Below are 57,671 nucleotides of genomic sequence, written 5' to 3' on the forward strand. Positions count from 1 at the left end.
GACCGTGAAACGACTCTACGCCGATGATAGTGCGGATTCCCGTGTGAAAGTAGGTAATCGTCAGGCTCCCTAAGCCAGAAACCCCCGCCCGAAAAGGCGGGGGTTTTTGCATTTGCAGCGCAGAAATGCGCGATCTCAGCGAATGTCAGGACGGCCGATCGATCAGATCGGATCCCGGAGTCCTGCAGTTTGCCGATTTGCAGGCATGTCGCAGTTCAACCGATCTGCGATCCATGTCCTGCGACGACACGCCAGCCGCTGCCCGATCGGCGCCACAGGCGCGTGTAGGCGAACGTGCCGTTGAATGCGGTGCCGTCGAAACAACCGGCAAGCATGGCCTTCGTCGTGGTGAGGATCATCTCGCCGATCGCTTTTGCCTGCGTTTCCCGAATATCGAGTGCGTCGAGACGCAGCAGTTTCGCGCGATGAGCGGACAGATCGTCGTGCTTCGAGATGACCTGTCCGCTCGGAACGGTGAAGACCAGTTCGTCATCCAGCAACGTGTCCAGTTCGTCGACGTCGTTGGCGAGCATTGCCGCTCGAAGTGCGGTTTCATAGGGTTCGATGACTGCACGAACGGTATCCATATCGGGGCCTCGCATCAGCTCGAAGGATCAGGATTCCACGGATGGTCGGCGGGCGTGCCGCGGTGCCGACAAACGGTACGGTGGTTGCGGGTTCGCAGCCGAATCGACTGCATGGCCGTCGAACGAGCAACAATCGCCGCCTCAAGCAGAGGAACACGGTTCTTCCATACCTTGCATGACGGCCGCACCCGTCAGCGCGCTCGCACCGAGCGTGGCGCCCGCGCCCCAATTCAATGCTCCGCCTGCGCCCCGTTGACTTCCCGCCGAAACGCCCCCGGGCTCGTCCCCGTCCATTTCCGGAACGCACGATGAAACGCGCTGGGCTCGGTAAAACCGAGTTCCGCCGCGATTTCCGCGACGCTGAGCGTGTGTCCGCGCAGCAGCGACTGGGCCAGCGCGCCGCGCAGTTCGTCCTTGATCGACGCGAAGCTCTGCCCCTCGCTGCGCAGGCGTCGCCGCAGCGTCGCGGGCGTCGTGCCGAGGCGCGCGGCCAGCGTGTCGAAGTCCGGCCACTCGCTGGCCGGCAGCGCCTTCAGGCGTGCGCGCGTCTTCGCCACCCAGCCGGTGTCGTGTCGATAGCGCACGAGCAGGTTGCCGGGCGCGCCGCGCAGGAAGGTCTTCAGCGCCTGCGCGGAGCGGATCGTCGGCAGCGCGAGGTACGTGGCGTTGAACGCGAGCCGGCTGTCGGGACGGTCGAAATGCACGGGCACACCGAAGAACTGGTGGTAGTCAGCGCGCTGGTCGGGGCTCGGGCACGCGAAATCGATGCGCTGCAGCGGAATGCGCCGGCCGATCAGCCAGCAGGCGACGCCGAGCAGGATCAGCCAGAACGTCCGGTAAGCGAACGCCGAATACGGTGCGCCTGCCTGCGTGAGGACGATCTGCGCCTGGCCGTCGGCGACCACGAGCTCGCCGTGCGGTTCGTCGAGCACGACACGCAGGAACTGCAGCGCACGCCGCAGCGCCTTCTCGAGCGTGCCCGCGTGCAGCACGGCATGGCACAGCAGCGTGAAGCTGCCGCGCCGCATCGGGCGGGCCGCGAGCCCGAAGAATTCGTCATCGATCGCGCTGGCGATCGCCAGCCACAACCGGCCGTACTGCTGCGGCGTGACGGGCTCGCGCACGGCGGCCGGCAGGCCGGCGGCACGCAGCACGGCCTCGGTCGACATCCGCCGCCGGCGCAGGCTCTCGAGCGCATCCTCGACGAAACCCGGCGAGATCATCTGCGGCCCCATTTTTCATGCCCTCCAGACATGGCAAAAGCGATCACGATTCTAGATTCTGTTTGTCATTGATTGCAATGTGACGGCTGTCTACCATCATCGATATACCCCCGGTTCGCCGGCGGTCATAACGAACAGGAGACACGCATGCGTGATGGAGCAACCGCCCGGGTGGTGCCGGCCTACGCCGACGCCGTGGCCGGCTTCCGTATCGAGACTGCCGCCGCACAGCTGCACGGCGACCTGGAGCAGGGCCTGAACGCCTGCGTGGAATGCTGCGACCGGCATGCGGCGGCGGATCCGGATGCGATCGCGCTCGACTGGATCGACGTCGGCGGCCGGCACCGCAGCTTCACGTTCGCGCAGATGCAGGCGCTGTCGGCGCGGGTCGCGAACCTGCTGGTCGAGGAGGGCGTGAAGCCGGGCGACGTGGTCGCCGGCCTGTTGCCGCGCACGCCCGAACTCGTCGCGACGATCCTCGGCACGTGGCGCGCAGGCGCCGTCTATCAGCCGCTCTTCACCGCGTTCGGACCGAAGGCGATCGAGCACCGGCTGCGCATGAGCGATGCGCGTCTGGTCGTCACCAACATCGCGAATCGCGCGAAGCTCGACGAGATCGTGGATTGCCCGCGGGTCGCGACGGTGCGCGAGGCGGGCGACGCGCTGCCGGCGCGCGACATCGATTTCCGTGCGGCGCTCGACGCACAGTCCGCGCTATTCGAACCGGTGCCGCGCAAGGGCACCGACCTGTTCATGATGATGTCGACGTCGGGCACGACGGGCCTGCCGAAGGGCGTGCCGGTGCCGCTGCGCGCGCTGCTCGCGTTCGGCGCATACATGCGCGACGCGGTGGACCTGCGCGCCGGCGATCGTTTCTGGAACATCGCCGATCCGGGCTGGGCATACGGCCTCTACTACGCGATCACGGGCCCGCTGCTGCTCGGCCACGCCACGACGCTGTACGAGGGCGGCTTCACGGTCGACAGCACCTACGACGTGATCGAACGGCTCGGCATCACGAGCCTCGCCGGTTCGCCGACCGCGTACCGGATGCTGATGGCGGCCGGCACGGAAGCGGCATCGCGCCTGAAAGGGCAGCTGCGGGTCGTCAGCAGCGCGGGCGAACCGCTGAATCCGGAAGTCGTCCGGTGGTTCCACGCGGCGCTCGGTGCGCCGATCTACGATCACTACGGCCAGACCGAGCTCGGCATGGTCGTGAACAATCATCACGGGCTCGCGCACGTCGTCCATGCCGGTTCGGCCGGCCTCGCGATGCCCGGCTATCGCGTCGCGGTGCTCGACGACACCGGTCGCGAACTCGGCCCCGGCGAGCCCGGCAACCTCGCGATCGACATCGCGCGCTCGCCGCTGCTGTGGTTCTCCGGCTACTGGCAGCAGGACACGCCGGCCATCGCGGGCGGCTACTACCGGACCGGCGACAACGTCGAGCTCGAGCCGGACGGCACCGTGAGCTTCATCGGCCGCGCGGACGACGTGATCACGTCGTCCGGCTACCGGATCGGCCCGTTCGACGTGGAAAGCGCGTTGATCGAGCATCCGGCCGTCAGCGAGGCCGCGGTGATCGGCGTGCCGGACCCGGAGCGCACGGAGATCGTCAAGGCGTTCGTCGTGCTGTCGAAGGGCTTCGACGGCACGCCGGCGCTGGCCGACGAACTCAGCCAGCACGTGAAGCGACGGCTGTCGGCCCACGCCTATCCGCGCGCGATCGAGTTCGTCGACGCGCTGCCGAAAACCCCGAGCGGCAAGATCCAGCGCTTCGTGCTGCGCAAGATGGAAGCCGAGAAGGTCGCTCGATCCTGACTATCGAATACTGACTACGGACTGCGAATGAACATCAAGGATCGCGTTTTTCTGATTACGGGCGCCGGTTCGGGCCTCGGTGCCGCGGTGGCGCGCATGGTGGTCGCCGAAGGCGGCAACGCCGTGCTGCTGGACGTCAATGAAGACGCCGGCGCGAGCCTCGCGCACGAACTCGGCACATCCGCACGCTTCGTGAAGACCGACGTGACGAGCGAAGCCGACGGGCAGGCCGCCGTTGCCGCCGCGCGCGCCGCGTTCGGCCGCATCGATGCGCTCGTGAATTGCGCGGGCGTCGCACCGGGCGAGAAGGTGGTCGGCCGCGAAGGCCCGCATTCGCTCGAGCGCTTCGCGCGTGCGGTATCGATCAACCTGGTCGGCACGTTCAACATGATCCGGCTGGCGGCGGATGCGATGTCGAAACAGGACGCCGACGCGGAAGGCGAGCGTGGCGTGATCGTCAACACCGCGTCGGTCGCGGCGTTCGACGGACAGATCGGGCAGGCCGCGTATGCGGCATCGAAGAGCGGCGTGGTGGGCATGACGCTGCCGATCGCGCGCGAGCTCGCGCGGTTCGGCATTCGCGTGGTGACGATCGCGCCGGGCATCTTCGCGACGCCGATGATGGCCGGCATGCCGCAGGACGTGCAGGACGCGCTCGGCAAGAGCGTGCCCTTCCCGCCGCGGCTCGGCCGCCCCGACGAATTCGCGGCGCTGGTGCGCCACGTCGCCGAGAATACGATGCTGAACGGCGAAGTCATCCGTCTCGATGGCGCACTGCGCATGGCACCGCGCTGACACTGGAGGAATGCAATCATGACGACACAGGATCCGATCGTAATCGTCGGCGCGGCACGCACGCCGATGGGTGGTTTTCAGGGCGACCTGGCCGCGGCCAGCGCGAGCGAGCTCGGCGCGGTGGCGATCCGCGCGGCGCTCGAGCGCGCGAACGTGCCCGCGGAGCGCATCGATGAAATCGTGTTCGGCTGCGTGCTGCCGGCCGGCCAGGGTCAGGCGCCGGCGCGGCAGGCCGCGCTGAAGGCCGGCTTGCCGCTGGGTACCGGCGCGACCACGGTCAACAAGATGTGCGGCTCCGGGATGAAGGCCGCGATGTTCGCGCACGACCTGCTGCTGGCCGGATCGGCGGACGTGGCGGTCGCGGGCGGGATGGAGAGCATGACGAATGCGCCGTACCTGCTGCCGAAGGCGCGCGCGGGAATGCGCATGGGGCACGGCCAGGTGCTCGACCACATGTTCCTCGACGGTCTCGAGGATGCGTACGACAAGGGCCGGCTGATGGGCACGTTCGCGGAGGATTGCGCGCAGGCCTACCAGTTCACGCGCGAGGAGCAGGACGCGTTCGCGATCGCGTCGCTGACGCGCGCGCAACGCGCGATCGCGGAAGGGCGCTTCGTGTCGGAGATCGCGCCGGTGACGGTGAAGGCCGGCAAGACGGAAGCCGTCGTGTCGATCGACGAGCAGCCGGGCAAAGCGAAGCTCGACAAGATTCCGACGCTCAAGCCGGCGTTCCGCGAAGGCGGCACGGTGACGGCCGCCAATTCGTCGTCGATTTCCGACGGTGCGGCCGCGCTCGTGATGATGCGCCGCTCGGAAGCGGACCGGCTCGGCCTCGCGCCGAAGGCGGTGATCGTCGGGCATTCGACCTACGCGAACAAGCCGGGGCTGTTCGCGACGGCGCCGATCGGCGCGATCCGCAAGCTGTCGGAGAAAACCGGCTGGAACCTGCGCGACGTCGACCTGTTCGAGATCAACGAAGCGTTCGCGGTGGTTGCGATGGCCGCGATGCGCGATCTCGACCTGTCGCACGACAAGGTGAACGTGCACGGCGGCGCGTGCGCGCTCGGCCATCCGATCGGCGCATCGGGCGCACGCGTGATGGTGACGCTGCTGGCCGCGCTCGAAGCGTATGGGCTCAAGCGCGGCGTCGCATCGCTGTGCATCGGCGGCGGCGAGGCGACGGCGATCGCGATCGAGCGCGTCGCGTAAGGCGCGCCGGGAGGACGCAGGCGGTCTGGCCCGGGGCCATACCGCCGCATCGGCGAAGCGCGTCACGCGCGCTTCGCCGAACCCGCCGTCATTCGACCGTTTCGCCTTTCGCCTGCAGGTCGGCGTGATAGGACGAGCGCACCATCGGCCCCGATGCGACCTGGCTGAACCCGAGCGCAAGCGCGCGCTGCCGCAACTGCGCGAATTCCGCGGGTGGAACGAAGCGCTTCACGGGCAGGTGGTGGCGGGTCGGCTGCAGATACTGGCCGAGGGTCAGCATGTCGACACCATGCGCGCGCAAGTCGCGCATCACCTGTTCGACCTCGTCGATCTCTTCGCCGAGGCCCAGCATCAGGCCCGACTTGGTCGGCACGTTCGGCGCCGCGGACCTGAATGCCTGCAGCAGGCCCAGCGAGTGCCGGTAGTCGGCGCCCGGCCGCGCCTCGCGATACAAGCGCGGCACGGTTTCCAGATTATGGTTGAACACGTCCGGCGGGGATGCCGCGAGCAGGTTCAGCGCGACCTCGTGCCTGCCGCGAAAATCCGGCGTCAGCGCCTCGATCCGGAGTGCCGGGTCGATCCCGCGTGCGGCGCCGATGCAGGCCGCAAAGTGTGCGGCGCCGCCGTCGCGCAGGTCGTCGCGATCGACCGACGTGATCACCACGTACTTGAGCCTCATCGCTGCGATCGTTTCGGCGAGTCGTGCCGGCTCGTCCGGATCGAGCGGAAGCGGGCGGCCGTGCCCGACATCGCAGAACGGACAACGCCGTGTACAGATGGCGCCCATGATCATGAAGGTCGCCGTGCCGTGAGCGAAGCACTCGCCGAGATTCGGGCAACCGGCTTCCTCGCATACCGTATGCAGCTTCTGCTCGCGCAGGACCTTCTTGAGCGCCATCACCTCGCGCGAGCCGGGAAAGGCGGCACGAATCCATTCAGGCTTGCGCGGCATGTCGGCCGGTTCGGTCGCGACGATCCTCACGGGGATGCGAGCCATTTTTTCGGCGGCGGAGAGCCGGGTTCCGGCGGCCATCGGCGTGTTGCGGATATTCGTGTTCGCCATGGCTTACCCGCGGTAGTAGCGTTGCGCGACGAACGGGGTTCTCGCGACTTCCATCGGAACCGGTTTGCCGCGGACGATCGCATGCAGTGCCGTGCCCGGTGTCGCGAATTCGGCCGCGACATGGCCGATGGCCACCGGGCCGCCGTACGTCGGACCGAAGCCGCCGCTCGTCACCGTGCCGATCGAGCGCCCGTCGGCGTCGACGATGTCGGCGCCCTCGCGCACCGGCACCCGGTCTTTCACGACGAAGCCGACGCGTCTTCTTTTCACGCCCTCGGCGATCTGCCGCGCGACGACATCCGCGCCGGGATAGCCGCCGGCGCGTGCACCGCCAGGGCGTCGCACTTTCGAGAGGGCCCACAGCAGCCCGCCTTCGATCGGCGTGGTGCCGGTGTCGATGTCGTGGCCGTACAGGCACAGGCCGGCTTCGAGACGCAGCGAATCGCGCGCGCCGAGACCAATCGGCTCGACGGCAGGGTCGGCCAGCAGCAGGCGTGCTAGCGCTTCCGCCCGATCGGCCGGCACGGAGATCTCGTAGCCGTCCTCGCCGGTGTAGCCGGAGCGGCTGACCATGCACGCCGCGCCGGCCAGCTCGACACGCGTGCTTTGCATGAAGACCAGTTCGGCCAGGCGGGGCGCCAGGCGCGCCAGAATCGACGCGGCGGCCGGCCCTTGCAGGGCGAGCAGCGCGCGGTCGGCCAGCTCGACGACGTTACAGCGGTGGCCGATCCGTTCCCTCAGATGGCGGAGGTCGCGGTCCTTGCACGCGGCGTTGACGACCGCGATCAGCTCGGCGTCGCCGAGGCGGGTGATCATCAGGTCGTCGAGAATGCCGCCTTGCTCGTTCGTGAACAACGCGTAGCGCTGCATGCCCGGCGGGAGGTCGATCACGTCGACCGGCACCAGCGTTTCGAGCGCGGCGGCGGCATCCGGGCCCGACAGCAGCACCTGTCCCATGTGCGAGACATCGAACAGCCCGGCCTGCTCGCGCGTATGAAGATGCTCTTTGAGTATGCCGAGCGGGTACTGGACGGGCATTTCGTACCCGGCGAACGGAACCATCTTCGCGCCGAGCTCGACGTGAAGGTCGTGAAGTGGAGTACGAGAAAGTGGGATCGTCATCGTTGTTCCGGATCAACAGGATTTTAGGAGATCGCGCGCGGCACAGCTTCGGAGTACGGAATGAACGACTGGAACGATCCCGTATCCGGAGGCGTGTCCCGTTCTCCGGAGCGACGTCGAAGTCGCTCCCGAAGAACGGTCGGGCAATGGCCCGAGCGGCCGTTACTTGCCGTATACCGGGAATGCGCCGCACAGTTCGGCGACGTGTCGCCGAACGCGGTCGATGACCGACGGGTTCTCGATATCGGCCAGGATGTCGCAGATCCAGCCGGCCACCGCGCGCGCTTCCGCTTCCCTGAAACCGCGGCTCGTCACGGCAGGCGTGCCGATGCGAATGCCGCTGGTGACGAACGGGCTCTGCGGGTCGTCGGGCACCGCGTTCTTGTTCACGGTGATGTGCGCGCGGCCCAGCGCCGCATCGGCCGCCTTGCCGGTCAGCCCCTGGCGGATCAGGCTGACGAGGAACAGGTGATTGTCCGTTCCGCCGGAGACGATGTCGAAGCCGCGTTTGACGAACGTATCGGCCATGGCCCGGGCGTTGGCGACCACCTGCTGCTGATGGATCCGGAACCCGGGCGACAGCGCTTCCTTGAACGCAACGGCCTTGGCGGCGATGACATGCATCAGCGGGCCGCCCTGGATGCCGGGGAACACGACGGAATTGAGCTTCTTCTCGATCTCCGGGTTCGTCCGGGCGAGAATCAGGCCCCCGCGCGGGCCGCGCAACGTCTTGTGGGTCGTCGTGGTGACGACGTCCGCGTGCGGCAGCGGATTCGGGTACGCGCCGGCCGCCACCAGGCCCGCGACGTGGGCCATGTCGACGAACAGGTATGCGCCGATGGCGTCGGCGATCTGCCGGAAGCGTGCCCAGTCCACCACGCGGGAATAGGCGGAGAAGCCGGCCGTGATCAGTTTCGGCCGGTGCGCGGTCGCCAGCGCCTCGACCTGGTCGTAATCGATCTCGCCGGTTTTCGCGTTCAGGCCGTACTGCACCGCACGATAGAGCTTGCCCGAGAAATTCACATGCGCGCCATGCGTCAGGTGACCGCCGTGCGCGAGGCTCATGCCGAGTATCGTGTCGTGCGGCTCGAGCAGTGCCATGTAGACGGCGGCGTTGGCCTGGCTGCCGGAATGAGGCTGCACGTTCGCGTAGTCGGCACCGAACAGCGCCTTTGCGCGATCGATCGCCAGCTGCTCGACAACGTCGACGAATTCACAGCCGCCGTAGTAGCGCTTGCCCGGATAGCCCTCGGCATACTTGTTGGTCAGCACCGAGCCTTGCGCCTGCAGCACGCGCGGGCTCGTGTAGTTTTCCGAAGCGATGAGCTCGATATGGTCTTCCTGGCGAATGCGCTCGCGTTCCATCGCCGTCCACAGTTCGTCATCGAAGCCTTCGATCCGCATGTCTTTGCTGAACATTTTTCCTTCTCCTGGTATCGGTGCGGCGCGCACGTCGGGTGCGCGGCCGCTCAAGCAGGGTTGAGTGTCGTTACGAGTGGGTCGGCCGGCGCGTCACGATCGATACGCTTCCATCGGCGGACACGAGCACACGAGGTTGCGGTCGCCGTAGACGTTGTCGACCCGCGAAACCGGCGGCCAGTACTTGCCGCCTGCCGTCGCCGCGACGCCGAGCGGATAGACGGCCTGTTCGCGCGAATACGCGTGAGGCCAGTCGCCCACGAGTTCGGCCGCCGTGTGCGGCGCGTGCTTGAGCGGATTGTCTTCGGCATCCAGCGTGCCCGCTTCCACGGCTGCGATTTCGGCGCGGATCGCGATCATCGCGTCGATGAACCGGTCGAGTTCGGCCTTCGATTCCGATTCGGTCGGCTCGATCATCAGCGTGCCGGCGACCGGGAAGCTCATGGTCGGCGCGTGGAAGCCGAAATCGATCAGGCGCTTGGCGACGTCGTCGACGCTGATGCCGCTGCTGTCCTTCAACGGCCGCAGGTCGATGATGCATTCGTGCGCGACGCGGCCGTTCGGCCCCGTATAGAGAATCGGGTAGTGTGGCGAGAGGCGCGCGGCGATGTAGTTGGCGTTGAGGATCGCCACCTCGGTTGCACGCTGCAACCCGCGCGACCCCATCAACGTGATGTAGGTCCAAGTGATCGGCAGGATGCTCGCGCTGCCGAGCGGCGCCGCGGACACCGCACCGATCCCCGGCACGCTGCCCTCCCGATGCCCGGGCAGGAACGGCGCGAGATGCGCCTTGACGCCGATCGGGCCGACGCCGGGGCCGCCGCCGCCGTGCGGGATGCAGAAGGTCTTGTGCAGGTTCAGGTGGGACACGTCGCCGCCAAACGCGCCCGGCCGGGCGAGGCCGACCAGCGCGTTCATGTTGGCGCCGTCGATGTAGACCTGGCCGCCGTGCGCATGGACGATGTCGCAGGCGTCGCGTACGCGGGCCTCGAACACGCCGTGGGTCGACGGATAGGTGATCATGATCGCGGCCAGCCGGCTGTCGTACCGGGCGGCCTTGGCGGCGAGGTCCTCGATGTCGACGTTGCCGTCGTCGTCGCAGTCGACGACGACGACCTGCATGCCGGCCATCTGTGCGGATGCCGGGTTCGTGCCGTGCGCCGACGACGGAATCAGGCAGATGTCGCGCCGTGCCTCGCCGCGGCTCGCGTGATACGCGCGGATCGCGAGCAGGCCCGCGTATTCGCCTTGCGAGCCCGCATTCGGCTGCAGCGACACCGCATCGTATCCGGTGATCGTGCACAGCATTGCCTCGAGTTCCCGCGCCAGCACGCGATAGCCGTCGGCCTGTTCGGCCGGTGCGAACGGATGCAGCCGGGCGAACGCCGGCCACGTGATCGGCATCATTTCCACGGTGGCGTTCAGCTTCATCGTGCAGCTGCCGAGTGGAATCATCGTGCGGTCGAGCGCGAGATCCTGGTCGGCGAGCCGGCGCAGGTAGCGCAGCATTTGCGTTTCCGAATGGTGGCTGTTGAACGCCGGGTGCGTGAGGAAGGCGCTCCGGCGCAGCAGGGGGGCAGGCAACGCATCGGCGGTGGCGGCGTCGACGGCCGCGAAGTCGGGAACGGCGCGCCCTTCGGAGAAGATCGACCAGAGCATGACGATATCGTCGGACGTGGTCGTCTCGTCGAGCGAGATGCCGATCCGGCGCGCGTCGATGGCGCGCAGGTTGACCCGGCGGGCCCGTGCCGCCGCGTGCACGGCATCGGTGCGAATGCCGCTGTCGACGGCGATGGTGTCGAAGCAGTATTCGGTTGGCACGGCATGGCCGAGCCGGCGCAGGCCAGCGGCCAGGATCGCGGTGAGGCGGTGGATGCGGCGCGCGATCGCGGTCAGTCCGTGCGGGCCGTGATAGGCCGCGTAGAAGCCGGCGATATTGGCGAGCAGTACTTGCGCGGTGCAGATATTGCTGGTGGCCTTTTCGCGCCGGATGTGCTGTTCGCGCGTCTGCATCGCGAGGCGCAGCGCCGGGCGGCCGTGCGCGTCGATCGACATGCCGACCAGTCGTCCCGGCATCGTGCGCCTGAACGTGTCGCGCGTCGCGAAATAACCGGCGTGCGGGCCGCCGTAACCCAGCGGCACGCCGAAGCGCTGCGTGGTGCCGACCGCCACGTCGGCGCCGAATTCGCCCGGCGGCGCGAGCAGGGTCAGCGCGAGCAGGTCGGCGGCGACCACGGCCAGCGCGCCGTTCGCATGCAGGGTGCCGACCACGTCGCGGTAATCATGGATGTCGCCGAAGGTGCCCGGATATTGCAGCAGCGCGGCGAAACAGCCGGTGGCGGACAGATCGCGGCGCGGATCTCCGACGACGATCTCGATGCCGAGCGGCTCCGCGCGCGTGCGAACGATCTCGATCGTCTGCGGATGGCAATCATGTGCGACGAAGAAGATCCGGCTGTCCGACCGGGCGAGGCGCCGGCAGAACGTCATCGCCTCTGCGGCCGCGGTGCCTTCGTCGAGCATCGACGCGTTGGCGATCTCGAGGCCGGTCAGGTCGGCGATCATGGTCTGGAAGTTGAGCAGCGCCTCCAGGCGGCCTTGCGAGATTTCCGGCTGGTACGGCGTGTAGGCCGTGTACCAGGCCGGATTTTCCAGCACGTTGCGCTGAATGACCGGTGGCGTGTGGGTGTCGTGGTATCCCATGCCGATGAACGAGCGGAACACCTGGTTGCGGCCTGCCAGTGCAGCCAGCCGGTCCAGCGCGTCGGCTTCGGTGCAGCCGGGAGGCAGGGCGAGCGGGGCATCGCTGCGGATCGCCGCGGGGACGACCTGTTTCACCAGCTCGTCGACGGAGTCCACGCCGAGCACGGCCAGCATCGCGGCCTGTTCGTCGGCATCGGGGCCGATGTGGCGGCGGACGAACGACGCGCGCTGCGCGACGGAATCGAATGCGTTCATGGCCGTCTCCGTCATTCGCCGATATAGGCGCGATACGCGGCGGCATCCATCAACCCGGTCAGCTGCTCCGGGCTGTCGATGCGCATCCTGAAGAACCAGCCATCGCATTCCGCCGAATCGTTGACGAGGCTCGGCGTGTCGCCCAGGGCGGCGTTCGCTTCCAGCACGGTGCCGGATACCGGCATCTTGACCTCGCCGGCGGCCTTGACCGATTCGACGGTGGCGGCCTCGTCGTACTGGGCAAAGGCGTCGCCTTCGTTTGGCAGTGCGACATAAACCAGATCGCCCAGCTGCGATTGCGCGTGGTCGGTAATGCCGACGGTGGCGCTGCCGTCGTCTTCGACGCGCAGCCATTCATGGGATTCGGTGTATCGGACCTCGCTCATATGCTCTCTTCCTGACAGGGTTGCGTTGAGTGATGCGGCACACGCAAGCCGGAAGTGCACGGGCGGGAGGATGACCGACGAGTCGGCATCCGGACGAGACCGGGGCATTCCAGGCTGCGTGCCTGATGCCCCCTCTGTCCGTTTGCCTGAGAGATTGCGCGCCCCGGCGGGGCGCTTCTCCTTCGGCGAGGCTTGGTCGACGACCAGAGGCCTACTCTCCAGAGCGCTAATCGATGCGTCAGTCCTTTTGCCTGAGAGTTTCTGGGGCGATTCCCCTTCGGCGCCGCCGGACGGCGGTCTCTCCTGACACATCCCGATAGCTGGCGACAATCTAGTCGCACGCCCGCGGCGGTGTCAACACCCCATTCGACCGCCCATGCGGCGAGGCAGATGCCGCGGCACGGCGCAGGCGCGCCGAAAACGGCGCGCGGCATGGCGGAGCAAGGCCGCGCGGCGATCGCGGCCGGTCGATACTTCGGTGGAGACCGAAATGAATATCCGATATCGACTATCTGTCCGCCGGCGGGGGGCGGTTGCCCGACTGGGCCATCAGGTCGTCGAGGAACGCGCGAAGCACGGTCGGCTGCGCGGCGCCGCGGCGCGTGATCGACGAGAACGGCCACGCGGACGTGAGCTGTTCCGCGGCGAGCTGGCGCATCTGGCCGGCGTCGACCCACTGTCTCGCGTAGTGCCGCGGCAGAAAGCCGATGTAAGCGCCCGTCAGGATCAGGATCGCCTGTGCCTCGACATTGTCGACGGTCGCGGCCGCGCTGCCGCTCTCGAGCAATTGCAGGTCGCGCTGCTGCAGGAACGCGCGCGCGACCACCTGGCTTTGCCGGACGCGCTCGATCAGCGCGTCGCCGGTGGCGTCGGTCGAGAACAGCGGATGGTAGCGGCTGCAGTAGAGGCCGTCGGGCTCCTCGTACAGCTGCGTGTAGGACAGGCCGGCGACGGTGAGCGGGAAGTGGCCGATCGCGAGGTGCAGCCGCCCGTCGAGCACGCGCTCCTCGAGCTCGGCCGGCGTGCCGATGTAGATGTCGAGCTGGACGTCGTGACCGCGCGAGACGAACCGGCGCAGCGCGAGCGGCAGGATGCTGTCGGTGTCGGTGACCGTGTTGTCGATGATGCCGAGATGAAGCCGGCCCGAGATGCGCTGCTTGAGCGCGTGTGTGTCCATGCAGAACGCTTCCACCGCGAGCGCGAGGCGCTGCGCGGATTCGTAGGTCGCGACGCCGTGTTCCGTCAGACGAAAGCCGCTGCGGCCGCGTTCGCACAATTTGACGCCGAGGCGCGTTTCGAGGCTGGTCATCTGCTCGCTGATGGTCGACTGGCTTACGTTCAGCGCGGCCTGCGCGGCGGAGAAACCGCCGCATTTCACGATGGTCATGAAAATCCTGAGCAGTTTCAGGTCGATGTCCTGCAGCTGTTTCACGTTCCGTTCTCCTCCGTCCGTCACATCGGAATATCCGATATGGACATCTGATGCCTGCTATTTTTCCGGAAAAAATTTTTGCCCATAGTGACCGCAAAGGCAAGCGCATGGACGGCCGTGCGCCGAAGACGAATCCGCATACAGATGGAGACGGAGACAATGCAGAACAACAGCTATGAAAAGGGCAGGCTCAACCTGCCGTTCGTCGGTCACTGCACCTTTGCGAAGGCGCCGGTGTGTCTCGACTGGGAGAACATCGACGCGGACGTCGCGATCCTGGGTGCGCCCAACGACATGGGCACCCAGTGGCGCTCGGGCGCGCGCTTCGGCCCGCGCGGCATTCGCGAGGCGTCGACGCTGTTTTCGTTCGGGCACGCGGGCGCCTACGATCACGAAGACGACGTGCTCTACCTGACCGAGGACCAGGTTCGCATGGTGGACGTCGGCGATGCGGACATCGTGCACACCGACATGGCCACGAGCAACGCGAACATCGAACTCGCCGTGCGCAAGATTCTCGCCGGCGGGGCGATGCCGGTAGTGCTCGGCGGCGATCATTCGGTGCATGCGCCGGTGATCAAGGCGTTCGAAGGCCGCGGGCCGATTCACATCGTGCATTTCGATGCGCACCTCGACTTCGTCGACGAACGCCACGGCGTGCGATACGGACACGGCAACCCGTTGCGCCGGGCCTCCGAGATGGACCATATCGCCGGCATGACGCAGCTCGGCATCCGCAACGTCTCGTCATCCAACCGCAGCGACTATGACGCGGCCCGCGCCGCGGGTTCCAACATCCTGTCCGTGCGCGATGTCCGGCGCCTCGGCACCGACGGCGTGCTCGAGCAGATTCCGCAGCGCGGCGCCTACTACATCACGATCGACATCGACGGCTTCGATCCGTCGATCGCGCCGGGAACCGGCACGCCGAGCCACGGCGGTTTCCAGTACTACGAAGTGCTCGAGATCATCCAGGCGCTCGCGAAGCGCAGCCACGGAAGCATCGTCGGCATGGACCTGGTGGAAGTGGCGCCGGCTTACGATCCGACCGGCACGACGTCGATCCTGGCCGCGCAACTGCTGATGAACAGCATCGGTTTCATTTTCCACGCGCGCAGCCTGGCCCGCGCCCGCTGAGACATTCATATCAGGAATCGGGCGCGACGTCTCGCGGGACGCCCGAAGTCACTACCGTACGGCCCGGGGGACCTCGCCGAGAGGCGCCGGGCAGGCTATCAAGGAAGATCAACATGGATGCCGTAGTCGCGCAATATCTCGATCGTCACGATGTTTCCCAGGCGACCCGCAACTTTCTCGCCAGGCCGATGAAGATGTTCATCGGCGGCGCGTGGGTGGACGGCAGCGACGGCCAGTTCAGCGCCGTCACCGAGCCGTCGACCGAGGGCGTCATCACGCAGATTCCGTTCGCGACGCCGGCCGATCTCGACCGTGCCGTCGCCGCCGCCCGCCACCAGTTCGATCACGGCGAATGGCGCCGCCTCAAGCCGCTGGAGCGCGAGCGGCTGCTGCACCGGCTGGCCGACCTGATCGAGGTGCACGCGGACGAACTCGCGGAGATCGAGTCGATCGACATGGGCAAGTCCGTCGCGCAGGCCCGCGCGATCGATATCCAGGGCACGGTCGATACGTTCCGCTATTTCGCCGGCTGGGCATCCAAGCTGCACGGCCGCACGGTCGAGCCGTCGCTGCCGGGCAACTATCTGGCTTATACGCGCAAGGAGCCGATCGGTGTCGTGGGCGCGATCGTGCCGTGGAACTATCCGCTGCAGACCATGGCCTGGAAGCTGGCGGCCGCGCTGGCGGTCGGCTGCACGACGGTCGTGAAGCCGGCCGAACTCACGTCGCTGTCGACGCTGCGCTTTGCCGAACTGGTGCAGGAAGCCGGCATTCCGGACGGGGTGGTCAACATCGTGACCGGTCGCGGCAGTGTGATCGGCGCCGCGATGGCGAGCCACCCGGGCATCGACAAGCTGACCTTCACGGGTTCGACGCCGGTCGGGCGCGACGTCGGGCAGAACGCGGTGCGGCACATCAAGCGCGTGACGCTCGAACTCGGCGGGAAATCCCCGGTCATCGTGCTGGACGACGCCGATATCGATGCCGCCGCGCAGGCCGTGGCCAACGGCGTGTTCTTCAACTCCGGCCAGGTGTGCGACGCGGGCACGCGGGCCTACATCCACCGCGACATCCATGACCGTTTCCTCGCGGCGCTCGCCGACTACACGGCGACGTTGAAGATCGCCCCCGGGCTGGATCGCGATTGCTTCATCAGCCCGCTCGTGTCGGCCAGGCAAAAGGACACGGTCCTGTCGTACATCGAATCCGGCATCCGGGAAGGCGCCGAATGCTACTACGGCGGCCGCGCCCATGCGGGCCCGGGGCACTTCGTCGAACCGACGATCTTCGCGCATTGCCGTCCCGACATGCGGATCGTCCGCGAGGAAATCTTCGGCCCGGTGCTCGTGACCGCGCCGTTCGACACGCTCGACGAGGCCGTGGCGCTCGCGAACGATTCGTCGTTCGGCCTCGCCGCCGCGATCTACTCGAACGACCTGGGCCGCGTGCACGGCCTGATTCCGCGGTTGCAGGCGGGCACGGTCTATGTGAATGCGCACAGCACCATCGATCCGGCGCTGCCGTTCGGCGGGTTCAAGACGTCCGGGTTCGGCAAGGACCTCGGGCCGGAACACTGGACCGGCTTCATCGCGCAGTTCGCGGCGGCGGCCAGCTACAACATCGCGTATGCGCCGTACGTGTCGGACTATTCGCGCTACCTGCCGAAGAACACGCCGAGCGGCAGGCTGATCGCCGCGGTGTTCGTCGGGGCATCGCTGTCCGGCGCGTGGATGATCGCGGTGGGCGGATGGCTCGGTGCGCACCTGCATGCGACCGATGTGCTCGTCGCGCTCCACGGCGTGGGTGCCGGAATCGCGCCGCAGCTGGGCACGGCGGTCGTGGCCATCACGATCGTCGCGTTCCTGCCGGTGATCGCGATGAACATCTACAGCGCGAAGCTGACGGCCATCACCAGCGTGGACTCGTTCCGGAAGGTGGAGCCGACCGCGAAGGCACGGATCGCGGCGATCGTCTTCGTCGTGCTGCTGCAGTTCGGCGTCGCGATGCGCATCTACGCGTCCGGTTCCGGCCTGTCGGTGCTCAACATCTATCTGGTGGTGATGCTGTATTTCCTGGTGCCGTGGACGGCAGTCAACCTGACCGACTATTTCTTCGTGCGCAAGGGGCGTTACGCGGTGCCGCATTTCTTTCGCCCGCGCGACAGCCTGTACGGGAACTGGGGCGGACGCGGCCTGCTTTCGTACCTGATCGGGTTCGTGTCGATGGTGCCGTTCTTCTGCATCTTCGACGGCGACCGCGAGGTCTATGTCGGCCCGCTCGCGAAGGCGATGGGCAGTGTCGACCTGGCCTGGCTCGTGGGGCTGATCGTCTCGGCGCTCGCGTACTACGTGCTGTGCCGGTCGCTCGACCTGCGGCGCGAGGAAGCGGAAATCGCGCACATCGAAGCGCACATGCCGGAGTTCACCACCGGCGAGAAAAAGCGCGGCTGACCCGGCACGCCAGGATCATTCATCGAGCAGGATAATCAAGATGACTAAATACTACGACTACATCATTGTGGGCGCCGGGTCGGCGGGATGCGTGCTGGCGAACCGCCTGACCGAGGATTCGAACGTCAGCGTGCTGGTTCTGGAGTACGGCGGAAGCGATCGCAGCGTGATCATCCAGATGCCGAGCGCGTTCTCGATGCCGATGAACACGAAGCGGTTCAACTGGCACTACGAGACGGCGCCGGAACGGAACCTGGACGGACGCCGCCTGCATTGCCCGCGCGGCAAGGTGCTCGGCGGCTCGTCGTCGATCAACGGCCTGGTCTACATTCGCGGGCATGCGTGCGATTTCGACGAATGGGAATCGCTCGGCGCGCGCGACTGGGGATACCGCAACTGCCTGCCGTATTTCCGCAAGGCCGAGAGCTACAAGTTCGGCGGCGACGAATATCGCGGCGCGGACGGCCCGCTGAGCACCAACAACGGCAACAACATGCAGAACCCGCTGTACGGCGCATGGGTGGAAGCGGGGGCCGAGGCCGGCTACATCAAGACCGACGATTGCAACGGCTACATGCAGGAAGGGTTCGGCGCGATGCACATGACGGTCAAGAACGGCGTTCGGTGGTCGACCGCGAACGCGTACCTGCGCCCGGCGATGCGGCGACCCAACCTGACCGTTCTCACCCATGCGATGACGCGCCGGATCGTGATGGAAGGCAAGCGCGCGGTCGGCGTGGTCTACGAGCAGGGCGGCGTCCAGCACACGGTACGCTGCACGCGCGAAGTGCTGGTGTCGTCGGGGCCGATCGGCTCGCCGCATCTGCTGCAGCGCTCGGGGATCGGGCCGGCCGACGTGTTGAACAAGGCAGGGATCGAGGTCGTGCACGACCTGCCGGGCGTCGGCGAGAATCTTCAGGATCACTCGGAAATCTACATTCAATACGAGTGCAAGGAGCCGGTGTCGCTCAACGGCAAGATGGGGCTGCTCGGCAAGGCGATGATCGGCCTGCGCTGGCTGCTGTTCAAGGACGGGTTGGGTGCCAGCAACCATTTCGAGGCAGGCGGGTTCATCCGTTCCGAAGCAGGGCTGCGCTGGCCCGACATCCAGTTCCACTTCCTGCCGGCGGCGATGCGTTACGACGGCGACAAGCCGTACAAGGGGCACGGCTTCATGGTGCTCACGGGGCCGAACAAGCCCAAGAGCCGCGGGCACGTTCGGGTTCGCTCCGCCGATCCGTACGAGCATCCGGAGATCCGGTTCAACTATCTCGACCGCGAGGAAGATCGCGAGGGGTTCCGTCGCTGCGTGCGCCTCACGCGCGAGATCGTCGGGCAGCCGGCCATGGATCGCTTCCGCGGCGTGGAGCTGGCACCCGGCCCGGACGTGACGACGGACGACGAGATCGATGCGTTCGTGCGTGCCAACATGGAAAGCACGATGCATCCGTGCGGCTCGTGCCGGATGGGCGAGGACGCGATGGCCGTGGTGGATTCGGAATTGCGCGTGCGCGGCGTTCAGGGCCTGCGCGTCATCGATTCGTCGGTGTTTCCGACCGAGCCGAACGGGAACCTGAACGCGCCGACCATCATGCTGGCTGAGCGGGCGGCCGATCTGGTGCGCGGGCGGAAGACGCTCGCGCCGTCCGATGCGTCGGTCGGCTTCGTCGAGAACTGGGAAGCGCAGCAGCGCACGGGCGTTCCCAAGCGCAAGGTGGCCGCTTAAGCGCGGCGCACGGCGGCGCGCGTTCGGCGGTCACGTCACCGATCGCGCGCCGCCTCCGGCGACACCGCGCCGCACGCGCGGATCACGAGCTGCACGACCTCTTCGGTCGTCTCGGCGAAAGCCTTCTGCGTGAGCGCGCGCTTGCCGCTCAGCGCGCGGATCTGCGCATCGAAATCCGCATAGTGCTGGGTGGTCGCCCAGATCAGGTACATCAATGCGTGCGGATCGATCGGCGCGAGCAGGCCGCGCGCGATCCAGCCTTCGATCACCTTCACGCGCGTGTCGAACCACGGCTTCACGCGCTCCGACAGGATGTCCTGCATGTGCGCGGCGCCGTGGATGATCTCGTTCGCCCAGACCTTCGAGCCGAGCGGGCGCCGTCGCGACAGATCCATCTTCGCGCGCACGTAGCTGGCGATCGCTTCGACCGGATCGTCGCCGGTCTCGAACGATCCGGCCGCGCGGTGCCAGTCTTCGAACAGGTCGTCGAGCACACGGCGGTACAGCGCAAGCTTCGTCGGGAAGTAGTAATGCAGGTTCGCCTTCGGCAGGCCCGCGCGCTCCGCGATCATCGCGGTGCTCGCGCCGTCGAGCCCGCGCTCCGCGAACACGGCTTCCGCGCAGGCCAGCAGATGCGCTTCGTTGGACTCGCGGATGTGTGCCTTGCGTCGCCGCAAAGGCGTGCCCGTTTCGTCGTCGCCGATGGTGTCGGCGGCCGCCTGGTCATGTCTCATCGTTGCCCTCGCGCGGCATGCATGCCGCGTTGGGCTTCATTCTAGCCGCTGGTTCGCATCGAACGCACGCGCTGGCCCACATCGGCACGCGCGGTGCTGCGATGCGGTGGCACGTTTCTCGCTCGATCGATTTACGCAAGAAAGACATTGCGCTGCGCATTTTGATCGTCTAAAACCTGTCCAATCGGACAGGATTCGACGAGCGGCGGAACGTAGTGCCAACCCTGACGCCGTTTGATCGGACGAATCGCGCGAACGATGCGCATCTGCACCTCGCAGGTGCGGGTTTGCCCCGACGGCTGCAATGCGCGCACCGGCATCGGCCGGGATGACGGCATGACCGACCCCACAGGAGCGATACGAATGGACACGGTATCGGAAACAGTGAAGCGGGCAGGATTCGACACGTCGATCAAGGTCGACGGCAGGCGGTTGTGGGACAGCCTGATGGAGGTCGCGAAGATCGGCGCCACGCCGAAAGGCGGCGTCTGCCGCCTCGCGCTGACCGATCTCGACAAGGCCGGCCGCGACCTGATCGTCGGCTGGGCGAAAGCCGCCGGCTGCGCGGTGACGGTCGATACGATGGGCAACGTGTTCATGCGCCGCGCGGGCCGCGTGGCCGACGCGGCGCCGGTCGTCACCGGGTCGCACGCGGACTCGCAGCCGACGGGCGGCCGCTTCGACGGCATCTACGGCGTGCTCGGCGGTCTCGAAGTGATTCGCACTCTGAACGATCGCGGCATCGAGACCGAACACCCGGTCGAGGTCGTGATCTGGACCAACGAGGAAGGCTCGCGCTTCGCGCCGGCGATGGTGGCGTCGGGCGTGTTCGCCGGCGTGTTTACGCTCGAGTACGGGCTGTCGCGCAAGGACGTCGACGGCAAGACGATCGGCGAGGAACTCGCGCGCATCGGCTACGCGGGCGACGTGCCGTGCGGCGGCCGCAAGCTGCACGCGGCGTTCGAGCTGCATATCGAGCAGGGGCCGATTCTCGAGGCCGAGTGCAAGACGATCGGCGTCGTGACGGACGCGCAGGGGCAGCGCTGGTACGAGATCACGTTCACCGGCCAGGAAGCGCACGCGGGGCCGACGCCGATGCCACGCCGCCGCGACGCGCTGCTCGGGGCGTCGCGCGTGGTGGACCTCGTCAACCGGATCGGCCTCGATCACGCGCCGTTCGGCTGCGCGACGGTCGGGATGATGCAGGTTCACCCGAACTCGCGCAACGTGATCCCGGGCCGCGTGTTCTTCACCGTCGATTTCCGTCATCCGGACGACGCCGTGCTCGCGAAGATGGACGCCGCGCTGCGCGACGGCGTCGCGCGCATCGCGGGCGAGATCGGGCTCGAAACCGAGCTCGAGCAGATTTTCTACTACGAGCCCGTCGCGTTCGATCCGGCCTGCGTGGCGGCCGTGCGCGACGCGGCCGAGCGCTTCGGCTACTCGCATCGCGACATCGTGTCGGGTGCGGGGCACGACGCGTGCTACCTGGCGCAGGTGGCGCCGACGTCGATGGTGTTCGTACCCTGCGTCGACGGCATCAGCCACAACGAGATCGAGGACGCGACGCCTGCGTGGATCGAGGCCGGCGCGAACGTGCTGCTGCACGCGATGCTGTCGCGTGCCTGCGAGCCGGCTTCATGACGGACGGGATATAGCGCGGCCGGCAGGCTGCGCACTGCGTGACATTGGCATTCCAAAGCATGACCGCCCCGACTGTGCATTCGCAGCCGGCGGGGACGGCTTTGTCTCCACCCAGTCGAAGGAACGCGTATGACCACCCAGCCAACCGGCGATATCGCCGCGCATCGCCTGTCGTCCACGCAACTCTCGTGCGAATTCGCCGATATCGCGCCGCTGCTCGATCCGACTGCCGCCGCGGCCGCCGCGAGCCGCTGCCACTACTGCTACGACGCGCCGTGCGTGCAGGCCTGCCCGACGCAGATCGACATCCCGGGCTTCATCCGCAAGATCGGCAACGGCAACCTGAAGGGCGCCGCGACCGACATCCTGTCCGCGAATCCGCTCGGCGGGATGTGCGCACGCGTGTGCCCGACCGAGATCCTGTGCGAAGGCGCGTGCGTGCGCAATCACCAGGATGCGCAGCCGGTCGCGATCGGCGCGCTGCAGCGGCATGCGACCGACTGGGCGATGGCGAGCGGCGCGGTGCGCTTCACGCGTGCGCCCGATACGGGGCGGCACGTCGCGGTGGTCGGCGCGGGGCCGGCCGGGCTCGCGTGCGCGCACCGGCTCGCGCTCGCCGGGCATCGCGTCACGCTGTTCGATGCGCGACCGAAGGCGGGCGGCCTGAACGAATACGGGATCGCCGCGTACAAGACCGTCGACGATTTCGCGCAGCGCGAAGTCGAGTGGTTGCTGTCGGTCGGCGGCATCGCGCTGGAGACGGGCGTCGCGCTCGGCCGCGACGTGACGCTCGACGCGCTGCGCGAGCGGCACGACGCGGTGTTTCTCGCGATGGGCCTCGGCGGCGTGCGCACGCTCGCGATCGACGGCGAGCAATTGACCGGCGTGATGAACGCGGTCGACTTCATCGAGCAGGTGCGCCAGGCCGACGCGCTGGAGAACGTGCCGGTCGGGCGGCGCGTGGTCGTGATCGGCGGCGGCAATACGGCGATCGACGCGTCCGTGCAGAGCCGCAAGCTCGGCGCGCAGCGCGTGACGATGGTGTACCGGCGCGGCGCGGACGCGATGAGCGCGACCTGGGCCGAACGCGAATTCGCGCAGAAGTGCGGCGTCACGCTCGTCACGCACGCAAAACCGGTGCGCATCGCGGGCGCGAACGGGCACGTGACGGGCGTCGAATTCGAGGCCGCGTCGGGTGAGCGCTTCACCGTCGACGCGGACATGGTGCTGAAGGCGATCGGCCAGACGCTGGTGCCGGACGGTGTCGCGGCCACGCTGCTGACCGAGGACGGGTCGCGCATCGCGGTCGACGCGGACGGGCGCACGGCCTTGCCCGACGTGTGGGCCGGCGGCGATTGCGCGGCGACGGGCGGCATCGACCTGACGGTGCAGGCCGTGCAGGACGGCAAGCGCGCGGCGGCCGCGATCGACGCGGCGCTCGCGCAGCGCGACGCCCGGGCCGCGTGAGCGCGCGATACGCACCTGCACCGCGGACCCCGCGCGCACCACGATAAACGCTCTCACCGACACGGAGCCGAACATGGCCGATCTTCGCTGCACCATCGCAGGCATCACTTCGCCGAATCCGTTCTGGCTGGCCTCCGCGCCGCCGACCGACAAGGCATACAACGTCAACCGCGCATTCGAGGCGGGCTGGGGCGGCGTCGTGTGGAAGACGCTCGGGCTCGATCCGCACGTCGTCAACGTCAGCTCGCGCTACGGCGCGGTGCAGTGGAACGGCCAGCGGATCGCCGGGCTGAACAACATCGAGCTGATCACCGACCGGCCGCTCGACGTGAACCTGAAGGAGATCGCGCAGGTGAAGCGCGACTGGCCCGACCGCGCGCTGATCGTGTCGCTGATGGTGCCGTGCAACGAGCGCGACTGGAAATGGATCCTGCCGCTCGTCGAGGATACGGGCGCCGATGCGGTCGAGCTGAACTTCGGCTGCCCGCACGGGATGAGCGAGCGCGGGATGGGTGCGGCGGTCGGCCAGGTGCCGGAATACGTCGAGATGGTCACGCGCTGGGTCAAGGAAGGCACGAAGCTGCCGTGTCTCGTGAAGCTCACGCCGAACATCAGCGACATCCGGATGGGCTCGCGCGCCGCGTACAAGGGCGGCGCGGACGGCGTGTCGCTGATCAACACGATCAACTCGATCGTCGCGGTGGACCTCGACCAGATGGCGCCGATGCCGACCGTCGACGGCAAGGGCACGCATGGCGGCTATTGCGGCCCGGCGGTCAAGCCGATCGCGCTGAACATGGTCGCCGAGATCGCGCGCGACCCGGAGACGCCCAACCTGCCGATCTCCGGCATCGGCGGGATTTCGTCGTGGCGCGACGCGGCCGAGTTCATGGTGCTCGGCGCCGGCAGCGTGCAGGTGTGCACCGCCGCGATGCATTACGGATTCCGGATCGTGTCGGATCTCGTCGACGGGCTGTCGAACTGGATGGACGAGAAGGGCTACGCGACGCTCGACGACATACGCGGCCGCGCGGTACCGAACGTCACCGACTGGAAATACCTGAACCTGAAGTACGACATCAAGGCGCGCATCGACCAGGACCGCTGCATCCAGTGCGGGCTGTGCCATATCGCATGCGAGGACACGTCGCACCAGGCGATCACCGCATTGAAGGACGGCGTGCGGCATTTCGAAGTGGTGGACGCGGCGTGCGTCGGGTGCAATCTTTGCATGCATGTGTGTCCGGTCGAGCAATGCATCACGATGGAGCGGGTCGATGCGGGCGACTACGCGAACTGGACCACGCATCCGAACAACCCGGCGCGGGCTGATGCGGGTGCGAGCCCGGCGGAACCCGCGAAACACGAGAAGCACGCGAAGGCGGCCTGACCGACGTCCGGCGGCGCGGTATCGCCCGCGCTGCCGCTTGTGTCCTGTTCTGCCGGCATCGCACGATGCCGGCGTCGACGTTTACGTGGAGCGCATTCGATGAAACCAGCAGCGATTCCCGCCGAACCCGACAGCGCCGCGGCGCCGGCCGGCAGCCTGTACAACGACGACCTCGCGCCGACGACGGCGGCGCAGCGCACGTGGCGCTGGTATCACTTCGCGGCGCTGTGGGTCGGGATGGTGATGAACATCGCGTCGTACATGCTCGCGGCCGGGCTGATCCAGGAAGGCATGTCGCCGTGGCAGGCGGTGCTGACGGTGCTGCTCGGCAACCTGATCGTGCTCGTGCCGATGCTGTTGATCGGTCATGCGGGTGCGAAGCACGGGATTCCGTACGCGGTGCTCGTGCGGGCGTCGTTCGGCACGCAGGGCGCGAAGCTGCCCGCGCTGTTGCGCGCGATCGTCGCGTGCGGCTGGTACGGCATCCAGACGTGGCTCGGCGGCAGCGCGATCTACACGCTGCTGAACATCCTAACCGGCAACGCGCTGCACGGCGCCGCGCTGCCGCTCGTCGGCATCTCGCTCGGGCAGCTCGCGTGCTTCATCGTGTTCTGGGCGCTGCAGCTGTACTTCATCCTGCACGGCACCGATTCGATCCGCTGGCTCGAAAGCTGGTCCGCGCCGATCAAGGTCGTGATGTGCGTCGCGCTCGTGTGGTGGGCGACGTCGCAGGCGGGCGGCGTCGGCTCGATGCTGTCGGCGCCGTCGCAGTTCGTCGCGGGCGGCAAGAAGGCCGGGCTGTTCTGGGCGACGTTCTGGCCGGGCCTGACCGCGATGGTCGGCTTCTGGGCGACGCTCGCGTTGAACATTCCCGACTTCACGCGCTTCGCGCATTCGCAGCGCGACCAGATGATCGGGCAGTCGATCGGGTTGCCGCTGCCGATGGCGCTGCTGTCGGTGGTGTCGGTCGTCGTGACGTCGGCCACCGTCGTGATCTACGGCAACGCGATCTGGGATCCGATCGACCTGACGAGCCGGATGACCGGCATCGGCGTGGGCATCGCGCTCGTGATCCTCACGCTCGACACGATGTGCTGCAACCTCGCGGCGAACCTCGTCGGCCCCGCATACGATTTCTCGAGCCTGTGGCCGAAGGCGATCTCGTATCGCGCCGGCGGGATGATCACCGCGACGATCGCGATCGTGATGATGCCGTGGAAGATCCTCGCAACGACGGACGGCTATATCTTCACCTGGCTCGTCGGCTATTCGGCGCTGCTCGGGCCGGTCGCGGGCATCCTGATGGTCGACTACTTCCTGATTCGCGGCACGCGGCTCGACACGCGCGCGCTGTTCGACGAGCGCGGCGACTTCAGCTATGCGCGCGGCTGGAACCCGGCCGCACTGGCGGCGCTCGCCGTCGGCGTGCTGCCGAACCTGCCCGGCTTCCTGCACACCGCGTTCCCGGCGTCGTTTCCGAACGTGCCGGCGTTCTTCAACACGCTTTACACGTATGCGTGGTTCGTCGGCCTCGTGCTGGCGTCCGGCGTGTACGGCACCTGGATGAAGTGGCGTGCGGCGCAGCGCGCGCAGATCGCGAACGCGTGATGCGCGAACGCATGCGGCACCCGACAGTCAACGAGGAGGCAACGACATGGCAATCCTGATTCGCGGCGGCACCGTGGTCGATGCGGACCGCACCTATCGCGCGGACGTACTGTGTGCCGACCCGCAGGACGGCGGCACGATCCTGCAGATCGCCGAGACGATCGACGCGCCGGCCGGCGCGACGGTGGTCGATGCGCACGACCAGTACGTGATGCCGGGCGGCATCGATCCGCATACGCACATGGAACTGCCGTTCATGGGCACGACGGCCAGCGACGATTTCTATTCGGGTACGGCCGCGGGGCTCTCGGGCGGCACGACGAGCATCATCGACTTCGTGATCCCGAGCCCGAAGCAGCCGCTGATGGACGCGTTTCACGAATGGCGCGGCTGGGCCGAGAAGGCGGCCGCCGACTACGGCTTCCACGTGGCCGTCACGTGGTGGGACGAATCGGTGCACCGCGACATGGGCACGCTCGTACGCGAGCACGGCGTGTCGAGCTTCAAGCACTTCATGGCGTACAAGAACGCGATCATGGCCGACGACGAGGTGCTCGCGAACAGCTTCTCGCGTTCGCTCGAACTCGGCGCGCTGCCGACCGTGCACGCGGAGAACGGCGAGCTCGTGTTCCAGTTGCAGAAGGCGCTGCTCGCGCGCGGGATGACGGGGCCGGAGGCGCATCCGCTGTCGCGCCCGCCGGAGGTCGAAGGCGAGGCCGCGAACCGTGCGATCCGCATCGCGCAGGTGCTCGGCGTGCCGGTGTATATCGTGCACGTGTCGTCGAAGGACGCGGTCGATGCGATCACGCGCGCGCGCAGCGAGGGGCTGCGCGTGTTCGGCGAAGTGCTGCCGGGCCATCTGGTGATCGACGAGGCCGTGTATCGCGACCCGGACTGGACGCGTGCGGCCGCGCACGTGATGAGCCCGCCGTTCCGCTCGGCCGCGCATCGCGAGGCGCTGTGGCGCGGGCTGCAGGCCGGCCAGCTGCAGACGACGGCGACCGATCACTGCGTGTTCTGCGCGTCGCAGAAGGCGATGGGCCGCGAGGACTTCACGAAGATCCCGAACGGCTGCGGCGGCGTCGAGGACCGCATGTCGGTGCTGTGGCATCACGGCGTGAATCAAGGCCGCATCACGCCGAACGAGTTCGTGCGGATCACGTCGACGAACGCCGCGCAGATCTTCAACCTGTATCCGCGCAAGGGGGCGGTGCAGGTCGGCGCCGATGCCGACCTGGTCGTATGGGACCCGGCCGCGACGAAGACGATCTCGGTGAAGACCCATCACCAGCAGGTCGACTTCAACGTGTTCGAAGGAATGACGGTGCAGGGCGTCGCGACCCACACGCTCACGCGCGGCGCGCTCGCGTGGGCCGACGGCGAGCTGCGTGCGGTGCGCGGTGCGGGCCGTTACCTGAAGCGGCCGCCCGCGGCCGGCTACTACGAGGCCGCGCGCATCGCGAACCGGCTGCGCGAGCCGCATCCGGTCGAGCGCGCCGGCTGAACGCGCACGAAACCGGCTCGAGGCCGGTTCGCAACGGGTTCGAAACGGGCACGCGCGCTGCGCAATCAGCGCGCGTCGCCCGTGTTTGCCTCGTGGATCGGAATCACGGTGCGCGCGCCGCACTGGCGCAGCAGGTCGCGCAGTTCGTTGATGACCGGAAACACCTCGTGGTTCCAGTCGGCGCCTTGCCGGTCGTGCGCTTCCTGCTCGCGCTCGACGATCCAGCGATCCTCGCGGAAGATCCGCTCGGTGAACCAGACGAGCAGCGGCCACGCGAGATCGAGCGCGAACGGAATGCCCGGCTTGTGGATCGACAGCAGTCCGAACGTGCGGTTGGTGCGCTGTTGCGCGTCGAGCGGCACGTAGACGATCCACAGGTCCATCACGAGCGTGCCTTCGCTCGAGCGGATCTGCAGCGTCTGGTACGGGTAGCCCGTGCGCACCGTCATCACGCTCTTGTCGGCCTGGTCGGTCGGTTTCTTGCTGGCGCCGAACACGAGCGCCTCGCCGACCGGCTGCTTGCCTTCCATGCGTGCGAACGTGTAGTCGACCTCGACCCAGTCGTCGCCGCGCCGGCGGCCGACGCTGCGTGCGCGCATCTGTCCCATCTGCTTGCGATGCAGGAACTGATGGTTCATGTCCATCAGGTTCTCGTGCATGAACGAGTAGTGGCACTTGACCTCGCGACCGAAGCGGCGCGTCTTGTACGCGGGATCGTCCGCCGATTCCAGCGCGGGGAACGGGCGTTCGTCCGCGAGCGTCGCGTCGCCGGGGAACACGAAGATCAGCCCGTGCGCCTCGCGGCACGGATACGCGCGCACGCCGTTGGGCAGGCGCTCGCGGCCGAGGTACGGCACGTCGACACAGCGGCCGCTGTCGCACGCGTAGGTCCAGCCGTGGTAGCAGCAGCGCAGCGTTTCGCCGCTCACGACGCCCGCATGCAGCGGCACCTGGCGGTGCGCGCAACGATCTTCGAGCGCGTAGACGGCGCCGGATTCGGTGCGCACGAGCACGATCGGATCGCCGGCGAAGCGCACGCCGAGCGTCTTGCCGCGCTTGAGTTCGCGCGACCACGCGAGCGGATACCAGTGATCGGGATGGATGGGCACGCGGCGCAGGTCGCGCACGACCGAGCCACTGGACGGTTCTTCGAGAGCACTGCTGTCAGACAAAGGCACTGCGCGCATGCGTGACGCCTCCTGGCTGGCTGGAGAGTTCCGAGCGCCGCGCGGTGCGCGGCGGGGGACTGATCTGGAGAAGTCTACGCGAAGTTTGCCCGCGAAGCTGACCCGATGCGGGTTTGCCCGGCCCGGACAGCATGCGTTTCGTTGACGCAGCGCAAACGCGGCCGGCGGCGCGGGCCGGCCGGGTCAGCGCGCACACCGGCCGCCGCGGCGCCGGCGGTCCCTCACAGGCCGGCGTCGCGCCACAGCACCGCGTCGGCGCGGTACAGCGCCGGAAAGCGCTGCTTCAGCCCGGCGACCTTCGGCAGGTCGTTGAACGCGATGTACGGCGCGTCGGGATGCAGCTCGAGGTAGTTCTGGTGATACGCCTCCGCCGGATAGAAGCCCTTGTACGGCTCGACGCGCGTGACGACGGGCGCCGGGAACGTGTGCGCGGTGCCCAGCTGCGCGATGTAGGCGGTCGCGACCGCGCGCTGCTGCGCGGTGGTCGGGAAGATCGCGGAGCGGTATTGCGGCCCTTCGTCGGGCCCCTGACGGTTGAGTTCGGTCGGGTCGTGCGCGACCGAGAAGAACACCTGCAGCAACCGGCCGTAGGTGACCTGCGTCGGGTCGTAGACGATGCGCACCGATTCCGCATGGCCCGTCAGCCCGCTGCCGACCAGCGCGTAGTGCGCGGTTTCGGAGGCGCCGCCCGCGTAGCCGGCCGTGACCTGCTTCACGCCCTTCACGTGCTCGAACACGCCCTGCACGCCCCAGAAGCAGCCGCCGGCGAGCACGGCCGTTTCCTCGTGGGAGGCGCCCGGGGTTTCGTCGAGCGTCGGCGCGGGCACGGAGCGCATCGGTTCCGCGGAACTGACGACGCGCTGGTAGCCAAACACGGCGGCGGCCGCGATGGCGATCGCGCCGATGCGGCGCAGCATGGCCGCCCGCCGCCGCGGTGCGGAATCGCGAGTGGATGTCGGAATCATGAGTTGCTCCTTCGAAATGCGGGACGGAATAAGGTGGACGCGAGGTGGACGGCAGGCGGCGCGCGTGACGGCGTCCGCCACTGCGTGCGCGTTCAGCCGAACGTAAACGCATAGGCATCGACGCCGGCATCGAGAAACTCGATCGAGAACGTGCGGTCGGCGATCGCGCCCGGTTGCCGGACGAGCTGGTACAGGCGCTGGCCGGTGACGGTGCCGTAGCCCTGCGCGTCGACGTCCGTGCCGTGTGCCGCGCCGGGCGCCGCGCCGTCGAGCGTCACGCGAAAGCGCACCGGCCTGCCGTTCGCGCCCGGGCCGAGCACGAGGTGCAGGTCGCGCGCATGGAAGCGGTAGACGATCCGGCCGACCGGCGCGGCGAGCGTCGCGCGCTCGGCGCCGACTTGCCATGTGCCGGCGAGGCCCCAGTCGTTCAGGTCGGGATGCGCGGGCGCGTCGTAACGGTGTGCCGCGTCGCGCACGACACCGCCCGGCGACGTGAAGTCGTCCGCGCGCGCATAGCCGACGTAGGTTTCGGGCGAGCGGACGTCCGCGCTGTCGGCCGCCGCGAGCGCGCCCTTCGCGGGTGCGCCGGCGAGCCCGAGCGGCACGTTCAGCGCTTCCGGGTGGCCGGCTTCGGCGAGCAGCGACTGGATCGCGCGTTCCGACTGCGCGTATTCGCCTTCGCCGAAGTGGTGGTGGCGGATCCGCCCTTGCGCGTCGACGAAGTAGTGCGCGGGCCAGTATTCGTTGCCGAACGCGCGCCAGATCGCATAACCGTTGTCGATCGCGACCGGGTAGTCGATGCCCAGGTCGTGCACGGCCTTCTTCACGTTGCCGATGTCGCGCTCGAACGCGAACTCCGGTGCGTGCACGCCGATCACGACGAGGCCGTACGGCGCGTACTTGCGCGCCCAGGCGGTCGTGTACGGCAGCGTGCGCAGGCAGTTGATGCACGAATACGTCCAGAAATCGACGAGCACGACCTTGCCGCGCAGGCCGGCCGCGCTCAGCGGCGGCGAATTCAGCCACTGCGCGGCGCCGTCGAGCGACGGCAGCGTGCCTTCGACGGGCAGCGCGGCCGGTGCCTGCGGCGCCGGGGTCGTGCCGGCGGTGCGCATCATCGCGGCGCCGGCCGCCGGTGCATCACCGGACGTCGCGGCCATCATTGCGCTGTCGGGCGCGGCACCGTTGCCGCCGGCGGTATCGCTGGTCGCGGACGTCGCCGCCGGCGCGCCATGCGAGCGGCCGCCGAGCCGGTCGACGAGCTTCGTCTCGAGGCCGCCCGTCGTGACGGTCGACAACTGCGCGAGCGCCCCCGTGTCGAGGCCGAGCGCGATCGCGCCGACGCCGGCCAGCAGCGCCGCGCCGATCCCGCGCTTGATCCATTCGCCGGCGCCGAGCGAGCGCTTCATCGCGGCGAACACCTTGCCGCCGATCACGAGCGCGACGCCGAGCGACGTCGCCGCGCCGGCCGCATACGCAACCAGCAGCAACGTCGTGCCGACGCTCGCGCCGCGCAGCGCGGCGCCGGTCAGCACGAGCCCGAGGATCGGACCCGCGCACGGGGCCCACAGCAGGCCGGTCGCGACGCCGAGCAGCAGCGAAGACGCGGGGCCGGCCGGGCGGCCGTCGCGCTGCGCGAACCCGGTGAGGCGGTTGCCGGCCGCGACGAGCGGGCGCGTCAGGTGCTCGGCGAAGCGCGGCAGCAGCAGCGTCAGGCCGAACACCGCGAGCAGCACGATGGCGAGCCAGCGGCCGGCCTGGTTGGCCTGCGCGACCCAGCCGCCGCCGACGGCGGCGAGCGTCGCGACGACGGCGAACGTGAGCGCCATGCCGATCAGCAGCGGCAGGCCGGAACGCACGAACGGCTGGTCGGCGCGCGCGAACACGAACGGCAGCACGGGCAGGATGCACGGGCTCAGGATCGTGAGCACGCCGCCGAGATAGGCAAGGACGATGAGCAGCATGGAGCGGTCTCCGGTCGTTCAGGAAGGCGGCGGCCCGTCAGGCGGCGGCCGGGTGGAAGGCGAGCGCGAGCCCGTTCATGCAGTAGCGCAGGCCGGTGGGCGGCGGGCCGTCGTCGAACACGTGGCCGAGATGGCCGCCGCAGCGGCGGCAGTGCACTTCGGTGCGCGACATCCCGTACGACGGATCGAGCGCGGTCGCGACCGCGTGGTCGAGCGGCTTCCAGAAGCTCGGCCAGCCGGTGTGGCTGTCGAACTTGGTGTCCGACGAGAACAGCGCGAGGTCGCAGCCGGCGCACGCGAACGTGCCGTGGCGGTGCTCGCCGTTCAGCGGGCTGCTGTACGGCGGCTCGGTGCCGGCGTCGCGCAGCACCGTGTATTGGGCGGGCGTGAGGCGGCGGTGCCATTCGGCGTCGCTGCGGGTGATCTCGAACGGGGCGGCCGTCGGTCCGGCGGCGGGCGGCGCGGCGAACGCGCGGCCGACCAGCGCACGGCGGCCCGTCGACGACAGCGCCGCGAGTGCCGCAAGGCCGGTCGCGCCGGCGAACAGCAGATGTCTGCGGGTGGGCATGATGGGCTCCTGGAAGCAGGTCCTGAAAACATGCGCACAGAGTAGGTGGCGGGCGGTGTCGAAGTCCTCACGGAAAGTTAAATGAATTGTGATTATTTTCCGGGTGATCCGGCCAAGTCCGACGAAATCCGTCTGAGCCGCGTCGGATAAGGGTTTGCGGGGAATCGGTGGTCCGCCCAATTCCGCGGAAATCCCGCACGAGCCGCAACTTTTTAGTGTCTTTTTAGTGTTCGTGGCGTGGGGTAGGCTCTGCTGAGGATGCGCGGGCCGATCGGATCACGATATCGATGGAGGGCGATCATGGGGGCATTGACGGTCAGGCAAATCGAAGCTGCGAAGGCGACCGGAAAGCGGTATTTCCTGTCGGATGGGCGTGGACTGTTCCTGCGCGTGGGGCCGGCCGGCGGGAAATCTTGGTTTGTTCGCGTCAGTATCAATGGCAAGCAATGCGATAAGCCGCTCGGCAAGACGTGGGCGCGCTCGACGACCGATGCGCAGTTATCGCTAGAGGATGCGCGCGCAGCGGCTGCGACGATTCGTTCACACGCGCGCGACGGCGTGGACTACCTCGAAGCGAAGAAGCGTGAACGCCAGGCCAAGGTTGAACAAGCGGTGACGGCGGACCTCACATTCGGCGACTTATTCGATGCGTGGTTCGCGACGGTCAACAAGAAGCGCGGCAAGAAAGGCCGAAAGGATGGCGGTAAGTCGCTTCGAGCTGCGATGGAAAAGCATGTGCTGCCGACTCTTCGTGCTCACCGGATCGCAGGCGTGTTTGCGTCGAACGTTCTGCCGCTGCTTACCGCGATTTCCGATGTGGGATACAACCGCCAAGCGGTCGAGATGCTGATAACCATCCAACAAATGATTCGATGGGGCGAGCGTAATCAGCCGTGGAAGCGCTTGTTGATCGATTGCGATGTGCTTGCGCTTGCAAAAGAGGATGTTGTTTCAGGCGATTACGATCCGGTGCGTGGCAACGAACGCGATCGGACGCTTACGGACGACGAAATCTGCATGCTCGGTGAACTGATTCCGGCCGCTCGGCTTCCATGCTCCATTGCGTCAGCGGTATGGGTGATGCTCGCTTGCGGAACGCGCGTCGGCGAAACAGTCCTGACGCGATGGACCGATCTTGACTTCAAGGCACGGACGTGGACCATCCCAAAGGAACACACGAAGTCGAACACGGCGATCACAATTCACCTTTCCGATTTCGTCCTCGCGCAGTTTGCGGCGCAGCAGGTCGTGCGCGCCGGCGTGCCGGAGGGCGACGCACGGCGCGATTATGTGTTCCCGTCGGAAAAGGGTAAGCTGCCGCACGTCAGCATCCATACGACCTGCGGGGCTATCCGTAATCGGCAACGCCCAAAGGATGCGCCGACCGAGGGTCGCACGAGGGCAACCGATGCGCTCACTGTCCCGGGGGGGCAATGGAAATGTCACGACTTGCGTCGGACGTGCGCAACGATGATGCAATCGCTGGGCATTCCGGAAAGCATCGTGCATCGATGTCTGAACCACGCACGAAACGATCCGCTTGATCGGATCTATCTGCAGTTCGATTATGACGCGCAGATGCGCGACGCTTGGCGGCGATGGGGTGACCGCCTGTCGGTACTAGTTGGCACGGGTACGGAAAACGTACGTTTTCTGTTCTCGCCCTAATCGGAGAGGGCATCTCCGCAGAGGGAAGGAGGAAGATGTAACCCTGATAATACGACTTATCACGGTTATAAGTCCGTCGTCGGCACTCCGACGTCCGCGGTTGCTGGGGGGCGGCGACTCCGCAGGCTACAATCGACGGCATTCAGCCTTGATCGAACCGTAATAAGAATCGGGAGCAACCCGTGACCGTCCTCGCCATCGATAATCAAACGCTCGCAGATACAATCGAGCGTGCACAAGCGTTCTTGGCCACGCAGCCGCAAAAAAGGGCAGCCGACAATTGGTGTCGCTACTTGCGCGACGATCGCGATAGCCGCACCTTTTTCGACGCGACGCCCATGACGCAGTCGACGGTATTCGGAGTGAAGGTGGCCGAGGCGGTCGCGAGAGCGTATTTGGCGTGCGTCGAGGGGCAAGAGGCTGAACTGGCTCCGACTGTTGCCCAGGTCAGAAAGCTGCAGGCTTCGGCTTCTGCCTTTGAGGCGGACCTTGATTCGGCCGGGTCATGGGTCATCGGCGATCGGACGGATCCGGCTTTTCGCGAACCACTTAGCCGTATTTGTGCCGCACCTTCTCGCGTGCCGCCGCGATCGGCGGGCCGGTTGCCGCTGGGAGATCGACGGGCATTTGTTCTCCACCTTGCCCGTTCGTTGTACGTGCTTAGCTCAAGTTTCCCGACGAAATTTCTGATGGTGGCTACGGTTCTTGCTTGGGAGGAGACGAGCGATCGCACGATTCGCTCGATTCTCACACCCGCTGTGAGGTCGACGATTGCCGCTCAGGCCGCTTCCGAAAGAGTGGCGGGTATCGCCAGCGAAAATGCGACTCACCATCTGATCAGCCGGGTCAGCGTGAATCCAGTATCGACTCCGTTGATTGGGGGCGACAGTAGGTCAGATGGCGAGAAAATCGCAGAGGCGTTGCGGTTGCTCCGGTCGCTCACCGATCCGACTGCCGCAACCGTCACGGTGGCGACATTGATGGAGCTCGCAGACGAGTTTGGCATCGCGCCCGTACAGCTTGAACAGCCGGCCGGATGAATTACCTAGGCTTTTGACATCAATTTCTTCCGGACGCTTTCCCCCTCCCGAGCGGAGAGATTGACGTAGCAGGGTTTGCGGGATGCTAGGCGAACATTGTGTCCATGCTCACAACTAGAAGGAAAAGCATGGCACGAGTTGATGCAACTACGATGGCGACGGCACTGAGGGTGATTTTGGCTCGACAACCTGGCAATAGTGCGAGCCGGCAGCGCGAACGCTTGCTTCAGGCTTTCTCTGCTTTCGGTCGTGTTACTACCGTGGAGGCAATGCGCTTCCTCGACATCCTCGATCCTCGTGCACGTGTGTGCGAGCTGCGTAAACGCGGGTATCAAATCGCAACCGTAACGGTCGCCCGTGCGAGTGAAAGTGGCGTGACGCACGCGGTCGGTGACTACGTGCTGCTCTCCACCGCACCGCGTGCGGCGGCGCTTCGCAATGATGGTGAATGGGTGCAGATGGATCTTCCCATGATCTATCCCGGATAGTTTATTGGGGCCCGACACCTTGTCCGTTGGCGAGTGACTCAAACGAGATTGCACTTGCACTGCCAGCGCGGGCGAACCGTACCGTGGCGCGGGTAGCGCGCCTACTTAAAGCATGTCGCTGGCGGGCATCGGCAGTTTCTACATAGAAACTTTAGGAATCGAGGGAGGTTGTGCGTGGTTGTCCGAGTGAAACTGTCGGGCTACTGAAGCGAGCAATTCCGAGGGCCGGCGGGGAAGGGGAACATAGTAAGGGCTATGTTACCCTTCATTTCGGGACATCGAGCGAACGCTCAGGCTCGTCGTGCTCACACGACTGAAGTTGCGTCGAGGCCCGGGTGCCGGTGGCGGGCAGAGGGGAGGCAGGAGACGCGGCACGAACCGACGCCGTAGTCTGCGCAGGTCGGCCGGGCAGATTCGGCTGGAGCAACAGTCAGGTTGTGCGACACCGGAAGCCGGACCACGTAGTCAGCGCGAGTGATGACACCCGCACCGGCCCGCTGGTTGTGTGAGCGCGGGCCGGGCGGAAAACGTTCGCGATTGCTCTGGGCGAGCGTGGCTGCGACAGGTGTAAGCCGGAGTTCATTGGTGGGCTGCCCGCCGCAGGCAGTGGTGGGGCGGAGGCCAGCGATTTGCGTGTGTGCAGCGGGATGAGGTAGGGTGCAGCTTTGACTTTGTTGCCGAGGCTGTTCATGAACAAGCAGGAACTCATTGACGCGGTCGCAGCGGGCGCGGGCGTCAGCAAAACCGACGCGAGCAAAACCGTCCAGGCGGTCCTGGACGCGATCACGGACGCGGTGAGTCGCGGGGAATCGGTACAGCTGATCGGTTTCGGCGCGTTTTCGCAGGGGCAGCGCACTGCCCGCACGGGACGTAATCCGACGACGGGCGCGGAGATTGCCATCCCGGCCGCGAATACTGTGAAGTTCACCGCCGGCAAGGCGTTCAAGGACGTGGTGAATGCACTGTGACGCAGCGTGATGTCGGGCAGGCCGCTTATGCGGGACTGCACCGTGAAATTGCTGATGTAGTTGCGTCGGCGCGCGAAGCGACGGCTCGCACGGTGAACGCCCTGATGACGGCGACCTATTGGGAGATCGGGCGACGAATCGTTGAGTTCGAGCAGGGCGGGGAGGGACGGGCCGCTTATGGCGAGGCGGTGATCTGCCGTTTGGGCGTCGATCTGTCAGAGCGATTCGGTCGCGGCTTCGGATGGCGCAATCTCGCACAGATGCGCGCTTTTTACTTGACGTGGCCTGCGGATCGGATTCTGCAGACACTGTCTGCACAATCCACGCCCGCCCGGATTGTCCCGACAGCGTCTGCAAAATCAACCAAGGCGGCGGTGAAGGCGTCGCCGGGCGTGGCGTTTGAGCTGAATGCTATCGCTCAGGCTTTTCCGTTGCCCTGGTCCATCGCTATCTTGAAGCGCTGGAGCAGGTGCAGCATGTTGGCATGCCTTCCTTTAACTTGCCGATCGAATCGGACTGATGCTGAACGTTTTCTGCCTGTCGCGGCGAATACGCCGGCGGTTGATGTGCACGGATAAATCTGCGAGCTGGCGCAGCCAATGCGTGATCCGTGTGTGGGCCTCGTAGTCGACAGTTTCTACGTAGAAACTCAAGGAAGCGAGTCACGGCGTGTGTAGTTGTATCGTCAAAGAGAGGTGGCCTCACTCGTTCGGACAGTTTTCTGAGATTTTTAAGTGGAACGTCCGAGGCAATCATGCTGCCGATTTGATCGCAGGCAGCGTCGCGAAGTATGCCTCATCCGGCGTCCGATCCGCCAGGCTCGAATGGGGCCGTTTCCGGTTGTACAAGTTGATGTACTCGCCGATGGAGCGCCGGGCATGGCTGACCGACTCGTACGCTTTCAGGTAGACCTCTTCGTACTTGATGCTTCGCCACACCCGTTCGACGAACACGTTGTCGCGCCAGCTTCCCTTGCCGTCCATCGACAGCCGGATGCCTCGGACCAATACGGCTTCCGTGAACGCGTTCGCCGTGAATTGGCTGCCCTGATCGGTGTTCACAATGTCGGGCTGCCCGTAGCGCGCGAACGCTTCCTCGAGCGCCTCGACGGCGTGCACTGCTTCCAGCGTGATCGCCACCCGGTGCGAGAGCACCTTGCGACTTGACCAATCCACTACTGCCGTCGGGTACACGAAGCCTCGCGCCATCGGAATGTATGTCGTGTCCAGTGCCCACGCCTGATTGGCCCGGGCGATTTTCATGCCGCGCAGCAGGTACGGCCAGATCTTGTGCTGCGCATTGCGTCGGCTCGTGTTCGGCTTGCATTACAGCGCGTCCACGCCCATGCGTTTCATCAGCGTGCGCACGCGGCGGCGGCCGACCTCATAGCCTTCCCGGCGCAACAGACGCGCCAGCATCCGCGCTCCGGCAAACGGAAACTCCATGTGCAGTTCGTCGATCCGCCGCATCAGCAACTGGTCCGCCTCGCTCACTGGCTGCGCCCGGTAATACGCGCTCGATCTCGCGATGCCAACCAGTCGCGTCTGTCGCGAAACCGGCAGCGCATGCGTACGGTCAATCATCGCTTTGCGCTCAGCAGTCCGGCTTTGCCGAGCGCTCCTGACAAAAAATCGTTCTCCAGCGTCAACTGTCCGATTTTCGCGTGCAGCGTTTTCACGTCCACCGGCGGCTCGCTCGACGGTGGAGCGGCCGCGCCGAACACATCCGCCGCACGCTCCTGCAGTTGCCGCTTCCACTCCGTGATCTGGTTCGGGTGCACATCGAACTGCTGCGCCAGTTCGGCCAGCGTGCGCTCGCCCTTGACCGCCGCCAGGGCCACTTTCGCTTTGAACGCCGCTGAGTGCGTCCGTCGGGTTCTCTTCGTCATCTTTCCGGTTCCTTTGCCTGCATTATCGCTGACTCAGGCCCCGGGCATTCCACTTACCCGTCTGTCCGAATTTGCGCGACCACCTCTATAACGAGGTTCGTCCCCACTCCGCATTGCAGTGGATGACACCCGCAGAATTCGCCCGTCAGGCAAGGGAATCCGCCTCGCCTGACAACTCAACCAAGCCGGAAATCTCCACTTCCGACCGGGACTAATTCTGGTTCAGGGTCACTCTCGAACGGACTCTACACCGTCACCGTACTAAACGCGGGGAGCAGGTCAAAGCTTGTCAGGCTGTCCCAGCGTACTGCGCAGGGACGAGAGCGACGGTTCGGGAAGCGAGTTCGGGAAGCTCAAATATTCGTGAAGGTAATTCCGCCGTCGACAGCCAGCCATTGCGCGGTAATGAAGTCCGCATCGTCCGATGCCAGATACACGATCGCCTTGGCGATGTCATCGACGTCGCCCAGACGGCCCAGCGGCGTCGTGGACACGCGCCTGGCGTCGCGCTCTTCGTTGCGGTTGCGTAGCGTGCCTTCGGTCGGCACCGCGGACGGGCAAACCGCGTTGACGCGGATCTTGCGGGCTCCGAGTTCGGCTGCTGCTGCGCGCGTGATGCCGAGGATTCCTGACTTGATGCCCGAATACACGATCGAGTGGGTGGCCGAACGCAGCGCTGCGGTCGATGCCACGCTGACGATGGCGCCGCCTTCGCTCATCACTGCCGCAGCGGCCTGGATACCCCAGACCACGGCCTTGAAGCCGATATCGAGCATTCGATCCATGGTTTCGGGGGCGATGTCCGCAACCGACTGGTAGCGCACCCACGCCGCATTGTTGACCAGAATGTCGAAGCGACCGCCTTTGGCGTGGACTTCGTTCACTGCTTCAGTCATGCCCTCGCGGGTGCTCACGTTCTTCACGACCGGAAGCGCCCGGCCGCCGGCATCGATCACGGCGGCGACCGTATCGTCGACGAGTTCCGCCTTCAGATCGTTGATGCCGACGACCGCACCACGAGCCGCGAGCCGAAGCGCCGTCGCCTTGCCGATCCCCGCGCCAGCGCCGGTCACGAGCGCATAGCGTCCGGCCAAATCCTGTTGCATATCAATCTCCGTCGAAAAAGGTATTGAGAACGGCTCCATCGCGGCGGTCGAGCACGCTCGACGACCCATGGACCGAAGCCATCGCCGGCTTGCGGGAAACGCAAGCGCCTGGAAACGGTATTTCCGACAGCGTTTCCTAGCGGCCCTTAAATACCGGCTCACGCTTTTCCAGGAATGCCATACGCGCTTCCTTGGCGTCTTCCGTCCTGGACAGCATCATCGTGATGTCCTGCTCGTGACGGTAAGCTTCGCGCTGTGGCATTTGATCGGTGAAATTCGCGGCCTTCTTCGCCTGAATGAGCGCGATGGGCGACTTGCCGGCGATGCGGCGGGCAAGTTCCATCACGTGAGGCATAAGCGCATCGGCGGGCAGCACGTCTTCCAGCACGTTGCGACGGAGAAGGTCCTGAGCCGTCAGTTTGTCGCCGGTAAAGAACATGCGACGGACGGTCGAACGACCGAACAGCGTGCGCAGCATCGACGCACCGCCGGCCAAGCCGACGTTGATTTCAGGCATCGCGAATACGGCGTTTGTGCTCGCGTACATGATGTCGCACGCAGCCATCAAACCCAGGCCGGCGCCCAGGGCCGCACCGTTGACAGCCGCGATCACGGGCTTCGCGCATTCCTTGACGGCGTTGCCGGTTTCGCGGGTCCAGCGGTTGTGGTCGAGGAAGTCGCCGGGGACATCGGGATCGGGGCGGTCACGGAGGTCCGCACCCGAACAAAAGGTATTGCCGGCACCGGTAAGCACCGCGCAGCGAATGTCGTCGCGAGCGCTGATTTCGTCAAATACCGCAATGAGGCGGCGACGCATGGCTCGCGACAGCGCGTTCTTGACCTCGGGGCGATTCAGCGTGACGAGGGCCACGCCGTCGGCGACTTCCAGGGTGACCGAGTCGGTGTCTATGCTGCATGCTTCGCTCATGGTCGTGTCGTCTCCTGAAGGGATTTTTCTAATCGGGCTGTCAGGGATTGTACTGTCCCACGGTCGGACGATTTTCAATCAAAAACGCGTTCTGATTTGCGTGAAATAGCAGGTAGTCTGCGCGATATCGGAGCGTTATCATGCGTCGCGCCGGGCGACACCGATTTGCTTCACGGCGACTCGTACGCGGAGAACCGGAGTTCCGGACCGGACACGCGGGAGGCCACGAAGTCCAGGAACAGGCGGATCTTGGTCGGGATCGCGGGTGAGTCGATAATCGTCGCGTACATCCCGTCTTCAAAGCTGGAGTTGGTGACCTGATACTCGGGAAGCAGGCGAACCAGTTTTCCGCTTATCAAATCCTTGTGAACGGTGTAGTCGTCGAGCAGAACGATGCCTTCGCCCATGCGCGCGAATTCGAGCAGTGCGATACCGTTATTGGTGACATGCCGGGGCTGAAAATGAACTTCGATTTCGGCGCCGTCTTTCCGGAAGCGCCAGGAATAACCGGATCCCGGCATGGAGTAAGCGATGCATTGATGGTTCTTCAGTTCTTCCGGTGCCGTGACCGAGCTTCGGCCAATGAAGTAACCGGGGGAGACCACCAGATGGCGCTCGCTTCGGAACAGAATCCGGCGCTTGATCCCGGATTCGATCGGCGGGGCAATCCGAAAGTCGATATCGATTTGATCCTTGTTCAGGTCCGACGGCGCTTCGCTCAGCGTCAATTCAATCCGAATGCTCGGGTACAGCTTGGAGAATTCGGTAATCACGGTCGGCAATACGCCGAGGCCGAACATGACGCGTGAATGCACGCGTAGCGTGCCCGACGGGGCCGAGGTGATGGACGAGATGCTTCGGTGCGCTTCGTCGATGCTCCGCAGAATGCCTTCGACGTGTTTTGCGTACTCGATGCCCGCTTCGGTCAGCGTGACGCAGCGGGTCGTGCGGGTGAACAGCTTGACCTTCAAGTCGTTCTCGAGATCCAGAACCATTCTCGAAACGGAGGCCGGCGCGATGCCGAATTGGCGGGCAGTTTCCGAAAAACTCTTGTTCCTGGAAATGGAAAGAAAAAATTCCATTGCACGAAGTCTGTCCACGAAGTCTCCATATTCCCCGTTGACAATGAACGGGGATATTGTAGGTACGGGATTACCCCAGTCAAAAAACACAAAGCCGCTACACATTGGCAGCGGCTTTGCCGAGTCGTATTCGGAGTCGCTGGCTCGTTAGTGGGCGGCTTCACCTGCGGGCAAGCCTGCATAGCCATGCCGCAGTGAAGGAATGCGGAAACCGATGCAGAAGATCGACACCGACGCGATCACCGCGGGGAGTGCGATCCATGCAACGATGGTCGTCAACGGCCAGCCCAGGCCGATCATAACAGGGCCCAGGAACGTGCCGGCAATGCCCCCAAAGCGGCCCATGCCGAGCACCCACGCTGCGCCGGTGGCGCGGCTGCTGGTCGGATACATTTGCGTCGCGAGCGTGGACATCGACGAGCACGCGCCGTTGTTGGTCATGGCCGCCATGATCAGCAGCGTCAGCAACGTATCGCCGCGCGCACCGCTGATCGACACCAGAAGCGCCATCAACATCGAGATGGCGAAATACGCCGAGATCACGCGGACCGGGCCGAACTTGTCCATCAATATGCCGCCCAGCAGGATGGCGATACCCGAGCACCAGTTGAACCACATCATCGTGTCGGCGGTCTGGGCGAGCGTGCGGCCATCTCCCTGGAGAATGGTCGGCAGCCACATGCTCAGCACGTACAGCGTGATAGTCGAGCAGATGTAAGCAACCCAAAGCAGCAGCGTCGGGCCGCGCAGCTTGTCGGAGAACAGTTCCGCGACCGGAAACTTGCGCTTTTCGACTGCAGCCGCCACATCGGCGACGAACACCGTGTCGGTGAAATCGGCCGTCGGGTCGATGCGCTTCAATGCTTTCGCGATCTTGTCCTGGCCCTTGCCCGCCGCCGCCAGATATCGAACCGATTCCGGCAGAAAGAAGGCGAGCAGCACGGCAACCACGACAGGGGCGATGCCGCCGATGATCAGATAGCCTTCCCAGCCATGTACCGGGATGACCGATTTGGCCAGCGGCCCGGTAATGCCGCCGCCCACGGCGAAGCCGAAGAGCATGAAGTTCACGGCACGCGAGCGCATGCGCGACGGCAGAAACTCGTTCATGAGCGTCGCACACAGCGGGATGGCGGCGCCGAGGCCGACGCCGGTCAGCAGACGCGACCACATAAGTTCGGTCACGTTGGTCGAGCAACCCGCCGCGATCGAGAACACGCCGAAAAAGGCGACCGACGTCACGAGCACGACGCGACGGCCGATGCGATCGGCAAGCGGCGCGCCGAAAATCGCGCCGATGCCGATACCGACCAGCGCGGCGCTGAGCACCGGCGCCAGATCGGCTTTGGTCACACCCCATTGCTTGATCAGGGCGGGTGCGATCAGGCCCATCGCCGAGGTGTCGAGGCCATCGAGAACGATGGTCACGAACATCAGCGCAAAGAGAATTGCGTGGAAAGGCTTGAGCGGTCGTTGATCGATGAACGACTTGACGTCAATGGTCTGCATGCTTTGTCTCCTTTTATGTTTTGAACGGACTTCAGGAAGGGCGGGCTGGCCATTCGCCGTGGTCCACGCCGCCCTGCCGTCCTGTCCGGTTTTTTACATCACGCTCTACGTCACACCGGGCTCCCGACATGCGTCAGAGATAGGCAATGGCGGAACCGCCATCCACGCGAACGCATTCACCGTTCACGAACGCGCTCTCGTTCGAAGCCAGGAAGCACACGGCATTGGCGATGTCGTCCGGCTGGCCGAGGCGCGGCATCGGTGTCTTCGCCTGGCGGATCTTGCGCGTCTCTTCGGACACGTTCTTGACCACGCCTTCGGTCTCCGTGTAGCCGGGGGCGACCGAGTTCACGCGGATGCCGCGCGGCCCGAGCTCCGCCGCGGCCGCGCGCATCAGGCCGAGCACGCCCGCCTTCACGCCGCAGTAGACGAGCGCCTTGGGCAGGCCGATGAAACCCGACGACGAAGCGATATTGACGACCGAGCCGCCGTCCTTCATGTATTGCGCCGCAGCCTGAATGCCCCACACGACCGAATTGAAACCCGTACCCGTCATCATCGACACGTCTTTCTCGGTGATTTCCAGAACCGGCGCATAGCGCACCCACATTGCGTTGCTCACGATGATGTCGAAACGACCGGCCACCTCGGCGAGGCCGGCGGCGGCCTTGAAAATCGTGTCGCGTTCGGCAACGTTGCCGCCGAACCCATGGGCGACACCGCCCTGTGCGTTGATTTCGCCGGCTGCAGCCTGCGCGGCGCCGAGGTCGCGATCAAGGATGCCGACGACGGCCCCCTCGCGAACGAATTTGTTGACGATACCTCGACCGATCCCTTGAGCGCCGCCCGTCACAAGCGCGACCTTGCCTTCCAGTTGCTTCGCCATTTCCACTCCTGAACGTCGTCTGATTGATTCACTGATCCTTGAAGCGGCATTCCGGCAGGCCGCGCACACCCGTACCGGTGACGGCGACCACCGCGCCGGCATTCGGGTTGGGGCTGTTGAGCGCATTCCCGCTGTTGCTGATGCTGGTCACGAAGATCGTGTCGAGCGCCGGCCCCCCGATGGACGGGCAGGTCGGATAGACGGTCGGCAGGTCGATAATCCGGTCGAGCCGGCCATCGGGCGTGAAGCGCGCCAGTTGTCCCGCGATGACCAGGGCCGTCCAGAGGTTGCCTTCGGCGTCGATGGCGGCGCCGTCGGGGCCCGATTTGAGCGATGTCGTATCCACGAACAGCGTTCGTTCGCTCAGCGTACCGGTCACGGAGTGGTAGCGATAGCGACGCAACTGGTGACTCAAGCTATCCGAAAAATACAGATACCGGCCGTCCGGCGAGAAGCATGTCGAGTTCGTGATGCAGATACCGGTCTCCAGCACCTTCAGATTGCCCCGGCCATCGAGTTGGTACAGCTCGCCCACGGGCTCGCGGCGGCCGAGCGCCATCGACCCGAGAACGAGACGGCCTTCGCGATCGACCCGGCCGTCGTTGAGGCGCATGTTCGGGGCCGGGTGCGCCACATCGACGAAGTGCGCGAGGTCGCCGCTCTCGGTATCGAGGAAATGGAAGCCGTCCACGAGCGCGACCAGCAGGCGGCCGCTTTCGCACAATGCGATCGCGCCGATCTGCGACGGCAATGTCCATTCGCGAACCGTATTCGTTTCCAGCTCACGCGCCTTCACGAGACACGCGCGGGAATCGATCCAGTACAGGATCTGCTTGCGGTCGTCCCACAGCGGACACTCGCCCAGTGCGTCACGCGAGTCCCCGCAGATGCTGATGGTGTGATTGGTCATGATGCCTTGCGTGACTCGCCTGGTTGCGCTGCGTGACGCGCCAGCATGTCGGCGCGGGCTTCGTAGAGCGCATCGTGAGGGCAATGGGCGCCGAGCGGACGACGCGCGGTGCCGAACATGCCGACTTCGGTGGGATCCGCGACCGGCGTTCTGCGCGACCAGTCGTAGACCACGGTGCGAGCCGCGACCTTCCATTCGCCCTTTCGTTTTTCGAAGCGGTCGAGATAGCGCCCATACAGCGAAACTTCGGTGACCGTGCCGGGCACGACCTGGCGATCTTCCTGGACCGCGTGGAAATAGCTTTCGGCCAACGCGTGGTCGCCGTGCAACTCGATCATGATGTTGCCGATCAGGTGGACGCCGCGGCGTGGCGTTCTCAGCACGTCCAGCACCCAATCGCAGAATCCGGTTGCCGAGCCCTGGTAAGGCCCGTGGCGGTCCGTTGCGTCCGGCCAGTAGGTGGCGCGCAACGCCGCCTCGTCACGCCGATCCACGCCTCGGCAATAGCGGTACAGACATTCTCGAATGGCTTCGCGGTCGAGCAGATCCTGCACGGCCCGATTCGATACTTTGTTGTGGTCCATATGTTGGCCGGGCTGAAGAAGGGAAATGCCGGTGCATTTCTGCTTGCGGCTATTGCTTGATGATGACGGCGTCGAGCACGGCGGCGCCGGTCTCGCGCACGACCAGCGGATTGACGTCGACGCTCTGGATTTCCGGGTGGTTCATCGCGAAATCGGACAGTTTGACCATGGCGGTGACCAGCGCATCCATGTCCTTGGGCGCTGCACCACGCCAGCCTTTCAGGAGGGCAGTCGCCTTCACCCTGTCGAGCGCCTGGCGTGCGCGCGCTGGCGTGAGCGGGGCAGAGACCAGCGACACGTCCTTGTACAACTCGGTGTTGACGCCGCCGGCACCGACGAGAATCATCGGGCCGAAGGTGGCATCGTTGTTCACGCCGAGGATCATTTCGGTGCCACCGACGATCATCGGGCACACGAGGATGCCGTCGATCCGCGCACCGGGTGCATGGGCACGGACGCTGTCCAGGATCTGCCGGTATGCCGCACGCACGCCGTCGGCGTTCCTGACGTTGAGGGCTACGCCGCCGACTTCGGTCTTGTGCACGATTTGCGGGCTCACGATCTTGAGCACCACCGGGTAGCCCATTGCGTCGGCGGCGGCCACAGCTGCATCGGCGTCGACGACCAGCACGTCTCGCGGCACCGGCAGGCCGGCGTCGGCCAACGCTTCCTTGGCCAGTGCCTCCGTGTTCACATCGCCGAGCGCCCGCGCCTGTTGCGTCGCTTCAGCAGGCTCATAGAGGTTCGCCCAACGTGCGCGGATCGTTGCCGCGGCGCCCAGCGCGAGCGTGGCGCGCGTCGCGTCGTTGAATACCGGAATGCCGATCTTTTCGAGCTCGCGGTCCACCTCCGGCACGGACAGCGTGACGATGACGACGTCGCGTTTAGGATGTCTTGCCTTGAGCTCGGCAAGCGGCTGCGCGTAATTGCTCTTGAACGACGCGGGGGCCAGGCCCGCCGAGGCCAGGTACGCGAGCGTCGTGCCGTAGCTGCTGTTCGACAGCATGAGGTCCAGCGCCCGGACCGTGCCGTTCCTGACCGACGTGATTTGAGCCGTGACGTCGAGCGGGTTGGCTGCGACCGCGAACGGAAGCAGTTCGAGCATGGCCGTCTTGGCGGCTTCGGGAAGCGCAGGCATCGTGAGGCCGGAATCGCCGCATGCGTCTGCGACCATCACGCCGATGCCGCCCGACGACGTGAGAACACCGAGTTCGTTGTTGACGGGCAGGTGGCCCGTGGTCGAGATCAGGTACGCGACGTCCAGCATCTCCTCCTGCGAGCGGGCGCGATACGCGCCGCACTCCGCGAACACGGCGTCGTAGGCCGCGTCGTTGCCGGCCAGCGAACCCGTGTGGGTTGCCGCAGCGGCAGCCCCGAGCTCGGAGCGGCCGACCTTCATGATGATGACCGGCTTTTGCGCGTTGGCCGCTTTCAGCAGCGCGCGCCGCAGTTTTTGACCATCCCTTGCCGATTCAAGTGCGGCCAGGATGACCCGCGTGCCCGGGTCTCCGGCCAGGTAGTCGATCGCTTCCGCGACGTCCACGTCGGCTTCGTTGCCGGTCGCCACGATCTTGCTGAAGCCCATGCCGCGCAGCGTGGCGGCGCCGTAGAGCGCGGAGCCGAACGCGCCCGACTGCGTCGCCAGCGCGATGTTGCCGGTTTTCGGGCACACGCCGTAGAGCACGACCGAGAAGGTCGAGAACAGGCGCGATTCGACGTTCAGCAGGCCAAGCGAATTCGGGCCGATCATGCGCACGCCGGCGGCTTGGCACATGGCGGCCATCCGGTCCTGAACGGCGCGGCCCTGCGCGTCGATCTCGGCAAAGCCTGCGGTCAGGACCACGACGGACTTGACACCCTTGCGGATCGCGTCGCGCAATGCGGATTCCACGCTGCCGGTCGGAACGACGATGATCGCCTGATCGGGCACCTCGGGGACGTCGAGGATCGACGGATAGGCCGGTATCCCCTGGATTTCCGAGCCGCTGCGGTTGATCGGAAACAATGTGCCTTGATAGCCGGATTCGCGAAGGAATCGCAGCACGCGACCGCCGATGCGGTCCGGGTCCGACGAGGCGCCGATAACGGCTACCGAGTTGGCGTCGAACAGTGCGCTGAGCGTAGACGAGGTCATGGTATGCGAATGAAGTCGATGATTGCCGGGACGGGCAGCGGATTCAGGCCTGTGCGACGAGCCAGTCGAGACATTGGCTGCGGTTGCCGAACCGCTCCGCCGCCGTGCGCGACTGCATGCAGAGCTGGGTTGCCGGCATTTCCACCGTCATGCCCATGCCGCCATGCATCTGGATCACGGCATGGCCGACTTCCCTGGCAACGCCTGCGCAGAACATCTTGGTCAGGATCACCAGCCGATCGATCGCGCAGTCGTCGCTGCCTTCGAAACCTTCGATCAGACGAGCGACTTGCCCCTTGATCCCCTCGTAGGCCACATAGCAATCGACGACGTTGTGCCTGAGCGCCTGATGGACGGCCAGCGGCTTGCCGAACTGCACGCGGTCGTTCAGGTACTGGATCGTCTGTTCGACCTGGGCGCCGACCGCTCCCACGATCTGCACGCATGTCAGCAGTGCGCCGATCTGCAGCGCCTGGTTGACCGCGACGTTGGCTGCGGCGCCGGTCAGTACAATGTCGTCTTCGTGGACCTGGAGACCGTCGACGACGTAATCCGCGGTCACCGTACCGTCGATCCCGCCGAAGAACCGCGCGCGCTCGGCCACGCGCGCTCGCTCGATCAGCACCAGCGCCTGGCCCTGCGGTGTCGACGCGTTGAAGATCAGGTGCGTTGCCGGCTCGCTTTCGTTCGAGCCGCGTACGGCACCGCGCAGCACGTTGCCCTCCAGGCTGACCGTAGCGGCCTGCAACGGGGCGCCCAGGTGCGATTGCAGGATGGGCGACACGGAAGCCTTGCCGCCGAGCAGTTGTTCGAGCACCGGCGAGACGGTCGCTGCCGCGGCCGCCGCCGCCGCCGCTTCGAGGAGAACCGGCGCCACCGCGCAACGCTCGACCAGTGGCGCGACGTTCGGATAACGCGCGGCCGCTTCGACGATGCCGGCGAGATCGGCGAGTGTCGCGCCGATGCCGCCGTTGTCTTCCGAGACCAGCACCGACTGCCAGCCCAGTTGGAGGGCTTGCTGCCACTTGCCCGACGCCTTTCCTTCGACGGCGTTGCCCTTGTGTGTTTCGGCGGCAGCGGCCAGACGGGCCGCCGAGTCGAACATGTCGCCATGGAACATGATACTGACCGCGTAGCCCGCGTCCATGATCGATTTGGCGATGATGTTCTTCTGGACTTCCGTCGAGCCGCCCGCGAGCGTACGGGAACGGTAGAACAGGTACGTGTGGACGAAGTTGCGTTCGAGATTCAGCTCGTCTTCCGGCGATGTCAGCGGCAGCAGGCGCGCAGCGTATTCGGGACCGAGCACGTCCATGGCAATCGACGTTACTTCCTGGCTCTGTTTCGAGCATGCCATTTTCAGCGCCGAGGACTTGGCCGACTGCAGCGTCCCTGCCATGTCTTCCCGGATCGCCGAGAGCAGGATCTCGCGTGTCCCGTATGCGCCGGCTTCGACTTCGAACAAGCGGTCGAGCGCCTTCAGCAACGACGGGGTCGCGCCTTTCTCCCTGATCTTGTCCCGAACCAGCTCGGTTACCTGCTGCACGTGACGAAGCAGGCGCGGCGTCAGCGCCGGGCTCAGGCGCTCGCGATCGAGCAGGAACTTGCCGTATGACCAGCCCTGGCCTTCGGCACCGATGCGATTGAACACCGGCACCTTGACGTCCTTCAAGAATACTTCGTTGACGTGATGCCACTGGTCGATCGTATGGATCGGGCGGACCTCGATGCCCGGCGTATTCATCGGGATCAGCAGCAGCGTGATGCCTTCCTGGCGCTTGCCTTCGTTGCTCGTTCGCACGAGCGTATACATGATGTCGGCTTCCTGGGCGTGCGAGGTCCAGATCTTCTGGCCGTTGACGATGTAATGCTCGCCGGCTTCGTCCAGAACCGCGGAAGTCTTGAGGGACGCAAGATCAGAGCCGGCACCGGGTTCCGAATAGCCTTGGCACCACCATTCCGAACCATCGATGATCGGCGGCAGAAAGCGCGCTTTTTGCTCGTCCGTGCCGAATGCCTGGATGACGGGACCGATGTGGCCGATACCGTGGTGATACAGCTGCGGACAGTCCATCGCCGCCGTCACTTCTTCGAAGATCAGGCGCTGCATCACGTTCCAGCCGGGTCCGCCGAACTCCGTGCTCCAGCCGGGTGCCGAATAGCCAAGCCCGCCCCTGGCCATGGCCGCCGTGTATCGGCTCAGCAGCTCGCGGCCGAGCTTCTTGTTTGCGCGCGTTGCAGCACGCACTTCAGCGGGCACGTTGGCTTCGATATAGTCGGCGATTTTTTTGCGAAACGCTGCATAAAACGCTTCGTCTCTTACCTGATCGACTTCGCTCATGATTGACTCGATGTAATCCAATAGGGCGGCGATACCGGACGAGGGTGCCTCCGCAGAATTTTCAGAGTGTCCGCCGGATCAGCGGCCCACATACACGGGCGTGCGCTTCTCGATGAAGGCGCGCTGCGCTTCCTTCGAGTCTTCCGTTTTCGACAGGAATTCGGTGTTGCCCTGTTCGTAGCGATAGGCTTCACGCAGCGGCATGTTCTCGGTCAGGCGAGCCGCTTCCTTCGCAAGGCGCAACGCGATGGGCGACTTCGACGCAATTTCCGTCGCGATTTCCATCGCGAACGGCATCAGTTCTTCCTTCGTCGTGCATGCTTCCACAAGACCGAGCCGGTACAGCTCGCGACCGGTGACTTTCATGCCCGTGTAGAACATGCGGCGGGCCCGCGACTGACCGAAAATGCGATTCAGGAACGACACGCCGCCGGCGAGGCCGACGTTGATCTCGGGCATCGACACGTAAGCCTCTTCCGAGGCCACCCAGATGTCCGAGTTCATGACGATGCCGAAGCCGGCGCCCATGGCCGCGCCGTTGATCGCGGCAATGATGGGCTTCGGGCATTCGCGGATCGCGTACGCCGACTCGCGGACGATGCGGTGATGCTTCGGAAACGCACCCGGCTGCGACAGATCCTTGCGGTCGTTGAGGTCGGCGCCGGCCGAAAACGCGGAACCCGCACCCGTCACGATGATGACCGACACGTCGTCACGCGCACCGAGCACGTCGAAACAGTCGATGATTTCATGGCGCATTTCCGCGTTCTGGGCGTTGCGCTTTTCCGGGCGATTGAGCGTAACGACAGCGATCTTGTTGTTGATCTCGACCAGCAGGGTATTGAATTCCATTTTGTGACTTCCTCTATTGATTTCGAGTGGTGCTTGAACAGCCAATCAGATGCGCGGAATATTCGCCATGACGATCCGGCTCAAACCGCCGTCGACCAGGAGATCTTCGCCATTGATGTAGCCGGATCGGTCGCTGGACAGGAAAAGAATCGCTTCCGCCATGTCCCGCGGGGTGGCAATCCGGCCGCTGGGTACAGCCCGGTTGCGCGCCTGGAGACAGCCTTCGTCCTGGTAATAGGCTTCGCTCATCGGGGTGCGAACCAGTCCGGGGCTGACGCAATTGCTGCGAATGCCGAATGGCGCGAGTTCCAGGCAAAGTTGCCTGGAGAGCATCAGCACGCCGGCCTTGCTCACGCTATAGGCAATACCGTTCGGTATCGCGATGTCACCGCCGATCGACGCGACATGTACAATAGTTCCGCCCTGTCCTGCGTCGCGCATCTGGGCGCCGAACGCCTGTGCGCACAGGAATGCGCCGGTCAGGTTGATCGACAGCAGACGATTCCATTCATCGACCGATGCATCGAGCAGGGCGGTGCGGCCGCCCCCGCCGATACCCGCGTTGTTGACCAGCACCTGCGCGGCGCCGAGTTCACGGAACACCGTCTTGGCGGCGCGCGCCACGGAGGTGGCGTCGGATACGTCACAACCGATCGCGATGGCGGTACCGCCCGCCAGCCGAACTTCGTTGACGAGCTCGGCGCCGAGCGCTTCGGTTCGATCGACGACGGCGACTTTCGCGCCCGCCGCCGCCATTTGCCGGGCCGTTTCCGATCCGATACCGCCGGCACCGCCGGTCACGACGCAAGTGCGCCCGGAAAGGCCCAGCCACGACAGGGCGTTTTCAATCTCACTCATGGCCGTTCCTCACAGGCTGGCCGGCGTAATCCGCATGCCGCTCGTGAAAGGCGGGATGAAGACCGGGAACGGCACCGGTCCACGGACGCCGGTAGCTGCGTGGGGCGATGAACTTTTCCTTGATCCGCCGTTGCTCGATTAACTGCGCCATCCTTGTCTCCATCGGTTATCGGTATGCGTCGTTCAGCGGGCGAGCGTCCACGACTGGCCGGTCAAGAATTGCGATGCCGCGCCGGCCATGTAGCGGGTAATGGGCCGCACGTCGTCGACCGGCGTATGCGCGTGGACTTCGAGTGAGTTGATGCGCAGTCCCTTCGAGCCCCATTCGCACGCCTGTGTCGCGACGAACATGCGCGTTGCCGCGTCGTCGCCGCAGGTGCGCCAGTCGGTGGGCTGGGTGGGCAACAGAAGCGTGAGGCTGGCGCTGTGCGTATGCCAACGAGCGAAGCGCGTTGCCGCTTCATGCGCCGCGTTCAGACGCTGGCCGTCGGGTGCGTTCAGCACCGACGCGTCGATTACCGCGCTGTATCCGGCGTTCCGGTTGCTCGTCTGCAGCGCGATCCAGTCCTGCGTGGCGTCCCGGGTAGTACCCGTGACCTCGATGGCCGTATCGGTATCCAGGGGCAGCACGTCGTATTCGGCCGGCGCGCACGGGGCAGATCCGCCGTAAGCCGAAGCCGCGCCGTCCACCGACAGGGCGGACCCCGATAAAGGGCGAGCGCCTTCGCTAGCAAGGAAGAACAGTGCTTCCGCAAGTTCGGCTGGCTCCGCAATACGGCCGAGCGGCGTCTTTCCCGCTGCGCGAACCGGATCGAGCCGGCCCGATTCGATCAGGCGACGGACGATTTCCGTGCGTACGAAACCGGGGCACAGCGCGGTCACGCCAAGATCCGGGCGCGCGACGGCCAGCGCCTTCGTGAACGCGATCACGCCGGCTTTGGTGGGCGAGTACACGCCGCGCAATGGAATCGATTGGAGTCCGGCGCCTGACGCGACATTGACGACGCGAGCATGCGGTTTGAGCCTTGTTGCCAGTGTCCGGAACATCAGGCGCGGTGCGTCGAGATTCAGACGGACGAGCGGCGCGAATTGTTCTTGCGTCATGGCCGTGAGTGGCAATTGCGTGCTGTCCGACATGCCTGCGTTGTTGATCAACGCATCGAGATGCGGCATATCGGCGGCCAGTGCCGCAATTTCCGCCGGTTCCATGAGGTTGACGACGCGAATCAGGTGCGGCTCGCCGGCCTGCGGCATTGTCTCGAGCAAGCTCTGCAGCGCTTCGGCCTGGTGATCCACCAGCACGCAGCGCCAGCCAGCCATGGCGAAACGCATCGCGCTCGCACGACCGATTCCTGATGCGGACCCGGTGATAAGCACCGTTTTTTCGGATTGCATAGGTTTATCCTCGGGCGTGGTCGATATCGGTCGAGAACCGGAAGCCCTCGAGCTGTTTGCGCAGCGCAACCTTGTACAGCTTTCCGGTCGCGGTATGAGGGAGGGAATCGACGAACACCACGTCGTCGGGAAGCCACCACTTGGCCACGTGACGGCGCATGTGATCCAGGATGTCCTGCGTTGTCGCCTCCATCCCGGGGTGCCTTACCGCGACGAGCAGCGGGCGCTCCTGCCAGTGCGAGTGAGGCAGCCCGATGACCGCCGCCTCGGCAATCGCGGGATGGCTGAGGGCCGCGCTTTCCAGGTCCAGCGACGAAATCCATTCGCCGCCGGACTTGATCACATCCTTCGCGCGATCGGTGATCTTGAGAAAGCCGTCCGCGTTCAACGTCGCCATATCGCCGGTCGCGAACCAGCCGTTCGCGTCCCAACCGTCGTGCTCGTGCTTGTAATAGGCGCGGGAAATCCACGTGCCGCGCACCTTCAGCTGGCCGGTGGTTTGCCCATCGCGCGCCAGCGGATTGCCCGCGTCGTCGAAGATCGCGATTTCGGTACCGGGCAGCGGGCGACCGGCCAGCATCTGGAGCTCGAGGCGCTCGTCACGCGTCAAATGTGCGTGCTTGGCAAGCGGCACGTTTACGGTCACGACCGGACTTGTTTCGGTCATTCCCCATGCCTGATGCAAACAGGCGCCGAAATACTGCTGGAGCCGCTCGATCACGCGGCGCGGGGCGGCCGATCCGCCCGAGAGTGCGCGCGTCATGACGATGTCGCGGCGGCGCCGTTCCGGATCCAGGTTCTGCGCATAGTCGAGCAGCGACATCCAGACGGTCGGTACGCCGCAAGACACCGAGCATTTCTCGTCGCGGAGCATCGCGTACACGTTTTCCCCGGACAGTTGCGAGCCCGGCAGAACAAGCTTGGCGCCGGCCATTGCGGACGAATGCGGGATGCCCCAGCCGTTCACATGAAACATCGGGACGATCAGGAGGATGCTGTCGCGCGCGCTGATCGCGAAGCTGTCGGCCATGCAGGTGGACATCGCATGCAGTACCGTTGAACGGTGGCTGTACAGGACGCCCTTTGGATTGCCGGTCGTGCCCGACGTAAAGCACATGGACGAGGCGGTGTCTTCGTCGAGTCGCGGCCATGCATATGCGTCACTGCACGCTGTAATCAGGGATTCATAGCAGGCGAGGCCTGGGACGGTCAGGTCGGGCATCTGGTCGGCTTCGCACAGTGCGATAAAGCCCCTGACGCCCGGACATTGCGGCGCAATCTCTTCGACGAGCGCGGCCAGGTTCACGTCGAAGAACACGTGCGTGCTCTCGGAGTGATTGAGGATGTAGACGATTTGCTCGGCAAACAGGCGCGGATTGACCGTAGTCAGGACCGCACCGGTGCCGGACACTCCGTAATAGAGTTCAAGGTGACGGTGTGTATTCCACGCCAGGGTTGCGACACGCTGACCGGCGCGTACACCCAGGGACCGGATCAGGTTGGCAACCTGCTTCGAGCGGCCGAGCGCGGCGGACCAACTGTAGCGATGAATATTGCCGTTGCCCAGGTGGGACACGATTTCCCGATCGCCATGGTAGTTGGCCGCATGCTCGATCAGATCGGAGATCAGCAGTTGCCGTTGTTGCATCAGTCCGTTCATCGTCGTCCTGTTTTATCGATCTAAAGTCTCACTCCATGAACCCGTTTGCCGACTCGGGCGAACGGAGCCCCGAGGCAGGCCGCGCGACGCATGTCATCCGAACCCCACCTCATCTATTCGTAATGCTGACGGTCTCCAACCGTATTCCGTCCCGCGAGCCGTATCGGATCACGCCTGCGAACCTGCAGCGCGCGACGAGCGCATCGGGATGAATCACAGAGTTAATGCCAATCCGGGGGCTGAAATATCCTCAAATGGCTGAGGCTAATGTACTACACGGAATGAGCGAAAACGGGCGCGTATTTATGTCGAATTCGCAATACAGAACGAGAAATTGTGTGGGTTGTGTGATGGATGACGGGCTACTCATAATCCGCTTCAGCTTGAGCTCCAGCCAGTCAGCCATTCATCACTACAACGGAGATGCCACCATGGAATTCGGCGTATTTCTACTTGCGCAGCAGCGCAGCTACGCTCAGACATCCCAGAGCGTGATCCACAACACCATCGAGCAAACGGTCGTGGCCGAGCAGGCCGGCTTCGATACTGCGTGGTACGCCGAGCACCATTTCAACAACTACTCGCTGTCGCCGTCGCCGTTGATGACGATTGCGCATGCGGCGGCCAGGACGACGAAAATTCGCCTTGGCTCGGCGGTGTGCATTCTTCCGCTCTATCATCCGGCACGCCTGCTGACCGAGATCGGCCTCGCCGATACGCTGTCGGAAGGGCGTCTCGAGCTGGGGATCGGCTCGGGCTACCAGCAATTCGAATTCGAGCGATTCGGCTGCAACCTCGCCAACAGCGGCGAGATCTTCCATGAGGTCTGGGACATCCTCAACAAGGGACTCAACGAGAAGGTCTTCGAGTACAAGGGCAAGCACTTCGACATGCTGCCCACCTCGGTCGCGGTCCGGACGGTTCAGGACAAGGTGCCGCTCTGGATCACGTCGATGAACCCGGGCACGCTGGGTCGTGCATTCAACGAAAACGTCAACCTGTTCACGACCGTCCTGCACGGCGGCAAGGACGCGCTGCGCGGCTTGCGCAGCCGGCTGGAGGGGCTGGCCGCGGAGATGGGCAAGGATATCGGCCAGACCAGGATCGGGTTTCTGCGGTGTGGCTTTGCATCGGACAGCAAGGCAGAAATCGATGCGTATCTCGATTCGGCACGCTGGGCGCGCCGTATCTCGGAGGCGCTGAAGGATCGTCGGATGGACGTGGACGACGGCTACCTGATGAAGGAGACGCCTTGCGCCGCCGACATGACGCTCGATCAGTTGCGCCAGAACTTGCCGGTCGGGTCCGTCAACGAGGTGATCGACAAGCTCCTCGCTGAAATCGAAATCCTGAAGCCGAACCATATCGCGCTTCAAACGCAGCTCGGCGACTGCGACCAGCAGACGATGCTCCGGCAGATCGAGCTGTGGGGCGACAGGATCATCCCGGCCGTGCGGAAGGAGCTGGCTCGCAACAGCATGCTCGCGGCTTGAACGACCGGATGAAATGACGACGGCATTGCGTTCGCCATTGACCGTCAGTGGTGCGATTACGCCAATTGCGCGGTCGCACTTACGGCCATTCGTGCGGTGCCGCCGCAACCGGATAAGCCGCACAAGTCGTCGTCACCGGAATCAGATGCGGATACGTTTTGTTTGGCGTTGTTGTGCTGTCGTACGGAGATTGAAATAACGTTGTTTTTCGATTTCTTTTCACTTCGCGGACGGATACGACAGGTGTCCGATCACGCAATTAATAGAAAAAGATTGGAGACACTGCAATGAAAAAGACTCTCGCGGGCGCTGCATTGGCGATGTTCACAGTTGCGGCACACGCACAAAGCTCGGTCATGATATATGGCATTCTCGACCAGGCCATGACGTACACGAATAACACCGGCACGACCAATGCGAACGGCACCGTGACGCCGGCAGGCTCGAAATTCGCGATGGATTCGCTGTCGGGCACGGCCGGTTCGCGCTGGGGTATCCGGGGTGACGAAGACCTCGGAGGCGGTCTTCACACGATCTTTACGCTGGAATCGGGTATCAATATTCCGACCGGTGGCTTCGGTCAGGGCGGCCTGATGTGGGGCCGCCAGATTTTCGTCGGCCTGCGGAGCACGCAATACGGCCAGGTGACGCTGGGTCGCCAGTACGATTCCGTTTACAACTTCACGATGGCGCTCGATGCAGGCTCGCTGAATTCGAACGGCGCTTCGATGCACGCCGGCGACCTCGACAACGCCGCAATCAATCTGCGTCAAAACAATTCGATCCGCTATCTGAGCCCGAGCATCAAGGGCCTGACCTTCGGTGGCGGGCTTGCTCTCGGCGGTGTCGCCGGAGACGTCACCAACGGCCTGCAATACAACTTCGGTGCGCAATACGAAACGGGCGTGGGCCTGAAGGTCGGCGCAGCGTACGAGTTCTTCAAGAATCCCACCGGCAGTACGAGCGGCACCGGCTGGTTCACGTCGAACGGCTCGGGCACGCTGCTGAGCCATCAACTGGACGCCGGCTACGTGAGCGCGCGGTCATACCAGATCGCGATGGTGGCTGCGCAATACACGAAGGGCGCGTGGACGTTCGCGGGTTCGTGGTCGAACGCCGAATTCGGCAACATGACGAGCTTCAACGGCGCGGCGGTCAGGTTCAATACGTTCGATCTGGGCGCCCATTACATGTGGACGCCCATGTTCTCGACGTCGATCGGCTGGAACTACCAGACGTCGGCCGGCGTGACGCGGCCGGACGGCACGAAGGTCGGCAACCAGCACTCGAACCAGTTCTACGGGCTCGCGTGGTACAGCCTGTCGAAGCGTACGGCGCTGTATGCCGCGGTGGGCTATCAGGACGCACGGGGCGTCAATTCGCAGGGCGGCAGCGCCGTTGCCGACATCGACAATATCGTGGACAGCGCGACCGGCAAACAGGTTGTCGCGCGAATCGGCCTCCGTCAAAGTTTCTGAGTCAGGTATGCCTGTCGCGTGATGGCACAAGACGTCGCAGCGCA

General features: G+C 65.4%; 47 protein-coding genes, 2 pseudogenes and 1 riboswitch. Of the genes and pseudogenes, 20 read left to right on the forward strand and 29 right to left on the reverse strand.

The window, feature by feature from the left end:
* Positions 1-215 precede the first annotated feature (215 nt).
* Complete coding sequence (locus DIE02_RS23455; protein WP_124488494.1) at positions 216-587, reverse strand: nuclear transport factor 2 family protein; 372 nt, start codon at positions 585-587, stop codon at positions 216-218.
* Positions 588-817: 230 nt separating this feature from the next.
* Positions 818-1,822 (reverse strand): AraC family transcriptional regulator, encoded by a 1,005-nt coding sequence (locus DIE02_RS23460; protein WP_124488495.1) that lies wholly within the window; start codon positions 1,820-1,822, stop codon positions 818-820.
* A gap of 135 nt (positions 1,823-1,957) precedes the next feature.
* Between DIE02_RS23460 and DIE02_RS23470 the strand changes: the two genes are divergently transcribed.
* Genes DIE02_RS23470 through DIE02_RS23480 form a run of 3 tightly spaced genes read left to right on the forward strand, consistent with a single transcriptional unit; the run spans position 1,958 to position 5,635 of the window.
* Positions 1,958-3,631 (forward strand): acyl-CoA synthetase, encoded by a 1,674-nt coding sequence (locus DIE02_RS23470; protein WP_124523608.1) that lies wholly within the window; start codon positions 1,958-1,960, stop codon positions 3,629-3,631.
* Positions 3,632-3,658: 27 nt separating this feature from the next.
* Positions 3,659-4,426: a 3-hydroxyacyl-CoA dehydrogenase gene (locus DIE02_RS23475; protein ID WP_124488497.1), complete on the forward strand. Its 768-nt coding sequence runs from the start codon at positions 3,659-3,661 to the stop codon at positions 4,424-4,426.
* Between the two features lie 18 nt (positions 4,427-4,444).
* A complete protein-coding gene (locus DIE02_RS23480; RefSeq protein WP_124523171.1) occupies positions 4,445-5,635 on the forward strand; it encodes an acetyl-CoA C-acetyltransferase in 1,191 nt (396 codons plus the stop codon).
* An 88-nt stretch (positions 5,636-5,723) separates the two neighbouring features.
* Here DIE02_RS23480 and lipA read toward each other — a convergent pair whose 3' ends face one another.
* From lipA to DIE02_RS23510, 6 genes are all read right to left on the reverse strand, one after another.
* Positions 5,724-6,698 (reverse strand): lipoyl synthase, encoded by a 975-nt coding sequence (lipA, locus tag DIE02_RS23485; RefSeq protein ID WP_124488499.1) that lies wholly within the window; start codon positions 6,696-6,698, stop codon positions 5,724-5,726.
* A gap of 3 nt (positions 6,699-6,701) precedes the next feature.
* The gene (gene gcvT / locus DIE02_RS23490; protein ID WP_124523610.1) at positions 6,702-7,820 is read right to left on the reverse strand and encodes a glycine cleavage system aminomethyltransferase GcvT; all 1,119 of its coding nucleotides are present in this window, start codon (positions 7,818-7,820) and stop codon (positions 6,702-6,704) included.
* A gap of 162 nt (positions 7,821-7,982) precedes the next feature.
* The gene (glyA, locus tag DIE02_RS23495) at positions 7,983-9,239 is read right to left on the reverse strand and encodes a serine hydroxymethyltransferase (protein ID WP_124488501.1); all 1,257 of its coding nucleotides are present in this window, start codon (positions 9,237-9,239) and stop codon (positions 7,983-7,985) included.
* Positions 9,240-9,332: 93 nt separating this feature from the next.
* On the reverse strand, positions 9,333-12,212 hold the full coding sequence (gene gcvP, locus DIE02_RS23500; protein WP_221623067.1) for an aminomethyl-transferring glycine dehydrogenase: 2,880 nt from the start codon (positions 12,210-12,212) through the stop codon (positions 9,333-9,335).
* Positions 12,209-12,583, reverse strand: coding sequence for a glycine cleavage system protein GcvH (gcvH, locus tag DIE02_RS23505; RefSeq protein ID WP_124488503.1), 375 nt, complete (start codon positions 12,581-12,583; stop codon positions 12,209-12,211). Before gcvH ends, gcvP begins: the two co-directional genes overlap by 4 nt.
* Positions 12,584-12,812: 229 nt before the next feature.
* A riboswitch (glycine riboswitch) is annotated at positions 12,813-12,899 on the reverse strand.
* A 192-nt stretch (positions 12,900-13,091) separates the two neighbouring features.
* Positions 13,092-14,015, reverse strand: a complete 924-nt coding sequence (locus DIE02_RS23510) for a LysR family transcriptional regulator (RefSeq protein WP_059534474.1) — start codon at positions 14,013-14,015, stop codon at positions 13,092-13,094.
* A 50-nt stretch (positions 14,016-14,065) separates the two neighbouring features.
* Here DIE02_RS23510 and DIE02_RS36105 point away from each other — a divergent pair, with 50 nt between their 5' ends.
* From DIE02_RS36105 to betA, 4 genes are all read left to right on the forward strand, one after another.
* Complete coding sequence (locus DIE02_RS36105) at positions 14,066-14,194, forward strand: hypothetical protein (protein WP_260427325.1); 129 nt, start codon at positions 14,066-14,068, stop codon at positions 14,192-14,194.
* Positions 14,175-15,152, forward strand: a complete 978-nt coding sequence (speB, locus tag DIE02_RS23515; protein WP_124488504.1) for an agmatinase — start codon at positions 14,175-14,177, stop codon at positions 15,150-15,152. Before DIE02_RS36105 ends, speB begins: the two co-directional genes overlap by 20 nt.
* 113 nt (positions 15,153-15,265) lie before the next feature.
* Positions 15,266-17,602: an aldehyde dehydrogenase family protein gene (locus tag DIE02_RS36475; RefSeq protein WP_124529791.1), complete on the forward strand. Its 2,337-nt coding sequence runs from the start codon at positions 15,266-15,268 to the stop codon at positions 17,600-17,602.
* A 40-nt stretch (positions 17,603-17,642) separates the two neighbouring features.
* A complete protein-coding gene (betA, locus tag DIE02_RS23525; RefSeq protein WP_124488507.1) occupies positions 17,643-19,328 on the forward strand; it encodes a choline dehydrogenase in 1,686 nt (561 codons plus the stop codon).
* Positions 19,329-19,363: 35 nt separating this feature from the next.
* Here the strand turns inward: betA and DIE02_RS23530 are convergent, their stop codons facing one another.
* Positions 19,364-20,062 carry a TetR/AcrR family transcriptional regulator gene (locus tag DIE02_RS23530; RefSeq protein WP_124488508.1) on the reverse strand — a complete coding sequence of 233 codons (699 nt, stop codon included), beginning with the start codon at positions 20,060-20,062 and terminating at the stop codon, positions 19,364-19,366.
* A 131-nt stretch (positions 20,063-20,193) separates the two neighbouring features.
* Positions 20,194-20,400, reverse strand: a complete 207-nt coding sequence (locus tag DIE02_RS35630; RefSeq protein WP_185640908.1) for a hypothetical protein — start codon at positions 20,398-20,400, stop codon at positions 20,194-20,196.
* Between the two features lie 25 nt (positions 20,401-20,425).
* Between DIE02_RS35630 and DIE02_RS23540 the strand changes: the two genes are divergently transcribed.
* The 5 genes from DIE02_RS23540 (at position 20,426) to hydA (ending at position 27,675) form a co-directional block, all read left to right on the forward strand.
* Positions 20,426-21,706 carry a Zn-dependent hydrolase gene (locus DIE02_RS23540; RefSeq protein ID WP_044847208.1) on the forward strand — a complete coding sequence of 427 codons (1,281 nt, stop codon included), beginning with the start codon at positions 20,426-20,428 and terminating at the stop codon, positions 21,704-21,706.
* Between the two features lie 129 nt (positions 21,707-21,835).
* A complete protein-coding gene (locus DIE02_RS23545) occupies positions 21,836-23,173 on the forward strand; it encodes an NAD(P)-dependent oxidoreductase (RefSeq protein ID WP_124523614.1) in 1,338 nt (445 codons plus the stop codon).
* 73 nt (positions 23,174-23,246) lie between these two features.
* The gene (gene preA / locus DIE02_RS23550; RefSeq protein ID WP_124488510.1) at positions 23,247-24,563 is read left to right on the forward strand and encodes an NAD-dependent dihydropyrimidine dehydrogenase subunit PreA; all 1,317 of its coding nucleotides are present in this window, start codon (positions 23,247-23,249) and stop codon (positions 24,561-24,563) included.
* 99 nt (positions 24,564-24,662) lie between these two features.
* Positions 24,663-26,171: an NCS1 family nucleobase:cation symporter-1 gene (locus DIE02_RS23555; protein WP_124523616.1), complete on the forward strand. Its 1,509-nt coding sequence runs from the start codon at positions 24,663-24,665 to the stop codon at positions 26,169-26,171.
* Positions 26,172-26,217: 46 nt separating this feature from the next.
* On the forward strand, positions 26,218-27,675 hold the full coding sequence (gene hydA, locus DIE02_RS23560) for a dihydropyrimidinase (RefSeq protein WP_124529793.1): 1,458 nt from the start codon (positions 26,218-26,220) through the stop codon (positions 27,673-27,675).
* 65 nt (positions 27,676-27,740) lie between these two features.
* On the opposite strand, the gene DIE02_RS23565 is transcribed toward hydA, so the two are convergent.
* The 4 genes from DIE02_RS23565 to msrB all read right to left on the reverse strand — a co-directional run bounded on the left by DIE02_RS23565 (position 27,741) and on the right by msrB (position 32,359).
* Positions 27,741-28,862: an aromatic ring-hydroxylating dioxygenase subunit alpha gene (locus tag DIE02_RS23565; RefSeq protein ID WP_124523618.1), complete on the reverse strand. Its 1,122-nt coding sequence runs from the start codon at positions 28,860-28,862 to the stop codon at positions 27,741-27,743.
* A gap of 221 nt (positions 28,863-29,083) precedes the next feature.
* On the reverse strand, positions 29,084-29,827 hold the full coding sequence (gene msrA, locus DIE02_RS23570; RefSeq protein ID WP_124523620.1) for a peptide-methionine (S)-S-oxide reductase MsrA: 744 nt from the start codon (positions 29,825-29,827) through the stop codon (positions 29,084-29,086).
* 92 nt (positions 29,828-29,919) lie between these two features.
* The gene (locus tag DIE02_RS23575; RefSeq protein WP_124523622.1) at positions 29,920-31,791 is read right to left on the reverse strand and encodes a cytochrome c biogenesis protein DipZ; all 1,872 of its coding nucleotides are present in this window, start codon (positions 31,789-31,791) and stop codon (positions 29,920-29,922) included.
* A gap of 37 nt (positions 31,792-31,828) precedes the next feature.
* On the reverse strand, positions 31,829-32,359 hold the full coding sequence (msrB, locus tag DIE02_RS23580; protein ID WP_124523624.1) for a peptide-methionine (R)-S-oxide reductase MsrB: 531 nt from the start codon (positions 32,357-32,359) through the stop codon (positions 31,829-31,831).
* A 300-nt stretch (positions 32,360-32,659) separates the two neighbouring features.
* Here msrB and DIE02_RS23585 point away from each other — a divergent pair, with 300 nt between their 5' ends.
* The 5 genes from DIE02_RS23585 to DIE02_RS23605 all read left to right on the forward strand — a co-directional run bounded on the left by DIE02_RS23585 (position 32,660) and on the right by DIE02_RS23605 (position 37,101).
* A complete protein-coding gene (locus DIE02_RS23585; protein WP_059677999.1) occupies positions 32,660-34,027 on the forward strand; it encodes a site-specific integrase in 1,368 nt (455 codons plus the stop codon).
* 182 nt (positions 34,028-34,209) lie between these two features.
* On the forward strand, positions 34,210-35,067 hold the full coding sequence (locus tag DIE02_RS23590) for a hypothetical protein (RefSeq protein WP_062885880.1): 858 nt from the start codon (positions 34,210-34,212) through the stop codon (positions 35,065-35,067).
* Between the two features lie 128 nt (positions 35,068-35,195).
* Positions 35,196-35,555 carry a helix-turn-helix domain-containing protein gene (locus DIE02_RS23595; RefSeq protein ID WP_124523626.1) on the forward strand — a complete coding sequence of 120 codons (360 nt, stop codon included), beginning with the start codon at positions 35,196-35,198 and terminating at the stop codon, positions 35,553-35,555.
* A 689-nt stretch (positions 35,556-36,244) separates the two neighbouring features.
* Positions 36,245-36,523 carry an HU family DNA-binding protein gene (locus tag DIE02_RS23600; protein WP_059448531.1) on the forward strand — a complete coding sequence of 93 codons (279 nt, stop codon included), beginning with the start codon at positions 36,245-36,247 and terminating at the stop codon, positions 36,521-36,523.
* The gene (locus tag DIE02_RS23605) at positions 36,520-37,101 is read left to right on the forward strand and encodes a DUF1016 N-terminal domain-containing protein (RefSeq protein ID WP_260441525.1); all 582 of its coding nucleotides are present in this window, start codon (positions 36,520-36,522) and stop codon (positions 37,099-37,101) included. The genes DIE02_RS23600 and DIE02_RS23605 overlap by 4 nt, the downstream gene beginning before the upstream one ends.
* Before the next feature lie 174 nt (positions 37,102-37,275).
* Here DIE02_RS23605 and DIE02_RS23610 read toward each other — a convergent pair.
* Positions 37,276-38,411 (reverse strand): annotated as a pseudogene (locus tag DIE02_RS23610) (IS3 family transposase).
* An 86-nt stretch (positions 38,412-38,497) separates the two neighbouring features.
* On the opposite strand from DIE02_RS23610, the pseudogene DIE02_RS36480 reads away from it, so the two are divergent.
* Positions 38,498-38,626 (forward strand): annotated as a pseudogene (locus DIE02_RS36480) (IS3 family transposase); the annotation flags it as partial.
* Between the two features lie 138 nt (positions 38,627-38,764).
* On the opposite strand, the gene DIE02_RS23615 reads toward DIE02_RS36480, so the two are convergent.
* From DIE02_RS23615 to DIE02_RS23675, 14 genes are all read right to left on the reverse strand, one after another.
* A complete protein-coding gene (locus tag DIE02_RS23615) occupies positions 38,765-39,517 on the reverse strand; it encodes an SDR family NAD(P)-dependent oxidoreductase (RefSeq protein ID WP_185641033.1) in 753 nt (250 codons plus the stop codon).
* 136 nt (positions 39,518-39,653) lie between these two features.
* Entirely contained in the window at positions 39,654-40,445 is a 792-nt protein-coding gene (locus DIE02_RS23620) for an enoyl-CoA hydratase/isomerase family protein (protein WP_124523628.1), read from the reverse strand.
* A 170-nt stretch (positions 40,446-40,615) separates the two neighbouring features.
* Positions 40,616-41,545 (reverse strand): LysR family transcriptional regulator, encoded by a 930-nt coding sequence (locus DIE02_RS23625; RefSeq protein WP_124523630.1) that lies wholly within the window; start codon positions 41,543-41,545, stop codon positions 40,616-40,618.
* A gap of 129 nt (positions 41,546-41,674) precedes the next feature.
* Complete coding sequence (locus DIE02_RS23630; RefSeq protein ID WP_124523632.1) at positions 41,675-43,036, reverse strand: MFS transporter; 1,362 nt, start codon at positions 43,034-43,036, stop codon at positions 41,675-41,677.
* A 133-nt stretch (positions 43,037-43,169) separates the two neighbouring features.
* Complete coding sequence (locus DIE02_RS23635) at positions 43,170-44,024, reverse strand: SDR family NAD(P)-dependent oxidoreductase (protein WP_260429031.1); 855 nt, start codon at positions 44,022-44,024, stop codon at positions 43,170-43,172.
* Entirely contained in the window at positions 43,951-44,832 is an 882-nt protein-coding gene (locus DIE02_RS23640; protein WP_124523634.1) for an SMP-30/gluconolactonase/LRE family protein, read from the reverse strand. Before DIE02_RS23640 ends, DIE02_RS23635 begins: the two co-directional genes overlap by 74 nt.
* Positions 44,829-45,416: a nuclear transport factor 2 family protein gene (locus tag DIE02_RS23645; RefSeq protein WP_124523636.1), complete on the reverse strand. Its 588-nt coding sequence runs from the start codon at positions 45,414-45,416 to the stop codon at positions 44,829-44,831. The genes DIE02_RS23640 and DIE02_RS23645 overlap by 4 nt, the downstream gene beginning before the upstream one ends.
* A 49-nt stretch (positions 45,417-45,465) precedes the next feature.
* Positions 45,466-47,550 carry an acetate--CoA ligase family protein gene (locus tag DIE02_RS23650; RefSeq protein WP_124523638.1) on the reverse strand — a complete coding sequence of 695 codons (2,085 nt, stop codon included), beginning with the start codon at positions 47,548-47,550 and terminating at the stop codon, positions 45,466-45,468.
* 43 nt (positions 47,551-47,593) lie between these two features.
* Positions 47,594-49,891, reverse strand: coding sequence for an acyl-CoA dehydrogenase family protein (locus DIE02_RS23655; protein WP_124523640.1), 2,298 nt, complete (start codon positions 49,889-49,891; stop codon positions 47,594-47,596).
* Positions 49,892-49,969: 78 nt separating this feature from the next.
* Positions 49,970-50,743, reverse strand: coding sequence for an enoyl-CoA hydratase/isomerase family protein (locus DIE02_RS23660; protein WP_124523642.1), 774 nt, complete (start codon positions 50,741-50,743; stop codon positions 49,970-49,972).
* Between the two features lie 45 nt (positions 50,744-50,788).
* A complete protein-coding gene (locus DIE02_RS23665) occupies positions 50,789-51,601 on the reverse strand; it encodes an SDR family NAD(P)-dependent oxidoreductase (protein WP_124523644.1) in 813 nt (270 codons plus the stop codon).
* Positions 51,594-51,752, reverse strand: a complete 159-nt coding sequence (locus tag DIE02_RS35635; protein ID WP_185641034.1) for a hypothetical protein — start codon at positions 51,750-51,752, stop codon at positions 51,594-51,596. Before DIE02_RS35635 ends, DIE02_RS23665 begins: the two co-directional genes overlap by 8 nt.
* Positions 51,753-51,784: 32 nt before the next feature.
* Positions 51,785-52,996, reverse strand: coding sequence for an SDR family NAD(P)-dependent oxidoreductase (locus DIE02_RS23670; protein WP_124523646.1), 1,212 nt, complete (start codon positions 52,994-52,996; stop codon positions 51,785-51,787).
* Positions 52,997-53,000: 4 nt separating this feature from the next.
* Positions 53,001-54,656: a long-chain fatty acid--CoA ligase gene (locus DIE02_RS23675; RefSeq protein WP_124529795.1), complete on the reverse strand. Its 1,656-nt coding sequence runs from the start codon at positions 54,654-54,656 to the stop codon at positions 53,001-53,003.
* A gap of 431 nt (positions 54,657-55,087) precedes the next feature.
* Here DIE02_RS23675 and DIE02_RS23680 point away from each other — a divergent pair, with 431 nt between their 5' ends.
* Together DIE02_RS23680 and DIE02_RS23685 are read left to right on the forward strand one after the other, a co-directional pair.
* Entirely contained in the window at positions 55,088-56,149 is a 1,062-nt protein-coding gene (locus DIE02_RS23680) for an LLM class flavin-dependent oxidoreductase (RefSeq protein ID WP_124523650.1), read from the forward strand.
* Positions 56,150-56,436: 287 nt separating this feature from the next.
* Positions 56,437-57,627: a porin gene (locus tag DIE02_RS23685; protein ID WP_124523652.1), complete on the forward strand. Its 1,191-nt coding sequence runs from the start codon at positions 56,437-56,439 to the stop codon at positions 57,625-57,627.
* The last annotated feature ends 44 nt before the right edge of the window (positions 57,628-57,671 follow it).

It is taken from the genome of Burkholderia sp. Bp8991 (assembly GCF_003853795.1).
Taxonomy (GTDB): domain Bacteria; phylum Pseudomonadota; class Gammaproteobacteria; order Burkholderiales; family Burkholderiaceae; genus Burkholderia.

What these genes read in the sequence shown, in the direction of transcription:
- gcvT (WP_124523610.1), bottom strand. Translation starts at nt 7,820, where the DNA reads ATGACGATCCCACTTTCTCGTACTCCACTTCACGACCTTCACGTCGAG.
- DIE02_RS23670 (WP_124523646.1), bottom strand. Translation starts at nt 52,996, where the DNA reads ATGCAATCCGAAAAAACGGTGCTTATCACCGGGTCCGCATCAGGAATC.
- DIE02_RS23455 (WP_124488494.1), bottom strand. Translation starts at nt 587, where the DNA reads ATGGATACCGTTCGTGCAGTCATCGAACCCTATGAAACCGCACTTCGA.
- msrB (WP_124523624.1), bottom strand. Translation starts at nt 32,359, where the DNA reads ATGCCCACCCGCAGACATCTGCTGTTCGCCGGCGCGACCGGCCTTGCG.
- DIE02_RS23565 (WP_124523618.1), bottom strand. Translation starts at nt 28,862, where the DNA reads ATGCGCGCAGTGCCTTTGTCTGACAGCAGTGCTCTCGAAGAACCGTCC.
- DIE02_RS36475 (WP_124529791.1), top strand. Translation starts at nt 15,266, where the DNA reads ATGGATGCCGTAGTCGCGCAATATCTCGATCGTCACGATGTTTCCCAG.
- DIE02_RS23475 (WP_124488497.1), top strand. Translation starts at nt 3,659, where the DNA reads ATGAACATCAAGGATCGCGTTTTTCTGATTACGGGCGCCGGTTCGGGC.
- DIE02_RS23655 (WP_124523640.1), bottom strand. Translation starts at nt 49,891, where the DNA reads ATGAGCGAAGTCGATCAGGTAAGAGACGAAGCGTTTTATGCAGCGTTT.
- DIE02_RS35630 (WP_185640908.1), bottom strand. Translation starts at nt 20,400, where the DNA reads ATGCCGTCATCCCGGCCGATGCCGGTGCGCGCATTGCAGCCGTCGGGG.
- DIE02_RS23635 (WP_260429031.1), bottom strand. Translation starts at nt 44,024, where the DNA reads ATGCCGGCGCGGTGGTCGCCGTCACCGGTACGGGTGTGCGCGGCCTGC.
- DIE02_RS23650 (WP_124523638.1), bottom strand. Translation starts at nt 47,550, where the DNA reads ATGACCTCGTCTACGCTCAGCGCACTGTTCGACGCCAACTCGGTAGCC.
- DIE02_RS35635 (WP_185641034.1), bottom strand. Translation starts at nt 51,752, where the DNA reads ATGGCGCAGTTAATCGAGCAACGGCGGATCAAGGAAAAGTTCATCGCC.
- gcvH (WP_124488503.1), bottom strand. Translation starts at nt 12,583, where the DNA reads ATGAGCGAGGTCCGATACACCGAATCCCATGAATGGCTGCGCGTCGAA.
- glyA (WP_124488501.1), bottom strand. Translation starts at nt 9,239, where the DNA reads ATGTTCAGCAAAGACATGCGGATCGAAGGCTTCGATGACGAACTGTGG.
- DIE02_RS23585 (WP_059677999.1), top strand. Translation starts at nt 32,660, where the DNA reads ATGGGGGCATTGACGGTCAGGCAAATCGAAGCTGCGAAGGCGACCGGA.
- DIE02_RS23640 (WP_124523634.1), bottom strand. Translation starts at nt 44,832, where the DNA reads ATGACCAATCACACCATCAGCATCTGCGGGGACTCGCGTGACGCACTG.
- DIE02_RS23675 (WP_124529795.1), bottom strand. Translation starts at nt 54,656, where the DNA reads ATGAACGGACTGATGCAACAACGGCAACTGCTGATCTCCGATCTGATC.
- gcvP (WP_221623067.1), bottom strand. Translation starts at nt 12,212, where the DNA reads ATGACGGAGACGGCCATGAACGCATTCGATTCCGTCGCGCAGCGCGCG.
- DIE02_RS23620 (WP_124523628.1), bottom strand. Translation starts at nt 40,445, where the DNA reads ATGAGCGAAGCATGCAGCATAGACACCGACTCGGTCACCCTGGAAGTC.
- DIE02_RS23645 (WP_124523636.1), bottom strand. Translation starts at nt 45,416, where the DNA reads ATGGACCACAACAAAGTATCGAATCGGGCCGTGCAGGATCTGCTCGAC.
- DIE02_RS23555 (WP_124523616.1), top strand. Translation starts at nt 24,663, where the DNA reads ATGAAACCAGCAGCGATTCCCGCCGAACCCGACAGCGCCGCGGCGCCG.
- DIE02_RS23545 (WP_124523614.1), top strand. Translation starts at nt 21,836, where the DNA reads ATGACCACCCAGCCAACCGGCGATATCGCCGCGCATCGCCTGTCGTCC.
- DIE02_RS23680 (WP_124523650.1), top strand. Translation starts at nt 55,088, where the DNA reads ATGGAATTCGGCGTATTTCTACTTGCGCAGCAGCGCAGCTACGCTCAG.
- DIE02_RS23665 (WP_124523644.1), bottom strand. Translation starts at nt 51,601, where the DNA reads ATGAGTGAGATTGAAAACGCCCTGTCGTGGCTGGGCCTTTCCGGGCGC.
- betA (WP_124488507.1), top strand. Translation starts at nt 17,643, where the DNA reads ATGACTAAATACTACGACTACATCATTGTGGGCGCCGGGTCGGCGGGA.
- lipA (WP_124488499.1), bottom strand. Translation starts at nt 6,698, where the DNA reads ATGGCGAACACGAATATCCGCAACACGCCGATGGCCGCCGGAACCCGG.
- msrA (WP_124523620.1), bottom strand. Translation starts at nt 29,827, where the DNA reads ATGATTCCGACATCCACTCGCGATTCCGCACCGCGGCGGCGGGCGGCC.
- DIE02_RS23615 (WP_185641033.1), bottom strand. Translation starts at nt 39,517, where the DNA reads ATGCAACAGGATTTGGCCGGACGCTATGCGCTCGTGACCGGCGCTGGC.
- DIE02_RS23660 (WP_124523642.1), bottom strand. Translation starts at nt 50,743, where the DNA reads ATGGAATTCAATACCCTGCTGGTCGAGATCAACAACAAGATCGCTGTC.
- DIE02_RS23595 (WP_124523626.1), top strand. Translation starts at nt 35,196, where the DNA reads ATGGCACGAGTTGATGCAACTACGATGGCGACGGCACTGAGGGTGATT.
- DIE02_RS23575 (WP_124523622.1), bottom strand. Translation starts at nt 31,791, where the DNA reads ATGCTGCTCATCGTCCTTGCCTATCTCGGCGGCGTGCTCACGATCCTG.
- DIE02_RS23540 (WP_044847208.1), top strand. Translation starts at nt 20,426, where the DNA reads ATGGACACGGTATCGGAAACAGTGAAGCGGGCAGGATTCGACACGTCG.
- DIE02_RS23630 (WP_124523632.1), bottom strand. Translation starts at nt 43,036, where the DNA reads ATGCAGACCATTGACGTCAAGTCGTTCATCGATCAACGACCGCTCAAG.
- speB (WP_124488504.1), top strand. Translation starts at nt 14,175, where the DNA reads ATGCAGAACAACAGCTATGAAAAGGGCAGGCTCAACCTGCCGTTCGTC.
- DIE02_RS23460 (WP_124488495.1), bottom strand. Translation starts at nt 1,822, where the DNA reads ATGGGGCCGCAGATGATCTCGCCGGGTTTCGTCGAGGATGCGCTCGAG.
- DIE02_RS23470 (WP_124523608.1), top strand. Translation starts at nt 1,958, where the DNA reads ATGCGTGATGGAGCAACCGCCCGGGTGGTGCCGGCCTACGCCGACGCC.
- DIE02_RS36105 (WP_260427325.1), top strand. Translation starts at nt 14,066, where the DNA reads ATGCCTGCTATTTTTCCGGAAAAAATTTTTGCCCATAGTGACCGCAAA.
- DIE02_RS23685 (WP_124523652.1), top strand. Translation starts at nt 56,437, where the DNA reads ATGAAAAAGACTCTCGCGGGCGCTGCATTGGCGATGTTCACAGTTGCG.
- DIE02_RS23480 (WP_124523171.1), top strand. Translation starts at nt 4,445, where the DNA reads ATGACGACACAGGATCCGATCGTAATCGTCGGCGCGGCACGCACGCCG.
- hydA (WP_124529793.1), top strand. Translation starts at nt 26,218, where the DNA reads ATGGCAATCCTGATTCGCGGCGGCACCGTGGTCGATGCGGACCGCACC.
- preA (WP_124488510.1), top strand. Translation starts at nt 23,247, where the DNA reads ATGGCCGATCTTCGCTGCACCATCGCAGGCATCACTTCGCCGAATCCG.
- DIE02_RS23600 (WP_059448531.1), top strand. Translation starts at nt 36,245, where the DNA reads ATGAACAAGCAGGAACTCATTGACGCGGTCGCAGCGGGCGCGGGCGTC.
- DIE02_RS23530 (WP_124488508.1), bottom strand. Translation starts at nt 20,062, where the DNA reads ATGAGACATGACCAGGCGGCCGCCGACACCATCGGCGACGACGAAACG.